The following is a 57,671-nucleotide window of genomic DNA, read 5'->3' as shown; positions in this document are numbered from 1 at the left end:
ATTGATTTAATATAAAATTAACTTTTTATGATAATCGTTTAAAAATATTTCTATTTTATTATAGATAATTCTAAATTATTTATAAAATAATGCATAAATTATAGACTATAATTAAAGGTTTACTTTTTATTAAAGATAAAAATATTTATAAAGATTACTCTTTATTATATTTCATTTCTTTATAAGAATAATTCCTATTTCATAGATCTATTTTTAATAGATGTGCTTGATTGTGCTATGAGGCATTTAGCTGTTTTTAAATGCTTTTTTTGCTTTAATGTCTAATCTTTTATAAGAAAAAAACGCAATCTATAAAAATATTTCAAGACCCAAGAGGCTAAAAAAATAAAATAATATGCATTTTGGGGAGTCTTAATATGCTCTCTTTTATTGAAGCATTACAACTTTCATTTTTTCAAATATTTGACACATTATTAATGAAAAAATTGTTCTTCAAAATTTTTTTATGCTGCAAGTGAAATTTGTACTTTTTTTATGATTTTGAGGGCTATCTGTTTATGAGGTATAAAGTTAATTTTATAGCAATTACGATAATTGTTTTTGCGCTTTCTGGTTGTTTTTATCTTGATGCTGAGACAACAAAAAGGGAAGAGAGATACCAAAGTTTTTTCAGGAATGAGGCTTTGAAAGAAAAATCTCTTACGAAAAATTATACCGCGATCATTATGGCTGATCCCCAACCATGGCGCTTAAATGCAGGTGATGCTAATGGACTATCCAACAGAGAGCCTTGGTTAAAGATAAATGAGCAGGTTGCCAGTGTTCTCAAGGGGCACAAAGCTTTTTTCCATATCGTTAATGGTGATTTGACAGAGTCTGGTCAACAGAAAAACTATGACGATTATAAAAGTATCTATAAAAGCCTTAGAGGCCCTGTCTATGAGGGATTAGGAAACCATGATTATGCGAATAATGTTGGCAATTGTACCATGCCTGAAACTTTTAATTTTTATAAAGATGCTTGTGCTATAAGTGCCGTTGCAAGAATGGTTTTAGAAATCAAAAAATATCGTAGTCAATTTTCTTATTTTAATGCAGATATAACAGAAGATTTAATTTCTGCTCTAGGAAGAAATGTTCATGTTATCAAAGGAAGTTTGAGTTATTCTTGGGATTATGGGGATATCCATTTTATACAACTTCATAATTATCCTAGCTATCGCGTTCGATTGAGGGAACAATCTATGGAAGTGCAAATCAATAAGTCTTTGAATTGGCTTAAAAAAGATTTAGAAGCGGCTGATGCAAGAGGGAAGGTAACAATTATTAATTTTCATGATGCTCGTGCTGTTTCTGTTGATGGAGAATCCTTTTTTATTAATAAAAAAAATATCAAAGATTTGTCCACCTTTAAGTCGATCATTACTTCTCATCAGGTCAAAGCAATATTTGTTGGGCATACGCATTATCAATCTTATTGTCGCGCAAAAAATGATAAAGTTTTTGGCAATATTCCTGTTTATACAGCGGGAGCCCTTTTTAATGGAGATTATTACTTTATCGATGTAAAGGGAAAACGTATTCACGTTAAAGCTTATAATGGTGGAATAGGAAAACCCCTTTTGATTAAAGATCTTGGCATTATAGGAGAAGATACAGAATTTTCTGTAAGTTGTAGCAAATTATAAAAAGACTTTGTTTACTATATTTCAAGGTCAAGCAGAAAAGAGGAACATGATCTTGCAAAATGCTATCATCCCCAATATGTGACTTTTCACTGCTGATAGGAAAAACAATGAAGTTGTTGAGGGGAAAGGGGCTGTTAAATAGTAGAATCTATGCTGCAGATATATTATATACACTGTGTCGTCAGGTATATAAAAACAATTTGAAGCGCAAGAGTGTGTGCTCTACGCAAAAATAAATCCAACAGGTTATAGGTATTTTCATTATTAAATCCTGCTTAATAGCTGTCGTTTTTCCAAATTTGTCGTTTGACAGTAGGTTTTTTACTAGGTGGATTAGATAGGAATACGTGATAATTTATTGTTTTTATGTATAAAATTTAGCATTCAATGGGTGTTTTGTTAAATGAGATTTTGACACCTAAAATTGCAAAAATGGTAAAAAAGAGCAAAATCGGAATTTGTGTGTAAATGAAAAAAGTCTTTGAAAATGCTTTGAAGATTTTTAAAAAGTCTATGAAAGCCCAGAAAAACCCTTTTGAAAAGCCTTTGAAAAAAATCAATAAATTGTGAAACGCGCTCTAAAAACAACCCAAAATGATCCAAAAAGAAAAAAAGATTTCCACTTTCATTTTAGAGAGGCATGGTACCGTATTTGTGTAGTTTCTAGATGTGCTCTTTCAGCTTCTATTTGACGCTTTAAATGCAATTTGAAAAGAGACAAGGTAAGCCTCGACTTCTTCCCTATCGTTGATGTTTTGAACCAGCTCTTGCCGTTTTTGATAAAGTTCCACCGCTGGTTCTGTTCTATCTTCAGGGGGACATTTAATATTTTTATCGTGATAAGCTATGTAACCAAGTTTTTTAGCAGTCCAGCGGGAATGGTAGATATTTTAAAACCTGCTGCTTTCTCTTTTTCCATATCATTAAACATTTCGCCTTCACCTGTAGCTAGCTATTTTACAGATAGATTGAAAATATTTTTGTAAATTATCAATATTGATATAGGTGGTTTGCGTAGTTCAGTTTCATAGTATTTTCAGGGACGACAAGATGATCAGCAAATTGTTTTCGTTCCACAAAATCACGAGCCCGCCCTCCTTCACATAACCGTTTTGCAAGCTTTGTTTTAGGTTCTTTTTTAGGGTATTCCACAAAAAAATCTCATTCATATTTAGATTTTATTCACAACAATGGGATCGCCATAGTATTTTATGAGCTACGCCGCTAGAATATGACCTTGGCAGAGCGCGCAAAAGCGTATCAACAACTGTCATTCAGCGTTTAACACACCTGGACATGGTTGAATGAGAAAGCCTGAGTGTGTGATGGCAAACTTGATTGGCTTGCTTGTTGCGCATTTTTGCCGACCTTTACCCCAAAAGTCGCAGTCGTATTTTCAAAGCAGCAAAACATACCAATATGGATTTGTGTTGTTGATTTTCTATTACGCGGTAACGCTGGTTGAAATTTTGTTACATGGCTTTGCGTGTTCACACATTTTTTATGCATTTAGATACCATAAGATAAAAAGGCTTATTCATGCCTCAAGATAAATATGAAATAGACAAGAACAATTAGCATATCGTTGTCTCATCAGATAGCCAATTGGATGGTTCAGTTTTCTTTATTGGGGATTGTTATTGTTGCGGCTTATTGTAGTTTGACATTAGGTTTTATACTAAGTGGGATTAGGTGGGATGAGATAGGAATATGTGATAATTTATTGTTTTTATGTATAAAATTTAGTATTAAATGCGTATTTTATCAAAATAGATTTTGACACCTAAAATTGCAAAAAAGTGACAAAAAGAGCGAAAATCGGAATTTGAGCGTAAAAATGAGAAAAGGCTTTGAAAGGTCTTTGAAAACCCTTTGAAGATTTTTAAAAAGTCTGTGAAAGCCCAGAAAACCGCCTTTGAAGACCCTTTGAAAACCCCTTAAAAATCATGTGAAACAAAATAAATTGGTACAAAACTTGGTGTCAAAATATACAAAACCCGCTGGCAAGCTACATTGAATTTGGCTGGGGAACCTGGATTCGAACCAAGATTGACGGAGTCAGAGTCCGCTGTTCTACCATTAAACTATTCCCCAACACGCTGGTTAAATTTTCTGAAAAGAAACAGCGCTGCTACTTCTAACAGATTTTACTTGGCATGCAAGTGCAAAAAGAGTTTTATGCCCATTGCTCATAAGAGGAATCTATCGATAATAAAGGGCAATAGGGATATCATTGATTGTTTGAATTTGAATGTCTACATCATAAATATCTTTAAGAATTTTAGGCTGCATGATTTCTTTTGGGGTTCCATAATAAGCTGCTTGCCCATTTTTCAGTGCAACAATCAAATCTGAATAAGAGGAGGCAAAATTAATATCATGCATAACAATGAGAATGGTTTTTTTGAGTTCATCAGCCGTACGGCGTAATTGCTTCATCATGGAAACAGCATGTTTCATATCTAGGTTATTTAAGGGTTCATCGAGTAAGAGATAATCGGTATTTTGACAGATGACCATTGCGATAAAAGCGCGTTGGCGCTGGCCACCAGAAAGTTCATCTAAAAAGCGGTCTTTTAAATCTTGTAAACCCAAATATCGCAGTGCACTGTCAATAAACTGTTTATCTTCGTGGGTATACCAGCCTTTTGAGTAGGGGTAGCGTCCAAAACTTACTAAATCATATACGGTAAGACGAAAGGATAAAGAATTATCTTGACGCAAAATTGAAAGTTTTTGCGCCAACTTATCGTGGGATATTTGATTAATATCAAAGCCATCAATGTGAATTGTTCCTGTGTTGTGCGGCAAAAGGCGTCTGATCAGCATTAAAAGTGTTGATTTTCCTGAACCATTAGGGCCAATAAGAGAAATAATACCTCCTTTAGGGAGATGTAGGCATAAATTGTCGATAATCAATCTCGCTCCATATGCTTTGGAAAGATGATTGATTTCAATCATTTTAATTTTCCTTTCATCAGTAAAGTTAAAAAGAAGATACCACCACAAAATTCAATAATAAAATTTAAACGCCCTGCCATATGAAAAATTTGTTCTAAAATAAATTGTCCACCAACCAGACAAATAATGGCCAATAAAATTGCAATTGGTATAATGATTCCGTGTTTTGCTTGAGGGGAGAGGAAATAAGAAAAATTTGCAACTAACAATCCAAAAAAGGTCACAGGTCCTACGAGTGCTGTAGAAATGGATACGAAGATAGAAATAAAAATAAGAGTCGCTGTAGCACTTTTATGATAATCTACTCCAAGATTGAGAGCATTTTCGCGTCCAAGAGCCAAAATATCTAGCACATGGCGTGAACGCCAACCAATCAGACTCACAATTAAAACAATAATTGTAGCAAAGCTTATGAGTGATGTGTTGAATTTATTAAAATTTGCAAACATGATGTCGGTTAAGTTCATCATTTGATCTGGGTTTAATTGCAATTGCATGAACATACGTAAACTGAAAAAAAAGCCTCCTAAAATAATCCCAATCAAAAGTGTTAAATGAAGCCCTTTTAGACTCCCTGAAAAAAGCCAGCGAAAAAGACTGATAGAAAAGATAATAAGGATAAGAGCTTCAAACGTTAATTGTCCTTCTTCCTTTAAAAAAGGTAAAGAAAGAGAACCAAAAAAATACATTATGATCGTTTTTATTAAAATATAAAGCTGATCAAATCCTATAAGTGAAGGGGTAAGAAGGCGATTATTAACAACAGTTTGAAATAAAACAGTGGAAACACTTATTGCATACGCAATGAGAAGCAGAGAGGCCAGTTTTGTGAGACGGAATTTCCAAGTATAACTATTGATATTCCATGTCATGTAAAGACCGATGAAGGTACAAGCCACTATAATAAGCGTTATGAGTATACTTAATGTTGTTACTTTCTGTTTATCCAAGACGCTTTCTCCAGCGTAAAAGCAGTATTATAAAAATAAAACTTCCAACAATCCCCATCATAGTACCAATAGGAATTTCAAGAGAAGGATGAATGATTCGTCCTACAAGATCACAGATTAAGACCAGTCCCGCACCACTGATTGCTACCCAAGGGGCTGTATGGCGCATATTGTCACCCATGAAATTTGAAACAAGGTTTGGAATAATTAAGCCAACGAAAGGAATTTTTCCGACTGTACAGATGACAACAGCGGTAATTGAGGCAATAATAAAAAGACCAAAGAGCATCACAGCACGATAATTTAATCCAAGATTGTTGGTTAAATCTTCCCCCAAACCAGCAACTGTAAAGCGATCAGCGGTAAAGTAGGCAAGAATACAAAGAGGTAGAGACAGCCACAAAAGTTCGTATTTTCCCTCAAGAATCATTGCAAAGCTGCCAAATAAATAGGCTTGTAGAGAGGGAAGTAACATTTCATGATCCGCAATAGCATTGGTTAAAGAGCCAATAATATAGCTTAGCATAATTCCTATCAGTGGTACAATGAGAGCAGATTTTAGAGGAATTCGGCGTAAAAAAAACATAAAAATGAATGTGCCAGTCATGGCAAAAATGCTAGCAATAACCATTTTTTCAAAAACAGGAATATTAGGGAGAAAAATCATAACAAAAAGTATGCCCAAGGAAGCAGATTCAACCGTTCCAGCAGTGGATGGTTCGACAAAGCGGTTGCGGGCAAGCAGTTGCATAATCATGCCAGAAAGAGCAAGTGATGCGCCTACTAACAAGATTGCAATTGTACGGGGGAGGCGTGTTTGCCAGAAAATAAGCCACGCATGAGGATTGCCAGCTAAGAGATCAGAAGGCCTTACATCCGAGTAACCAACGAAGATACTGAGAAAAGACAATAGAATCAAAAGTGTTATGATTATCCAATAATTTTTCACGTTTAAATTATTTTCTAATGAAAAAGCAAAGAATGCCTTTAGACACTCTTTGCTTTTTAAAGTGTATTTTTATAGCAAGCAAGTTCTTTAAATATTCTTATTTGCTTTTTGTAAAGGCTTTGTTGATCTGCTGAGCAGTTTCGTTTATTCCTGTTAAACCACCACTTGCACGGTACCAACTCCAAGAATCGAGATAAATGATTTGGTTCTTTTGGCTAGCTGTGGTGCGATGAACAAGTTCATTGTTGAGCAATTGTTCTGCAGATTGTCCTTCTCGTCCGATTGCTGCATCTCGATCAATTACCAATAACCAATCAGGATTGGTTTCGAGAATAAATTCTGGGGAAATGAGGTGCCCATGTTTTTGCACTGTAAGTTTATCGGTTGCAGGAGTAATTCCAAATGCAGAATGAAAAATATCAAAACGTGACTTTTGACCAAAAGCACTGATTTTTCCGCCTGAGGTCATGAGTATAAGTCCAGTACCTTTTGCTTTTGTATTTTTACGAACTTCAGCTAAAGTTTCATCGAGTTTTGTAATTTCCTTTTTTGCTTCCTGTTCTTTATTAAAAACTTTTCCCAAGATAGAGATATTCCGTTTAATATCTTTAAGAGGGGTTTCATTTCCTACTGTTAGATCAATCGTTGGAGCGATTTTGGATAAATCTTTATATTTGGCTTGCGTTCTTGAGGAAATGATAATCAAATCAGGTTGAAGAGTGGCAATTTTTTCATAATCTGGTTCAAAAAGAGTGCCGATTTTTTCATATTTTGCATCATCAAATTGCTGCAAATAGGTAGGTTTTTTTCCTTCAGGAACACCGATAACTGCCGTGATACCAAGGTGTGTCATATTATCTAGCGAAGCAAGATCAAACACAACAACCTTTTGCGGTGAGGTGGGAACAGAAGTACTGCCTGAAGCGTGATTGACCGTTACATTTGCCCATGAAGATGTTGCAAAGCTTACTGCAAGAAGCAAAACAACAGTTACCTGTTTGAGGTATTTTATCATTGTCATTTTATCCTTTTATAAAAAAAACAAGGGGTTATGCACTTAAAAACTTAATTGAGGTATTTTTATGCACAAAACAATATATTAATAAATAACACTATGTTGTAAAACAGACTAATGTATGTTACAAAACGTGCACTTATCTCATTTTCACTTAATTCTAGTGCTTTTGCAAGTTAATTTAGAAAGTTTGACATATGATCAATGTATTTAAAAAACGTACACGTTTGTACGCACTGACAACGAGTGCTCTCTTCTTTTTACAAGGTGCTGATGTTTCTATAGCGAGTGGTTCTCCTCCTGCGTCTCCTAGTGTTGGTGCGAGCGGTATCTATGAATGTAAGTTCAAAGATTCCGATAGTGCACATAAACCTATTTTGTGTAAAGATGGTGCGGTGCACGAAATGCGTGGCAGTACGATTGTTGTGACGACGGAGGGTGCTAACGCTGTAGCAGCGGGAAATGTTGCAGCAGCAGAAGAAGAAGATTCTGCTGGTGGAGTCCCTGGTGGAGTAGGTGTTGGTGGAGTCCCTGGTGGAGTAGGTGTTGGTGGAGTCCCTGGTGGAGTAGGTGTTGGTGGAGTCCCTGGTGGAGTAGGCGTTGGTGGGGTTCCTGGTGGGGTAGGCGCTGGTGGATTAGGTGCTGGTGGAGCAGTTCCTGGTGTGGGAGCCGCTGGTGGAAAAGGTCCTCTTGGCGTTGATTCGACGGTTATTAAATTGTCTGATACGAAACTTCAGTATAAACCTAATGAAGATGAGGATCCTGAGTATGCAGGGCTGTACTCTGGAAGCGCTGTATTTGCCGCACAAGATGGACGGATTGAATTGAGCACTTCATCAATCAGTGATTTTGAAGTTGGTCTTTATGCTGGCTATAATGGAGTGGTCTTCATGAAAGGTGGAAGCATCCAGGTTACGTCTGTGGGCGTTGAAGCTAATGGTGATATTGATGGTGATGGTAATGATGATGATGGTGAATCACTTATTGCTTTGGATGGAACAAAGATTAATGTGATTGGCCAAAAGTGGATTGATGACGATAATGACGATGACGATGACGAGGAAGAGGAAGACGAGGAAGAGGAGGAAGAGGATGACGTTTTAGGTATTAGTGCAATTGGTTTGCATAGCGCTTATAAGTCAGCAATAACTATGAAAGCGGGGGAAGTGGTTTTACCAGCCGGTGGAATAGCCGTTATGGTAGATCATGGAGGAATGGTTCGGGTAGATGGGAGTAAGATTGAAATCCAAAAAAACGTACCTGAAAATGCGAACAGTGTGACCAAAAGTTCTGAAATATTGCCGACTGGCCTTTTAGTAGTAGATGGAGGCTTTGTTTCCTTTAAAAATGGGAAATTTAACAATTCTGATGGTGTGAATACTGTTGCTGTATGGGTCTCTGTGGATGAGAGCGATGTGATTATGGAGCAAGTGCCGGGGGATATTACATTACAACATCCCTTTAGAGATTTTCGTGCTGCTTCGAATTATGTTAAACATCTTATGCCCAAAATTTTAGTTCAATCGTCAGGGGAGAAAAAGAGAGAATTTAAGGTTAAGGCTTCTATAGAATCTTCAACTATTAATCTGACGGATGCATCATCTATTGGCGTATATTTTGATAATCAAGATAGAACGCAAAAAGCAAAAGCAACTGAACCGCAAGGAACTGGAAGAATTGATGATTCTAGTGAAAATAAGGAGCCTTTAGTTCTTCTGCAACGAACTACTCTTAAGGTTCCTGAGGGTGTAGTCCTTTTGGGTGATAATATGAAAGGTTCTGTTCTTATAGATAGAGAATCAGAAGTTTCCGGTAATTTATTCTTGAAAGCTGTATCTAAGGCTGATGTGTCAGCTTTTGTTAATGATTCTATAATTAGAGGTGCTACCTATTTTGATTCAAATGCGCATGCTAGGGTTTATTTGTTTAACGGATCGGAGTGGCACGTAACGAAAAGTCAAACGAGATTGAATGGAAATTGTATAGATTCTTGTCTTTCATCTATAAAACTTGATAATTCTACAGTTGCATTTCTTTCTCAAAACGGTAATTATCAAACGCTTCGCATAGGAAATGGAAGTGGCATAGTTTACACTGCTTCTGGAAATTCTCATATTTATTTTGGCGCATCTGTGTCAGCTTATGCAGCAACAAATGCTCAAATGTCTGATAGGCTTTTTATTCATGGTAATGTTTCTGGTAAAACTAAGGTACATGTGAATGAAAAACTATCCAATGTTCTCGAAAATGGTGAAGGTAGTTCACAAGATCAAAATGGTGCAGGTGAAGAATCTAGGGGTATGTCAATTGTTCCAGAATATAAGAGTATTTCACTTATTCAGGTTTATGGACAGGCAACAGCAGAATCTTTTACGTTGGATAATGAGTATGTTACAGTGCAAGGTTTACCTTATCCATATATCCTTCGCGCTTACAATAAAACGACTTCTTCAGATATTCCAGGTATAACGTATTTTGATAGTAGTTTGTCAACAAGTCCAGAGATTTGGGAGTACCGGTTAGAAGGTAAATTGCAAACTGTAAATAGCCCTGTGGAAGGTTCTGTTTCGCAACCAAATGCAGTAGAACCTGGTTCTGCTCCTGGTGGTGTTGTAGAGAATGGAAGTTTGGGAACGGGAGGGGCTACACCTGAAAGACCTAATACTATTTTGAAATCTGAAGCAGTTGGAAGCCCTGAAACAGCAGTTGGAGGTCCTGAAGCACGCGAAAGATCTAACGTAAGTGAGTCTTTAGGAACAATAAATACGCCCCCTCTTTCTGTTCCTCCTCAACCTGTGGGGACTGTAGATGAGACAAGCGGTTTGTCTGCAGGATTAACAGAGGGTGCTTCTTCTACTCCTTTACTTGAGAATATTGGTTCTGAAGGATCTCTTTTACCTGTTTCACCCACAGGATCTGATACAGTTGGTAATACTTTAGAAGAAATGTCTACAAGTGATATTTCTATGACACCGGGTTTTTCTTCTGTATCTCAGGGACTTGCACCTGTAGCACGCGTCCAATCCGTTGCTTCCACGTCTACTACTACGCAGCAATCTGCTGACACTACTCCTGTGCAGCAGCTTGCTAATACTCAGACTGATACTGCTACTGCGCAACAGACTGGTACTGCTACTACGCAACAGACTGGTACTGCTACTACGCAACAGCCTGATACTACTCCTGCGCAACAGACTGATACCGCTACTACGCAACAGCTTGCTAATACTACGACTCAGCCTGATACTACTACTACGCAACAGCCGGCGGTTTCTGGAGAAACTAAGGGTCCTAAGCAATCTGCTAGTTCTAGAAAGTCTTTGTCTAAATCTAGGTTTTTGTCTAGATCTGAAGGGGCTGAGGGAGTCGTTTTGCTATCTTCTGAGGGATCTAGAACTTCTGGGGAATCGAATGTATCTCCCACTGTAACTGCTGTGCCTATTGCTCATACTCAACAGGTTGCTTCTAATTGCGATGCTATCAATAATAATAATACCCAAGCAGTATCTACTTCTTATACATGTAATGATGGAAGATCATATAAAATAGAAAGTCGTACACTGAGAGTAAGTGGTGATACGCAACATTCTGTGCGTGCAATGCAGCCCAATACAACGATTAATGTGGAGGGTACAACCATCATTAGTACTGTTTCTCTTGAGCGTGAGAGGTCTGTTGATCTTAATCAGTTGCAACCTGTGAGTGCTGTGCTTGCGGAAGATGGTGCAAAGATTGTTTTGAATAAAAACTCAAATATTCAATCTTCTATGATCGGAGTTGAGGCCCAACGTGGTGGGAAGGTTCAAATGACTGGTGGGGCGATCAATGCGCGTTATGCCGGCGTTTTCGTAAATTCCGATTCCTCTGTTGAGTTGGATAATACGAGAATTAGTGTGTCAGGACCTTTCGCTGTAGCAGGATTGGCGAGCAATGGAGGTCAGGCTACTATGAAGTCTGGATCAATTAGTCTTACAGACGGAGTGGCAGTGAGATCGGAATTGGGCGGACGTATTAAATTAGATAATGTGAACATTACTGCGAGAAAGGCAGCAGCACATTCTACAGAAACATTTGGACGCGCTGCTTTTCTGTTGAGTGATCGTAGTTCTGTTGAGTTTACAAATGGGCATGTTGTGACTGATGCCAACGCTTTGTGGATTATGGATAATGATGCTATTGCTGAGACGGGTTCCTCTAGGAGAAGGAGATCTGCTGATGCACGTCCGTCTACGTCTACAAATCGCGTTAGTATAGAGTCTTCTACGGTTAACGTGGAGGGTGATGGGAAATATGGTATATATTTTGATGGAATAACAAAGAAAGGAATAAATAGACAAAGTCAAAATGAGAATTTAAGGAAAGCTGTTTTAGAGCCATCAGTGGAACAGTCCCAAAAAACAAATACCACTGAGAGAGTATATGTTGTTAAAAGAAATACTGGATCACAAGCTGTAAGCGGGGAAGTTTCGTTGAAAAGAACGAATTTCGAAGTTGCAAAAGGTATAGCAATTTATGGCAACAATTCAGCAGGTCGTGTCTCCTTAGAAAATAAGACAACTTTCTCTGGTGATATGTTATTGAAAGCTGAAAATCACTCTAATGTATTACTTTCAGTGAATAACTCCATTATTGCAGGGCGTATCCATGTTGATAAAAACTCTTATGCTCAATTGAATTTGACGAATGGATCAGAATGGCTTCTAAAGAGAAGTGTAAAGAATTGGGAGCTTTCGAATTCAGAATGCGCCGATTCATGTATTTCTTCTGTAAGTCTTATAAATAGTCTTATTGAGTTTGAACCTTCAGAATCTGGAAGGGAATATCAAACTCTGCGTATTGGAAATGGAAGTGGTCAGGTTTATGAGGCGCAGGGCGATGCTTCAATTCGTCTCAATGCGTATTTGAATCCTAACGATTCGAGTAATAATCAAGTAACCGATCGTTTGTTAATTCGTGGTAATGTTTCTGGAAAAACTACAGTTTATGTACACGGAACTTCCGGAAATGTAGGAGCAGGTAAAGACAACACCCAGAATGCGCATGCTGTTTCACTTATCCAGGTTTACGGAAACGCAGAAAAGGATTCCTTCGTACTGGCTGGTAATTATGTTGCACTGCATAACTCGCCTTACAAATATACTCTTCGTTCTTATAGTCCAGACGCGACTTCAGCACAGGAGCATGTTCGCGAAAAATTTGTGCAAGATGGTGGAGAATTTTGGAACTTCCGTTTAGAGAATCAGTATGTTAAATCAAAAGGTTTCCATGCGATTTCTGTTCCTGAAGTTGAATCTATTCCCCTTCCTGAAAATGCTGTAAGAGCTGTTGTTCCGCAAGTTCCGACTTATTTGCTCTTGCCAAATAGTTTATTCCATACAGGTTTGATAGATGCTAGCAACCAAAATAAGCAATTAGAGGCATTACGCACGACTTCAAGTGGAATGATGGAAGTTCGTGAGAAACCTGCTTTGTTTGCACGTGGTTATGGTGGGAGCTACCGTTATACTTCTGATTTGTCTAAGCTTGCATATGGTTATGGAGGTGAGGTCGATTATAATGGTGTAGAGGCTGGTGCTTTGTTGCACACAATAGAAAGTGCTGACAGTGCTCTGTCTCTAGGCGTTATGGGATCTTATGGAAAAGTATATTTGAATCCTTTAGATGTTGAAGGAAGCCAAAAGAATGCATTGGATAGATGGACTGCTACGGCGTATGGTAGCATGCAGCATGATGCAGGTTTCTATGTAGATGGTCTGTTATCCTATGGTTTGTTTAAAGGTGATGTTCATACTCTTACACGCGGCAAGACTGCAACATTAAAAGGCAATCCTTTAAGTGTTTCTTTGACGGGTGGACAAACAATCGCAATGAAATATGAAGGTATTGTCATTGATCCGCAGGCTCAGGTTATCTATCAACATCTCCGGTTTGATAGGGCTCGTGATATTGACAATTTTGACATTGAAATGGGCAAACTGGATCAATGGGTGGTGCGTCTTGGTGGGCGTTTGACAAAGACGATGACAGAAGCCAAAGGAGTAAATGCCGTTTCTTTCTATGGTAAGCTTTATCTGACCCATGGTTTTGGAAGAAAACAATCGGTGAATTTCGGTGATGCTTTCCAGTTGGGAGCTTTGGGCTCTTCCATAGAAGCTGGATTAGGCTTTAATGCTAAATTATTGCCGCAGTTTTCCCTTTATGCTGATGTTCTCTACCAACAGAAAATCAGTAAAGCTGGTTTTTCTGGAGCGAGTTTCTCTGGAGGCATACGCTATCAGTTTTAAAGATAAGGGATATATTTCTCTTATGGAAAAGGCAGCACATCGTGCTGCCTTTTGCTTTATAACAATATGTTGTTCTTAAAGAACTTTCTTTTGAGGTTATAAATGCACATTATTTTTGTTTGTGCATAAAAGTATTTTACTCTGTTTTCAGCAATTTTTTAAATTTTACCGATAATGAGATAATTTAGCCCATTACCTGTAAATGCTTTTAGTCGTGGGGAGAGTATAGCATTTATCAATAATATCTTGTTTATGCTGATCTGATTTAACCACTATAATACTTGCTATACCTTGTTTTTTAAAATTCGTTTTTTACGAATTGGGGTAATATTTTCCGCATACATATCTTTAACCGATTTTTCAAAAACACGATAACAAGTTGTAATTTTAATTAATTGCACGCATTAGTTTTATTTTTGCTTTACACAAAATACAGAATGCATTATACACGTATAAATTGTATAGAGTGATTATTCTCTTATGAGTGGTTTTTATTGTCTATAGAGCTTCCACCCAATTTGTTTTGATCATTCATTACACAGATCAAATGAGCACATGAGATGCGTCCTTTGGTTCACCTTTTCGTATTTTGGGTGCTCAGAGAGATGTTTTTACGCGTGTTTTTATTTTCAATGAGAGGGGAAGGAAAGTTTCGAGGGAACGATGATTAAAGTGTTTAAAAATCATGTATATGTATGTACTTTCACAACAGCTATTCTTTCTTTTCTCCATAATGGAGTGGGAGTTTGTTCAGCTATAGGGGAAAGCGGTAAAGCTTATACTATAACAAAAACTCAGGTTATGGGGCCTGGTGTCTATACCTATCAGGGCAATGGGGATGGTGTTGCTGACAGTGGGAATTATGTCGTTAGTCTTTATAATGATGGGGGGGGGAGTAGCCCATATTATGATTATGATATCAGCATTACTCCTAAAAATGAATATAGCCTCTTTACTGGTGTGGATACTGGCTACGGTGTACATGGTTCTTGGGGACAAGGAAGTGGAAGGCCCAGAGTCTTTGCTCCTTCTCTTAGTGGGAGTAACGCGGGTAGGCCGCCTCTTCAGGGGAGGAGTGGGCAGAACTGTGATGTAAATGATGTACATACGGGTCCTCTTTGTGGGAGTAACCTAGGGAAACCTCTTCAGGGGAGGAGTGGGCAGAGCTGTGATGTAAATGATGTACATACGAATCCTCTTTGTGGAAGTAACCTAGGGAAACCTCTTCAGGGGGAGAGTGGGCAGAGCTGTGATGTAAATGATGTACATACGAGTCCTCTTTGTGGAAGTAACCTAGGGAAAACTCTTCAGGGGGAGAGTGGGGAGAGTCTTCAAAAAAGGAATGAAGAAACCTCTGATAAAGATAATATGCATGCCGATTCTTCTCGCAGAGAAGGTGGAATTGGTGATGTTTCCCTTCCTCCTATTGGAGGGACTAACCGTCTTGGTATCAGTGGAGGGTTTAACTATTATAACTTGAGTGGGGAAAGTGGAGAGAGTTCTGGTGAGGTAAATACATCTGTCCAACATGAAAAAGCTGATGGAAAAGGTTTGGAGCCTCTATTCTATTTCTACAATGGGTTGTATTATGTATGCGATAATTGTGGAGAAGGTAGAATTGACAATCAATCTTATAAGATTACGCGTGATAATGCCTCTCATTATCCTTCTGATCCTACAGCGATAACGGTAAAAAAGATAGGGACAAGAGTACAGGGGAAGAATGTTATTGTTGGTAGTGAGGTTCCTGATAAAAATTTTCTTCGTGCTGTGTCTGTATCAGAAGACGGGAAGGTTGTTTTAATCGAACCAAAGCTTGAGAATGTAAATACCGCTCTTTTTGCTAATAATGGGATAGTGGAAATAAAAAAGGGGATGATTAAGGAAAGTAATAAGGCTGTTGAAGCAATAGGGCATTCACTGGTCATTTTAGAGGGAACGGAAATTAACACACGTAATGGGCCATATAGTTTTTTGAGCCATAGTGGGGCAAATATCTGGATGGAAGGGGGAATGTTGGACTTTAAGGATAGTAATGGGGTTTCTGCAGTGTTGGGAGGAAAGGTCGTTTTTGACGGGGTTACAATTAATGGTGAGGGAACAAAAGACAAAGGTCATGCTGTTTTTGTAGTGGATGAGGGTGCTTCTGTTGATTTTCAGGGCAATATTAAAACGAAGAATACACATGGAGTATTCTTAAAAAGCTCCGTTATTCCTTCAGATCTTTCGGCATCTTCTTCTGAAGATGGGGATGAAGATGAGGCAGATAATTTTTATGTAACTGAGATTAATTTAAAGTCTTCTTCTGTTAAAGTGAATGGTGAGGGATACCACGGGATATATTTTAAGAGAGAAAACCAATTAGAAGAATCTGAAAATAAAAAAGAAAATTTATTAGAAAAAGAAAAAACTCCAGCAAGATTAGATGTTGTTACTTTGAGCAAAACAAATTTTTCTGCTTTAGGTGGTGCAGCCATTTATGGTCAAAATAAGGTTTCTGGTGCGGTGAGTTTGTCGCAGAGCACTCTTTCAGGGCATTCATTGTTAAAAGCTGAGCATGGTGCATCTGTGATTCTTTTGGTTGATGCTTCTACTCTTAGAGGAGGGAGTTCTGTTGATGAGCATTCTAATGCTGAGCTTTATTTAGGCAGTGGTTCTACATGGATTTTACAACAGAATTTGCAGGGAAATCAGCCTAAATCTAATATTTCTTTGGTAAGCCTTATGGATGAGAGTTCTATTAATTTTAAAAGGCTAAAATCATCTTCGACCTATGATTATCAAACTCTTACTATTGGAACAGGCAAGGGCGAGGTTTATAGAGCGCGAGGCGGGGCGCATATCTTTATAAACTCTTATTTAAATGGCGGGGGAGCGCTTGGTCATCAAATGACGGATCGTGTTTTGATTGATGGTGATGTTTCTGGAACAACGCTAGTTCATGTGCGCGCTGTTGAAGGAAGCCCAGGAGGATCTACAGGAAATGGTGGAAATACTCAAGGTATTTCAGTTATTCAGGTTTCTGGAAATGCAGAGGAGAATTCTTTTCAATTAGCAGGTGGTTATGTTACATTGGGAGAGTTACCTTATCAGTATCAGCTTTCAGCTTATGGTCCGCAATCTCATTTAGGGGCAGCAGATCAGGGACAAAGATTAGTGAAGGGAAGCGGAGACTTTTGGGATTTTCGTCTTGAAAGTAAATATATGGATTCTCAACCTAGTCCTACGCCAACACCTCCTCCTGGTCCTACGCCAACGCCTCCTCCTGGTCCTACGCCAACACCTCCTCCTGGTCCTACGCCAACACCTCCTCCTAGTCCTAAGCCTGGTGTAAAAGCTGTTGCTCCGCAAGTTTCAACTTATCTCCTTTTGCCAAATGCTTTGTTTCAAGTTGGTTTAATGGATATAAGGAATCAAAATCAGCGGTTAGAAGCTCTACGCACTTTTTCTGGAGAGGAAATGGAAAAGGGGCAGATGCCTTATCTTTTCTTGCGTGGTTATGGTGGTAGTCACCGTTATACTTCAGATCTTTCCATGTTGGAATATGGTTATGGGGGTGAGCTTGATTATCATGCCGTAGAGGCAGGTGTTTTGTTGTCTGCTATAGAAAGCGCATATAGTACTGCGTCTTTTGGGGTTATGGGATCTTATACGCAATTTTCTTTGCAGCCTTTGGATGTTGCACAGAGTCAAAAGAGTCCATTTCATAAATGGTCAGTGATGGCATATGGTGGATTGAAGCATGACACAGGCTTTTATGTCGATGGTCTTTTATCTTATGGTTTATTTGAAGGTGATGTTCGCACGCTTGCAAGAGATAAAACGGCAACATTAAAGGGCCATCCTCTTAATGCTTCATTGACTGCTGGTAAAATGTTTATGACAGGGGAGGAAGGCTTGACTGTGGATCCCCAAATTCAGGTTGTATATCAGCACCTTCAGTTTAAGAAAGCCCGTGATATTGACAATTTTGATATTGAAATGGGAAAACTTGATCAATGGGTGGTACGCGCTGGAGGGCGTGTAACAAAAACACTTGATGTGTCTGATGATGAGCCACATGTTGTTTCCTTCTATGGTAAACTTTATCTTTCTCATGGTTTGGGAGGAAAGAAATCTGTGCATTTTAAAGATGCTTTTAAGCTTGGTTCTTTTGGTTCTTCATTAGAAACGGGAATAGGGTTTAATGCCCAACTGTCTCAAAACTTCACACTTTATGGTGATCTAGCTTATCAGCATAAGTTGACAAAGTCGGGCTTTTCAGGAACGAGTTTTTCTGGTGGGCTGAGTTATCACTTTTAAGGATAAGCTATAGTACATTCTTTTATATAGAAGGCAGCGCAAGATGCTGCCTTCTTCTTTGTAATGATTTGTATTGTTTTCAAGAGATTTTCGCTGTTTTTAATACAAGGTAGAATAATTATAGTTTTGTTTTTTATGTATGAGAGCTTTGATTCATTTTTGTCTGAATGATTATCTCATTTTATAGCGGTTGTCTATATTCGTAGATTTATTGTTTTGTCATTTTGAATATCTTTTTATTTTATCTCTCTTTTGATGCGATAAGATCATTTACTGGTATGTTATAAGAGAGATTGGTATGTGCTAAACACTATTTGGAAAGGAATAAGAATAGTTTTTATAATAATTTCAAAAAGCGATTTATTTATATTTTGATTATATAAAGAACGTGAATGGTGCCGTTTTTCTTTTTTAAAATAGAAGACAGAATTTGGTTTTTCCTTTACCTCTCTCTTTTTTCAGCGAGCGAGGCTGTATTTACATTTTAAAAACCAGTAAGACAGATATAAGCTTATCATTGTTCGCATTTATTATACAAAAGCTTATGTTCGTTTTAGAGCATTGATACATGTCACGTTTGTCTCAAAGAGACAATAACATATGTTTTAAATATTGCTTTTTATACCTACTTTTAGCCATCTTTTTAAAAAGAGACGAATTGAAATTGTTGTTTTTTCATAATTTTTTATTCTGCATTTACATAAAATACAAAATAAACTAATAAATATAAAGAATTCTAACAAAACGTATTAAATATTCCTTTAATACAGTGTAGCAAGATATCACTCTTTTAAACAAGTGGGGGGAATATGGTGGAATTATGGTCAAAATATTTCAAAATCATTTCTCTTTATGTACTTTTACGACAGCCATCCTTTTTTTTGTAAACAATGTTAGCGCTGGGGTTCAAACGGATACTACAAGTGCTAGCGTACAATCAAATACTTCTGTTGCGGTTGCCGTGCAAAAGGGTGAAAATGAATTTTCATGTAGGATAGAAGATCCGTTTCTTTGGTGTAATAGGGGGCTTAAGGGCTCTATTTCTCATAAGACTTATCAGAAAATGAAGGACACAAATAAAGAGTCTGCTATAAGAGCATCTGGAGAAAATACAGCGATTAAGGGAAAGAATATCACCATTAAAGATGCGATAAATGCTGATATTGTGGGAGAAAGGTTTTGGCAGTATGCTATAATAGCAGATCATTTAGGAGAAGTTTATATAGAAGGAGGAGAAATTGATCTGACAAAGGGGACAGGAATTCTTACAAGAGAAAAAGGACAAATTTCTTTAAAGAGCGTGAATATTACCCAAAAGGGGGGACTGAGAGCTCAGAGCAGTAAACATAGTGAAAATTCAGCTTTTCAGATGTCTCAAAATGGTGGCTATATTCGTTTTGAGACAGGTAAGGTTAATGTGACGAGGGCTCATGGTGTTTCATTTCAAGGAAACGTTGGTTATATTGATATGAAAGATTCCATGGTTGTTGTGGAGGGGAATAGACATTATGCTTTGCGTTTTTTTGATGGGCAAGCTTCTGAAGCGGATCGGCTAAATACTGGTCTTTATGAAAAAGAGAGACTTTATCGTTTTTTTGGGGAAGGTGTGTTATTTGGAAGTTTGCCAAAGACCAATTTGCTTAAGCGAGGCAATGTTCATTTATATGCTAGCACATTAAAAGCACCAGAAAGTGTCGCTATTTATAGCGAAAAATCCGGTGGTCTTATTAAACTTTTAGGAAAATCTGAAATTTCTGGGGATCTATTATTAAAAGCTGAAAAAGATTCTTTTTTAAAGATTTCAGCTGATGCTTCGACCCTTAAGGGAGGAGTGCGTCTTGATGAAGGGTCTTTTGCTGAGCTTCGGTTAACAAATGGTTCAGAATGGATTTTATCACAACCAAGATATGGGGGGGTACGCGATTCTGTTTCTGTAGGTGTCTCGTCGGTTTCATTAATACATCTGATGGGGAGTTCTATTTCTTTTGAAAAACCAAGGGCGAATATAGCGAGTGATTATCAAACACTGCGCATTGGCAATGGAGAAGGTGAGGTTTATAAGGCGCAAGGTCATGCGCGTCTTTATCTTAATACTTACCTTAATAAGGGTGGAGTTCTTCAAAAACAAAAAACTGATCGGCTTTTAATTCATGGGAATGTCTCGGGAAAGACAATGGTGCGTGTGCGAGCTGTTGCTGGAAGTTTAGGAGAAGGAACAGGACAATATGGAAATAATAAAGGTATTTCCATTATTCAGGTCTCTGGAACAGCTGAGAAAGATTCTTTTAAGTTGGAAGGTGATTATGTCGCATTGGATGGTTCACCTTATCAGTACAGGCTGCGCGCTTATGGACCACAATCTGATTTAGGGAGGGCCGATTTCACGCAAAGACTCGTTGAAGGTGAAGGAGATTTTTGGGACTTCCGTCTTGAGAATGGGCATATCGATCCTCATAGCGAATCTAGTCTATCTTCTGGTTCTCGGCCTTCTGGGTCTCGACTTGTGTCAGATTTTTATTCCCAATTTGGTTCCGTTACGGGTCTTGATCGGGAATATCATTCTGGAGTGATGGAAAAGGCTGTTGTTCCGCAAGTTTCGACTTATCTGCTGTTGCCAAATAGTATATTCCATAGTGGATTGATGGATCTTAGCAATCAAAATAAGCAATTGGAGATATTGCGTACAACTTCTTCTGGAATGTTAGAAACACATAAAAGTTCTGCTTTATTTTCACGTGCCTATGGGGGAAGTTACCATTATACTTCAGATCTGTCTGTATTGGAATATGGATATGGCGGTGATCTTGGTTATCATGCTATCGAGACAGGTGTTTTGTTACATACAATTGAGAATACTGACAATGCTATATCCTTGGGCCTTATGGGATCTTATGGCAAGCTTTCTCTGGAACCCTTGGATGTCGAACAAAGTCAAGAAAGTACATTTGATAAATGGACTGTGACAGCCTATGGTAGTATGCAGCATGATGCTGGCTTTTATATTGATGGTCTTTTATCTTATGGTTTATTCCAAGGTGATGTTTTTACACCTTTACGGGGTAAAACTGCAACATTGAAGAGCAAACCTTTTAGTGCTTCTTTGATGGGGGGAAAAACATTTCTAACAGGACATAAAGGTCTTGTTTTTGATCCACAACTTCAAGTTGTTTATCAACATCTTCAGTTTGATAAGGTCCGTGATATTGATAATTTTGATGTTGATATGGGAAGACTGGATCAATGGACAATGCGTGTTGGTGGATTTTTGAGAAAAACGCTTGCTTTAGAAAAGGATTATGATGTTTCTTTTTATAGTAAGATTCATCTTTCGCATAGTTTAGAAGAAAAAAAATCTGTCCATTTCAAAGATGCTTTTAAATTGGGTGCTTTGGGGTCTTCTCTAGAAGCTGGGCTAGGTTTTAAGGCAAAATTGTCGCAAAAGTTTACATTCTATGGTGATTTGGTTTATCAGCATAAGCTAAGCAAGGCTGGTTTTTCAGGGACCAGTTTTTCTGGTGGATTACGCTATCATTTCTAATTTGTTTTTTAATAATTCTTTTAAAAGCCACAAGGTACACCTTGTGGCTTTTCTTGTTTTTTACAGTAAGAGCAGTCTCTTACATATCTTAAAGATCTCATTTTATGGGCGTATTTTCTCATTTTAGCAATGAGATGAGAAAACTATACGCCATGCTTTTTTATTTTCATATTATGAATTTTCACTTTTATGGCAATTTTGACCATAGATAAATTGATACGATGTTTTGAAAAAGCGACATTTTTAAAATGCCGCTTTGCTTATGTTTTTCAAGGATATTTTGATACGCTTTTTGTGAGAATTCTGGATTTTGATTATGACATTTTTCATATTTTAAAATTTTGACTTTACATAAAATACAAAATGGATTAATAAAATACAAAATGTATTATATGCCCCGTATATAATAAAGCAGGGCGTGTGTTTTTGTTTTTATGGGAAGGGGAAGAAAGTTTGCAGAAAAATTATGATCAAAATCTCTCAATATCCTTTTTCTTTATATCGTTTTACAACCGTTCTATTTTTTTTGGTACATCACGTTGATGCACATGAATCTTCTTCTGGAAAAGAATTCTATTCATGTAGTGAAAGCGCATCATTTTATCGCTGTAATGATGGTCAACAGCATGAAATTTCTAATAAAATCTACAATGTCAGGGATAAAAGCAGTGGTGCAGCGATAGAGGCATCGGGAAAAGATACACTTATCGAAGGTCAGAAGATCATCGTTAACGGTATTGCTAACATAAATGCTCATTCAGAAGAAAGCTCTTGGACAACGGCTATCAAAGCTTCAAAAAAGGGAGGCGTTTCTCTTAGCGATTCTATGCTCAATAATATATCGATTGGAGCAGAGGTTGATGAGGGGGGAGCATTTGAGATGCGAGAGGGAGTGATTAAAGCGACAGGAATGGGGGTGAGTGCCGTTGGTGAGAGTTCATTCGTTTTTTTAAGCGATACAACCATTACAACGCAATCTGGTGCAATAAGTCTTTTAAGCCATGGCAAAGCAAAAATACAAATGGAAAAGGGAAAAATTGATTTTTCTGATGGGATTGGGATTCAAGTAGCAGGAGAGGGAGAAATTAATTTAAAAAATGTTGCAATTATGGGGAGGGGACAATATGGCAAAAGAAGAGAACAAGCGGTAGGCAATTATAATCAACGTGCGGCTTTTTCTGTTCTTCAAGGTGCTGGCACTCTTGCACTTGAGAAAGGGAGAGTTAATGTTGTTAATAGCCATGGAATTTTTTTAGAGGGAAATGATAGTAAAGCGGTTCAGATTGAAAGTTCCTCTTTTCTTGTAAGAAATAGAGGGTTTCATGGGATGAACTTTTTTTGGGAAGGTGTTTTTCAAGGAATGGGAAAAATCATTTTATCTGGAAAAGGGGAAGTCCAGTTGAAAAATACGGATTTTAAAGTTCCCGAAAGCGCTGCTCTTTACAGCCGTAAATTTGAGAGTTTGATTCAATTGACAGAAGGTTCAAGCGTCTTTGGAGATTTATTGCTAAAAGCTGAAGAGGATGCTTTTGTGAATATTACTGCTGATGCCTCTACGCTTAAAGGGGGCGCCTTTATGGATCAGAGTGCTACGGCCAGAATTGTATTAAAGAACGATTCAAAATGGATTTTATTGCGACCCAAATATGAAAAATTACAAAGTTTTGCTTCCACGGCTTCTCTTTCAAGTGATTATTCTTCTGTTTCTTCACTTCATCTTGAAAAGAGCTCTCTTGTTTTTGAAAGGTTAAAATCCATAGATACAGATAACACTATGTATCAAACTCTCCTCGTTGGAAAAGGAAAGGGTAGCGTTTATCAGGCAAAAGATGGTGCACAGCTTTATCTTAATAGTTATTTAGATAAGGGGGGAACGCTTCAAGAGCAAAAGACGGATAGGCTTTTAATCAATGGTGATGTTTTGGGAGAAACCATGGTACATGTGTATAGTGCTCCAGGAAGTCCTGGGGCACTGACCGGAGAGGGTGGAAATAACCAAGGGATTTCTATTATTCAGGCTTATGGAACAGCAAAGGAGGATTCTTTTAAGCTGAGTGGTGGGTATGTTACACCGTATGGCTCACCTTATCAGTATCATCTTGTTGCTTATGGTCCAAGTTCTTCTTCAGGTCCTGCAGATCCTGCTCAAAAAGTTCTTAAAGATGCACAAACATTTTGGGACTTTCGCCTTGAAAGTAAATTTGTTGCTTCTCCTTCTTCTTCTGATGTGTTTCCTAATATAACTGAGATTGCAGGGCATCCTATGGATTCTGATTTTGAAACAAAAACGGAAGTTTCTGGAGGAGAGACCTTTTTACCTCCTGTTACAACATCAGACTTTTCTTCTCCACCTTTTGGTGCTTTACCTGCCGCAGATGAGCCTATTCCGGTAGGCTTTTTTCCTTCTATCTCCCCCCTTGTTCCTCCTACCTCTCGCTCTCCGGATCCCACTTCTTCTTCCTCCTCTGTTCCCGCTTCTTCAACGCCTCACGCTTCTGATCCGATAACGCCTTCTGTACCCGTTCTGATTCTTCCTACCTCTCGCGCTCCTGAGCCCACTTCTTCTTCCCCTTCTGTTCCTGTCTCTTCAACGCCTCATTCTTCTGATCCGACAGTACATTCTTCCGTACCCGTCCTTGTTTCCTTTTCTTCTCGCGCTCCTGACCCCACTTCTTCTTCCCCTTCTGTTCCTGTCTCTTCAACGCCTCATTCTTCTGATCCGACAGTACATTCTTCCGTACCCGTCCTTGTTTCCTTTTCTTCTCGCGCTCCTGACCCCACTTCTTCTTCCCCTTCTGTTCCTGTCTCTTCAACGCCTCATTCTTCTGATCCGACAGTACATTCTTCCGTACCCGTCCTTGTTTCCTTTTCTTCTCGCGCTCCTGACCCCACTTCTTCTTCCCCCTCTGTTCCTATCTCTTCAACGCCTCATTCTTCTGATCCGACAGTACATTCTTCCGTACCCGCTCTTGTTTCTTCTTCCTCTCGTTTTCCTGACCCCACTTCTTCTTCCCCCTCTGTTCCCGTTTCTTCAACGCCTCATGCTTCTGATCCGGTCACGTCTTCTTCTCTACCCGTTCTTGTTGCCTCCGTTCCTCACTCTTCTATTGAAACACGCGTTTCTCTTTTTGCACCAATGATACCAGTTTCTGCATCTGTTCCTCATTTGAAAAAAAGTGTAAGAGCCGTTGTGCCGCAAGTTTCGACTTATCTTCTTTTGCCAAATACTTTATCGCATGCTGGATTTCTCGATATCAGCAATCAAAATAAACAGTTAGAAATGCAGCGCGTTTTTTCTCAACAGTTGTTTAAAATGGATAAAAATCCTGCTCTCTTTTTGCACGGTTATAGCAGTAATCATCGTTATAGTTCTAATTTGTCTACACTTGAATATGGCTATGGAGGGGATGTGGATTATAATGCTATAGAGGCGGGTATTTTGCTCAGTCTCATCGAGAATATATACACTACGACATCTTTTGGGCTTATGGGAACTTATGGTAAACTTTCTTTACAGCCTCAAAATGTTGAACAAAGCCAAGAAAGTACATTTAAGAAATGGACAGTAACGGCATATAGCAGTATGCAGCATAATACAGGACTTTATATGGATGGTCTCTTATCTTATGGTCTGTTTCAGGGGAATGTTTTTACCCTTAAACGAGGAAAGACGGCAGCATTAAGAGGAAACCCTCTGAGCATTTCCTTAACTGCTGGTAAAGAATTTATGCTTGGATGTCGCGGTTTTATATTTGATCCGCAAGTTCAATTTGTTTACCAACATCTTCAGTTTCATGAAACACGCGATGTTGATAATTTTACGATTGATATGAAAAAACCAGATTATTGGATGATGCGTATCGGTGGGCGTTTAACTAAAGCGCTTATGGCTCTTGAAAAGTCACAAGGGGTTTCCTTCTATAGTAAATTTCACGTTATTCGTGATTTTAGCGATAAACACCATGTGTATTTGGGGGATAATTTTCTCTTAGGGGCTTTTGGTTCTTCTTTTGAAACTGGCTTTGGTTTTTCTGCACGGCTGTCTCCAAAGATTGCATTTCATAGCGATTTGACATATCAGTATAAATTAACCAAAGCGGGTTTTTCTGGAACACATTTTTCTGGTGGATTACGCTATCATTTTTAATTTTATATTTTTTGATACACCTCTCATAAAGAGAATAAATACAAATTGTAATGTTATTGTGTTATTGTTTATTTATATAATTTAAAAATTTATTACGTAAAAACAATATATTAAAGCTATACGGGACATATTATTTTACGTTTTCAGTAAGGCTTAAAAAGAACTTTTATTCTCCATTATGATGATAAATATTTAAAATTTATATGCTCTTAAAGTCTTTCTTTTTAAGATAATAAGATAGATGATTGTGCCGTTTTTTCTGTTTAATCTATATGATATTTTTGAAATATACATGGGGGTGATTAACATCTTGTTGATATAAGCTTTGCGGCTAGGGTTATCCATAAAGCATGATACATCACGATTATAATAAAAGAAAAGCCAAAGTGGCGTTATTAATATCTATCTGTGGTTTAGCAATAAAGAGTTTATAGGATAAGCTTTTAGCGATGTCGTAAGAGGATTATAATTTCGAGACTATTGTTGGGCGCTTGAAGATTCTCTTTAAGAGTAGGAGATAGCGTGAATTAGGAGCTGCTATTTTGTTTTCTGTTTTGTCTTTTTAAAAAGAAAGCAGATTTTTTCACGTATCTTGGAAAGGCTTTTTGCTTGTTGTAAATTGCGCAATATTGTTTTGGGAATGTTTTCATGCTGTGACGTTGATAACCCCACATTCACCACTTTCACTCCCAAAGGCGAGGTTATGTCCTGTTTTATCCCAGTTTAGTGTTGAGATAGCGCTCTTTCCGCAATCTTTTAGAAGAACTTGTTTTCCATCGCCAAAATGTGCACATAAAATCATCCCATCATTAAAGCCTATTGCTACGACTTCTTCACTTGGATGACATGAAACGGTGCTGACAAGCACATTGTTTCGTGTGCCAAGTTCTAGTGGTGTTTTCCCCATGGGGCCATCTTTTGTATGAAAGGGCCAAACAATTGCAGCGGATGCGCCTGATGTTGCTAACCATTTGCCTTTTGCACTCCACGACCAGCTTTTCACTTTGCTTGGATAGCCACTCATGCGTAAATGTTGATGATCGCTAAGGCGCCAGCCGTGGAGGGCGTTTTCTTGCATGGTGGAAATGACATAGCGGTTGTCTGGTGAAAAAGTAACACCACAATGGGCCCCTTTCCAGATCAATGTGGTTGGGGGCGTTTGTGTTGAAAGCCAATGAAGGGTTACACCATTATAATGGGCAACGGCGAGTCGTAAACCTTTAGGAGCAAAAGCAAGACCTTCTACACTGTGTTCATGAAGCAATTCTTCTCTTCCTTTTCCCACATTTGCTACAGTGAGGCGTGCAGAGGAAAAGGCAAAAATATTCTTTGGTCCAAAAGCAACATTGCTGATCCATTTGCGCTCTTGTTTGTCGCATTGTTCTGTACGGCCATCTGCTGTTGTTTGGCAGACTTTTCCATCTTCTCCACCTGTGATGATTGCTGTATTATCAAGAGAAAAATGGCTTGAAATTATTCCTTGGTGGATTTCAAGGATTTGTGGGGTTGGGTTCAAAAAAACGATAGAACCTTCTACAGAAATAAAGGCTGGTTTATTGCCTATAAAACCACAGGAAAGGCAGTAATTTTGAAGATCATAATGGGTAATGCTTGGCATTGCTTCTCGCTTATGTACAGTTTTCAAAACCAGTTTTCAGTTTTTCGCTATCAAGAGTACGGCCAATAAAAACAAGTCGGCTTTCACGGTTTTCACCTTCACGCCATGGACGTTGATGTTGTCCTTCAAGGAGCATGTGTATGCCTTGGATGACATAACGCTCATCATCTCCCTGAAATGCGATAATACCTTTTAAACGCAAAATATCTGGACCTTGTTGCTGCGTAACTTGTTGAATCCATGGAAAAAACTTTTCTGGTTGAAGGGCGCCTGTTTTTAAACTCACAGAAGTGATGGTAACGTCATGCATGGTAGAGCTATGGGAATGTTCATGATCATGTGTGCACTCAGGTCCACATACATGGTTTGCATGTTGTTGGTTAAGCGTTGAATGTTGTGGAGCGAGAAAATGAGGATCATTTTCTAAAATGCGTTGCAGGTCAAAGGCACCACGGTTAAGGAGTTTCTCAAGAGAAATATGGGCGCGCTCTGTTTCATAAAGAATGGCGTGGGGGTTAATTGCCAGAATGAGTAATTTCACATGGTCACGCTCTTGCGTACTGACAAGATCAATTTTATTTAAGAGAATAATATCAGAGAAAGCAATTTGCTCTTCAACTTCACGGCTTTTTTTTAATTGAAGCGGAAAATGTTTTGCATCAACAACGGCTATCACACTATCGAGAGCTGTTTTTTCATGGATTGCATCATCCATAAAAAAAGTTTGTGCAACAGGAACGGGATCGGCAAGCCCTGTTGTTTCTATAATGATTGCATCAAACCGATGCGCGCGTTGCATCAAACTTTCCAAAACACGAATAAGATCACCGCGCACAGTACAGCAAACACAGCCATTATTCATTTCATAAATTTCTTCGTCTGATTCAATAATAAGATCATTATCGATACCAATTTCACCAAATTCATTGACAATAACGACGTAACGTTTGCCATGATTTTCGCTAAGAATGCGATTGAGAAGAGTCGTTTTTCCAGATCCAAGATAGCCGGTGAGAACTGTAACAGGAAGTTTATTGGACCTATTTTGTATCGTTTCCATGAGGGGGCCTTTTATTGTAATGCATTTATTTCAAATCGCTTGATATCATTAAGTAAATCACGAAGTCCGCTTAAAACATGCGTAAAAATTGCTTCTCCTGCTTTTGAGGTTGCTTGGCTTGCGTTACCGGCTGCTCCTTGGGGATTAAGATCACGCATTGTCCATCCAAAAGCATGCGGGCCATAAGCGCGTAAATAGTGATAATTGGCAATCATGTCAGCTTGCTTATTATGAAAATTTTTTGCCTTTTCCATATGCACTTTTTCTGGGGCTAAATACAGCATTAAAGAGGTTTCGATAAAGCCACCATGGATATCAAGATGTTGTTGAGAGGGCTCCATGAAACCTTTTGGAAGACCAAAACGACTCCAGCTTGTTGCTACCGCAAGCATTGAAAAACGTCTGCGTAATTCAGTGATAACAATACTCATTAAAGGAGAATTTCCTCCATGTGCGTTGAGAAGAAGAAAACGTTTGATGCCTTTACGATAACAATTCTCACCAATATTGATCCAGCGTTTTATCGCATCAGAAAAGGTTAATGTTTTTGTGCCCATAACATCCATATGTTCACTTGAATAACCAATTTTTTCAACCGGTAAGAGTGCAATATGAAATTGTTCTTTTGTTTGTAACGTGAGTGCTTTTGCAAAAGATTCAGCTATAATCCAGTCGGTTTCAAAGGGAAGGTGATTTCCATGATATTCGTGTGCACCTAAGGGTAACAAAGCGAGAAAAGGTGTGTTGGATACCATATTTATTGCCTAAAAAAATTAAGAGAGACAAAGAAATTAAAAGAAGTGGATTACTTTCTTTTAGTTTAATTGATCTGTGCGAGAAACGCAAATAAGAGCGTTTTCATATCAGATATGGATGTGAAAGAAAGTCATGCTTTCATGATAAAAATATTCTCTATTCTTTCAGATCATTATCGGAATATTCAAGAATGCTCTCTATCGCGGTGTTATTTTGAAATGCTCTTCTATCTTTTTAAATTGTCATTTTAAAGAGTATAGCTCTTTCATAAAAAATGAAAAAGGTTTTCTTTCTTTATTGAGAAATTCAACTGAGAGAAAGTTATGAATTTTTTTATGCTTACATTTGCATGTATTTCTATTATTTCTGACAGGTAAAAGAAATCTAAGGAATAAGCACTGGTAAAGATTTTTAGTCAAAATTGTGAAAGTTGTTTTGCTGAAATAGCTTTAAATCCTCTTCAAAAGCAAAGAAAGATTTGTTTTATGCCCATCAGTGATGAAAAATGTTGTTCTGATAGAGAGAAAGAGTAGTAAAGAAAGCTTTGTTTGCATCGAAAATTGAATATTTCTTTTTCATTTATGTAAAGAGTGCATCTGTTCATAGTTTTATGAAAATAATACTCTATGAAGTGAGCGATTACATCTATTGCATTCTATAAAAGAAGCTTCATATTCTTTAATCATTCGGTTTTTTAGTCAATTAAAATTATGTTTTTTTATGTCTTTACATATAATACATAATGTATTATTATTACCGTAGATATTAAATATAAGTTTCGTTTTTTATATATATAAATATTCTTTCAATTTTTCAGTAAAGAAAAAGAGGAGCAAAGAAAGCTATGTTTAAAATATTTAAAAATCGTCTTTTTTATTTATTTGTATAATATCTATTCTTTTTTCTAAATGCACTAGAGGGATGAAACATGCATCTTATGAAAGATAAACTTCAAAAGAAAAAGGCGGTTTCTGTTGTTGTCTTAGAAAAAGGAACTGTTTTGGGAGCAGTGGATTTGGCTATTCTTCACGATGGTGAAAAGACAAGAGCGTTCACTTTTGATAATATTGAAAAAATAGCTTTATGTACATTCTTTTTGAGCAATATAAGCGTTATTTTATGGTATTGTGCTTTAACAACAGGGATATATTGGGCACTATAGTATCTATGTGGACATTATTCGTTTAAATATCTGCAAAGCTGAGCTGTTGATTGTTTTTATTTTGTGCATCATTTCAGTATTTTGATAAAGCATATAGGGCAAGACAGCTGTCTTTGGAAAGAGGAAGCGCGTTGTGAAAATAAGAGGGAATATTTTTTACAAAATGTACCAATAAATATGAAACATCGTTTCCTTTTTCTTTGTTGTAAAAAATAATTGTAAGTTTTCTCAAACAGCTTGATTTTGCTGTTTGTAAAAATGCTCTTTTCGTAACAATGCATATATAAATATATCTGCATTGCTCTTTCTGTTTTTATTGGGTTTTATAGCTTTTAAAACTATTGCCAATAGTTTTAAAATATCCTTTTCTATTTTTAGGGTGTTTGTCATTCCACAGCTTATGAACGCACTTTTTTGAGAAAAAGAGTTGAGTCCTCTTCGTTTATTTCATGTCATTTTTTGTAAAGGGTGTAAGGAAAGATCTATTGTTGCTTATACAGCCTTCCATTTATATAAGAGGAAAATCGGCTTTTTATTCTTTTGATCAGCCTCTCTTTTGTTTCCTATTTTGCATTAAGCTGGTCGATAAAAGAATATGGATAAACAGATCAGTCATAGGGACTTTTGCTGTATAAAGAGCTGTTTTTAAGTTTTGTAGGAGAGGGGAAATTAAGAAAATCTTTTTATCTTTTGTATGCTTATTTAAGAGGTAAAATAAGGAAGTTTCTTTATCTTTTAAGGAATGACAATAAAAGCTTTCTTACGTATGCGAGAGAGGTGAAGGATGATTCAACAAAAGATCTTGTTTCATACGAAGACGTGCAATCCACTGATCTTCACGAATGCTTGTATTGTGTTTGGTGATGAGTTCATTTTTTTTAATTTCCGCTGTAACGGTTGCTTTTTCTAAGAGTCCACAAGGAATGGCTTGGTGCATGCATGCTTCTGCATAGTTCATGATCCAAGCACGATAACTATAAAGACCGATGAAGTCTAATTGATCACCAGGATATAAATCTTTTTTTGCAACAGCGCAGACTTCTGCTACCGGGTGGTGAAGAGGAGCCATATCTTGTTTGCCATAAAGCATAATGCGTGCACAGGTTAGGGGGACTTCCATGGCTGTTAAATGATAGGGACGATGAAAAGTAAAGTAAGGACCCTGACCAATTTTTAAATCTTCCATACGTTCACGCAGACGTGGATGAGCTATTTCTGCAATAACAAAAACACCTGGGGAAACACCCTGACCTGTTGAGTAATCCACAACACCATATTGCGTTAAAATACCACCATCTCTTTTTGGGATAAGCACTTTGTTTAAATCTTGAAGTGCTGCTTTTGGACCATGCATTCCAGAACAATCGGGAATAAGCCCAGTGGCATTGGCAATGGCTGCCATTTCCACCATTGTTTTAGAGCCATCAATAAATTCAACGAGCATGCGCACATTCATATTCCGTTGAAGGGCTTCTTCTTCATACATATCAGGTGTGGCATCAAAGAAAAGGGGATTGTTTTTTCCTTTTCCAGCTGCCACAATTTTATGCCCAAGGGCGGAAACAAATTCGATGAGCTCCATGCAAGAAGTAGGTTCGTCACCAGCACCAAGTGTATAAATAAGGCCTCGTTTTTCTGCTTCATGTTTCAGATAAGCGCCAATCGTAACGTCTGCTTCAACATTCATCATGACAAGATGTTTATGATTTTCAAGCGCTTTGAAGCCAATTTCTGCTCCAGCTTCAGGATAGCCTGTTGCATCAACGATAATGTCAATTTGTTCGTGGCGTAAAACAAGATCAATATCATTTGTTGCTGCAATAAAACCTTTTTCAATGGCTTGTGAAAGGGCATGGGCATTTTCAACTTCACGTACATGCCCATCTTCGCCATAGGCGAGTGTTGCGGCCTCAAAAATACGGGATGGAGTTCTTGAGGCAACAGCGGCAATTGTTATGCCATCCATATGCGCAATAGTTGAAAGCAAATCAGTTCCCATTTCTCCACAGCCAATCAGCCCAATACGAATAGGGGGGTGGTTTTCGGCACGCCGCTTTAAATCACGTGCTAAACCTGTAAGGCTCACATTGCTTGCCATTTTTTTTTCCCATTTGAAAATTACCTTAACGCAAAAAACGTTTCTTCATGTAAGGTGCGTTGCTTTGAAAAAAGCGCATCTTTTATTCTTGATGCTCTAATCAATGGGCTTTATAAAAGCAAGAGGTGAGGAGTACTTTTATCAAATAAAACAGGAAGAATGGTATGCAGCGGAAAATAGCAATACAAGAAGTCATTGGTTTTATTGGAAAAGAAATAGGCGTTTCTCAATGGCGTCTTGTTACGCAGGATATGATTAACCAATTTGCATGTGCAACGGATGATCATCAATGGATCCATGTTGATGCAGAAAGAGCTAAAAAAACACCTTTTGGTGGTACTATTGCGCATGGCTTTTTAACCTTATCTCTTTTATCTGCATTTGCTTATGAAGCTCTTCCAGAGTTAGAAGGAACAAAAATGGGGATTAATTATGGTTTTGATAAAGTACGCTTTATGAGTCCAGTAAAAACAGGAGCGCGTGTACGTGCACGTTTTGTTTTAGATAATGCTGAGATTCGTCCTTCTGGCCGCGTTGTTTTTCACTATGGTGTTACAGTGGAAATTGAACAGTTGAAAAAACCAGCTCTTACTGCCCAATGGCTTGTTGTTGCTATGGTTGAGGCAAAACACGTAAGCGCTTAATTTTTTTAATGCTTTGTTTTGTCAAGCTTTTGTACAATTTTGTCAGAAGTCCATTGGGTGATTACATTGAGAAGAATCAAAAGGATGATGACGATTGTCATGATGGAGGTATTATAACGTTGGTATCCGTAGCGGATTGCCATATCGCCCAAGCCTCCTCCACCAAGATATCCAGCAAGTGACGTGGCTCCAAGGAGAGAAATAACCATGACTGTGAAGCCTGTAATCAAGCTCGGGAGTGCTTCAGGAATGAGAACATATCTAATAATTTGAAAACGATTTGCCCCCATGGAGCGAACAGCTTCAATAAGGTTTTTTTCAACGGTTTTAAAAGAAAGCTCTGCCATTCGTGCATAAAAAGGAATCGCAGAAATGGTCAAAACAAAAATAACGGAAGGTATTCCTACACCTCTGCCTACAACAATACGGGTAATAGGGAGAAGGTAAAATGCAAGGATAATGAAGGGAATTGCACGAAGACTATCTATGATAATGCTTAAGGGGCGATTGATAAGACATGAGGAAAAAATTCCTCCACGTGCGGTTGTATATAGCAGAAGACCAAGAGGAAGACCTATAATGAGTGCCATTAAAGAGGCACTGATTGTCATAAATATTGTATCTAAAACGGCATTGGGAAGTTCATAAGAGAGAACATTATACATAACCTAAAACCTCACAATATCGTCCTTTTTGGTTCAACCATTGGATGGCTTTTTCAAAAGTTTCTTTATTTTGAGCGGGAAGACCTAAAAAAAGTCGTCCGATGGTTTCTCCTTGTACTGTATCAATACCACCATGTAGAATACGCGCTCTTATACCAATTTCATCTTCTAACAGATGAAGAAAAGGCTGTTGCGTAATTTTACCTGCAACATTGATTTCAACAACTGCTTCTTGCCCTGTGGGTTTAAGATTTTTCGCAAACTTCTCTGGAAGTTGTGGCGTAACCAGCTTGAGCATGGCGATGGTTGTATCATCTTGAGGAGAGGTAAAAATATCTTTCACACGTCCTTCTTCTACAATGCGTCCTTGATTGAGGACAACAACACGATGTGCAATTGTGCGCACAACCTCCATTTCATGGGTAATAAGCACAATAGTCAAGTTAAGGCGCGTATTAATATCAGCAAGAAGTTCTAAAATAGATTGCGTTGTTTCAGGATCAAGAGCAGAGGTTGCTTCATCAGATAACAATATTTTAGGATTAGCAGCCAGAGCCCGAGCAATGCCGACACGTTGTTTTTGTCCTCCTGATAATTCTACAGGATAACAATATTCTTTTCCAGATAATCCTACTAATTCAATAAGTTCAAGAGCACGGTTATGACGTTGCTTTTTGTTAACACCGCTTAATCTCAGTGGTAATGCAATGTTATCAAGAATATTTTGAGAGGATAAAAGATTAAAATGTTGAAAAATCATTCCAATACGTTGACGGTAAGGGGCCCATTTTGTCTCTGACAAACTTGAAACATTTACATCTTCAAAAAAGATAGATCCTGCGTCAATTTTTTCTAATCCATTTAAACAGCGGATAAGCGTTGATTTTCCAGCTCCACTACGTCCAATAATACCAAGGATTTCACCTTTATGGATATTGAGAGATAAATTATCAACAGCAGGAATACCAGCCGTCTTATGAAAGCAACGGCTGATATTTTTTAAAGAAATAAGAACGGGTTTTTCCATTCGTCATTACCAAGATGTTTTAAGGGGCTGAGATATTATTACCAAGATGTTTGTGCTGCTGGACCAAAAACTTCTTTGATTTTTGCACGAACAGGTTCGCTATTATAAGCGGCAACTAATTTCTTAACCCATGGAGCATCTTTGTCGCTGGTACGCACAACAATAATATTATTATAAGGGTTATTGTCTGCTTTTTCCCATGCAACAACATCTTTTTGTAAGTTTAATCCAGAGACCAATGCCCAATTGGTATTAATAACAGCAATGTCAAAATCATCAATTGCGCGCCCTAACATACCGGCATCTAATTCACGAATTTTCAAGTTCTTAGGATTTTCAATAATATCAAGTGGAGATGCAAGGATATCGTGCGGGTCTTTTAATTTAATGAGACCTAGAGAGTGGAGAAGAAGTAAAGCTCTTCCACCATTTGACGGATCGTTAGGAATGCCAACATCTGCTCCATCCCGTAATTCTTTTAATGATTTTATTTTGTGTGAATAAACACCAATAGGGGTAATAAATGTATAGCCAGCAATGGAAAGTTTATAACCACGCTGTTTTATTTGATTATTGAGATAAGGGGTATGCTGAAAAGCATTTGCATCAATCTCTCCTGCGTTTACGGCATCGTTAGGCAAGGTATAATCAGAAAAATAAATAAGTTCAATATTTAAACCAGCCTTTTTTGCTTCTTGCGCAGCAACTTTCCAGATAGTTGCTTCTTGTCCTTCCATAACACCCAATTTGATATTGGATTTATCTGCGGCCATGGAAAAGGCAGTTGACAAAAAGAGTATAAAGAAAGAAACGAGTAATCCGATTTTAGTTGGGCGAAAAAATTCTTTTAATGTCATATGTCTCTCTCTTTCTTTTTGTTTTAGAGATTTTTTTGAGGAAAGATCTCATAGCTTTTATAATTCTTTGCGAAACCTTGAGGATATAAAAGCTTTATAGAATGTTCAATCTTTTTATTTAAAAATAGAGTTTTTCTTTTTAATAAAGTCTTTTTCAAGCAAATAGTATATGTGAACTCAAATTTTTTCCAATTCAAGTAATAAATTTGGGGGCAGTAAGTTTTTTTCGGGAACAAATAGCACGTTCAAAACTTCTTTACGTTATGTGATGGTGGTTTCGAAGGGCTGTAAGCTTAGAAAATAAGTGTGAAAATTTTGTTTTTGAATGCTCGTGATCTATCCATCAAGAGACGTCCTTGAAAACAATAATCTATGGAGTGTGATGTTGCCATAAAAGCAATATGGCATGCATTGTGAAAGCAATTTGAGAATAGGGGGAGAATTTAAAAAGCATTTTTTTCAAAATGTGCTGAGGTCTTTAAGGATAAAGAAGAAATCACCACTGGATTGAAATATGGCAAATCTTTTGCCCTTCATACTTTAGGAGAGGAAAAACAATGGTCAATAAGAACTTTTTATCAACAACAATGATTTTGTTAACTTTGGGGGGAGCAGGACTTGGCGTGTCTTCGTCTTATAGCATTGCTGGAACAGCGGCCTATGTCAGAGAAAATCATGCGGTTTTACGGACAGGCCCAGCGACAGCCTATAAAGTTATCACGACGGTTCCAACTGGCGCAAAAGTGCAAATTAATGGCTGTCTTTCTAATAAAAATTGGTGTTTTTTACATTATAAAGGAAAGGCTGGTTGGGTATTTGCACGTTTTTTAAATGTCAATCATATTCCTACAGTTTCTTTTACAAAGACCCGTATGATACCAAGTTCTAAGATGATAGTGCAAAAGGAAAAAGTAAAACAACCTACGTCTGGTTTTAAAGCTTTAAAGGTCCCGCAAAAAACAAAGAAACATGTGCAAAAATCGTATAGAAAAGATCTCATTATCGATTCTACGGGCGTAAAAAAAAGGGATGAACGTGCAATTTTTAATCCATCACCAAAGGCACAAAATATTTCTGTCAAGCATGTAACGGCTTATAATCCTTTTTTCCCTGATGATGTCAATTTTAAAAACTTTGAACGCAATGAAACACGTTACCGCATTATAACCTATCCTAGCAGTCTATAAAGTGAAAAAATAAGCGCTTTCATAGGATAGAAACAAGATGGCAGCATCAAGCATTTTTTGTTTCATGCTGCCTTTTTTATTTAGTGTGTTGCTTTTGGTTTTATCAAATGACGAGAAATAAGTAATTCAGCAATTTGAATAGCATTTAATGCAGCACCTTTTCTTAAGTTATCCGCAACAATCCAAAAAGCTAATCCATTTTCAACGGTGATATCTTCACGTACACGGCTAATAAAAGTGTCATCTTCTCCTGTGCATTCATAGGGTGTTATGTAGCCACCATCTTCGTGTTTATCAATAAGTTGACATCCAGGCGCATCACGCAGAAGAGTTTGTGCTTCATGGGCACTTAAGGGTTTTTCAAATTCAACGTGAACAGCTTCAGCATGACCGATAAAAACAGGAACGCGGACAGCCGTGGCTATTAATTTGATTTTAGGATCAAGAATTTTTTTTGTCTCTACTGTCATTTTCCACTCTTCCTTTGTAGAGCCATCTTCCATGAAAACATCAATATGGGGGATGACGTTAAAGGCAATTCGTTTGGTGAATTTTTTCATTGAGATTGGATCGGCAACAAAAACGGCTCGCGATTGTTCAAAAAGTTCATCCATCCCTTCTTTTCCAGCTCCTGAAACCGATTGATAAGTCGATACAACGATACGTTTAATGCTTGCTGCATCATGGAGAGGCTTTAAAGCTAAGACAAGTTGAATTGTCGAACAATTAGGATTTGCGATAATATTCCGTTTGGAAAATAACCCGATTGCATCTGGATTTACTTCAGGAACAATTAACGGAATATTGGCATCATAACGCCAAGTGGATGAGTTATCAATAACGATACAGCCGGCAGCAGCAATTTTAGGTGCATATTCTTTAGAGATGCTTCCTCCCGCAGACATGAGACAGAGATCGGTGTTGGAAAAATCATAGCTATCAAGTGCTTTGACTTTTAAAGTTTTATCACCATAAGAAACCTCTTGCCCTAATGAGCGTCGTGATGCTAGAGGAACAACTTCATGAGCAGGAAAACCACGCTCTTCTAAAATTGTGAGCATTTCACGACCAACATTTCCTGTTGCGCCAACAACTGCAACTTTAAAACTCATTTTTTCATACTCCTATTCCTCTTCATGTTTCTTCTCTCGGGCTATACTCAGGAGAAGGTAAGTTGGTCAAGGACTATTTAAGCAAAGTGCTGTTTTTACAAATAATTGCTGCTGGCTTTTTGAGAGTTAAGAAAATCGAAATATTTTATGATCAATTCTATGAAGGGTACTTGATCACTATAGCAATTGAGGCTGTAATTTTAGAATTTTTTTAGCATTTCTCTCTTCTTTTTTTGAAGATATTTGAATTTTGTTTCTCTTATATTGCGATGATGAAATTTTTTATCTTTTATGTAAAGGATCAGTTTTTTATAAAAATATTCCTGTGTTTTTTTCAAAGTTGTGTTTAGTGCTTTTTTGTTTTCTTTGGATCTTAAAGAAGCTTTTCATTGTTGGGTAAGGATGTTTAGCAAAGAAAGCTTTCATGTAAGATAGATTCAATTTCTTGTAAATGTCTTGCACTTACACGCTTTTATTCTTTTCTCATATTTTGGATTTGTTGGAAAGTTATGCTTCAACAGTCGCCTCATTGTTTTTGAGAAAGCTGCATGTTTTGATAAAGAATATAAGCATCTTTTTAATCAAAAAGCGCTTTACAAAAGCAAATATGTTAGGATGTTTTCATAAACGTATAAACGTATAAACGTATAAACGTATAAACGTATAAAGAAACTTTTTATTTAAAAAGGAAGCAGGGGGGAGATGAGTCTTTTATGGTTTTTTTGACCTTTTTCTGTAGGATTTTTGAAATTACATATTATCCTTTTGTGGTTTCTATGGTGTTGAATGTCTTTCAAATTATGATTTTGAGTATGTGCAAAAAAGCATTTAAAGTTTTTTATAGAGAGAGAGTGTTCTGATAACGTAAGATTCTTTTGCTTCAAGTTTATCTATGTTGAGTTCATTAAAAGCATTTGTTTATAGGTTATAAGAGGGGGGGTATGGGTAATTTAATAAGGTAAGATGAAATGACTTTCATGAAGCGTTTGAATGTAAAGGGGTGTAGCAACATTGGAGGGCAAATATAATGCTGTTGCTGATTATTCTTTATGAAGAATGGGCATACAGGAAAGTGTCTTAAGAAAATTGTGACGTATAATGGTATAAAAATAAGAAAAAAGGCAATTTGGGGGTAAAAAGTCTTGCAAATAATGCGCTATAACAAACACAATATATGAGGATTATCTATTTTTATGGAGAGCTTTTTCATTATGCTTTAAAGGACGTGCTTCTGAGGTAAGCATAATAGGGATGCCGTCACGAATAGGATAGGCAAGTTTTGCTTTGAGTGAAATTAATTCTTGTGTTTGAGGGTTGAAAGAAAGGGTTCCGCCTGTAATGGGGCAGACAAGCAATTCGAGCATTTTAGGGTCAGTGATCATTTTTTTCATATTGTTTCATGTTATCAATTTAAATGATAATCTGTTCCTGTTTGTTTCATGAGGGAACGCTCTGTGAGAGCGAGAAGAGTTTGAGCGCGGCTTCTAAGATCTGGTGCCTCCAGAAGTGCTTGTTTTTCTGCTGGTGTAAAGGGGATCAGAGCTGAAAAAGCATTCACTAATATCGGCGTGGGAGCTTGGATGATACTGCTCCAATTATATTCCATATCATGAAGAGTGAGATATTTCTCAACAATATTGAGCAAGCTTTCTCGATGAATGCTTTCTGTAATATCTGGTTCATGTAAATCTTTTATATTTGATTGGATACGGGCTGTTCGATAAGATTTTGTGTTGACCAATTCTTGCTCTAAAGTGAAGCGGCAAACACCTTGTAATATAATGAAAAGATTTCCATTTCCTGTTTCGCTGTAGTTCGTAATACGCCCTATACAGCCTATTTTGTACAATTGTGCAGAAAAGCGATCTGTATCTGATGAAAGAGGTTGAATGATTCCTAAAAGACGATTGGATACCATAACGTTTTCAACCATTTCAAGTGATTCTGGTTCAAAAATGTTAAGTGATAAAAAACCGCCCGGAAGTAAAAGAGCACCTTCTAAAGGAAAAAGAGCAATTTGCTTTGGAAGATCATTTTCGCAATTATAATAAATATTGCCAGCTTTCATGAGTATTTTATAACCTTTATTAATGAAGTTGGATTAAGTCAATAACTGTCATTTATGACACTATTGAGAGAGAAAAGTTTAAAGATAAAGAAAACCCAACCTCTTGTGTGTTAAGATTATACTTGTAAAATACTTGAAGTTCTTTCTCATAGAAAATATGAAACTCCGTGATTATAACTTGGGCGTACAAAAAAAGATCTTATAAGGAAAGAGATTGCTTTATAACCCTTAATTTACGCACAATGTATGCATGAAATTTTACCTTATTTAAAAGGATATTTCATTTATGCCCTCATAATTTCTTTCTAAAATTTATTAAAATATGACTCTTTGCATCCTTCATAAAATTTGATAGAGCGCTATTATAAATCCTTTAAAATAGTCTACGCAAGTTTAAAAATACGTGTTTTCCTCACTTTACTGATGACAGTGTTATAAAGATGGGTTATAAAGCAAGGTGTCAGAAAGAGCGTTATCGTTTTTTTCATTTTTTTTTGCGGGAGAGTACAGATTGCTTCTTTTTGCATTTGTCGCCGAAGGGGAAAATAGCCCATAATCTCTCAGGCCCTAAGGACCGTAAAAGAAAAAAGACAAGTCTGGAAAGTCGGGAAAATCCGCGCCGAAGGTGTAAGCGAAAACTTTTTTCGTAAGTCTCTCAGGTTAGTAACAGAAGGGGCAGACAGGGCCATGTTTTGTGGTCGTTAATACGAATTTGGAGATATTATGGGCACACCACAAAATTTTGATACATCTTCTTTAAAAGCACTTCCTTTATATTCTTTTCATGAAAAAGCTGGAGCCAAATTTGGTGCTTTTGCAGGTTGGCGGATGCCTTTAACTTATCCTCTTGGTGTTTTAAAAGAACATCTTCATACGCGTTCGCATGCAGGGCTTTTTGATATTTCTCATATGCAATTGATTGCTGTTGAGGGGCCACAGGCTGTAGAGTTTTTATCTTATGCTTTGCCAGTAAATGCCGCACTGTTTAAAATTGGTCAATCACGGTATAGCTATTTGCTTAATGAGCAGGCGGGTATTATTGATGATATGATCCTTACCCGTGTCGCAGAGGACCGCTTTATGCTGGTCGCAAATGCTGGTAATGCACATACAGATTTTGTCGAGCTTGAAAAACGTGCTGTTCATTTTGAATGCCATGTGATTGCCCTTGAAAGGGTTCTGCTTGCTCTTCAAGGTCCTGAAGCAGCCGCTGTGATAGCTGATGCAGGTTTGCCAGGTAATGAATTGTTGTTTATGCAAGGATTTGAACAACAAGATTGGTTTATCACACGTTCTGGTTATACAGGAGAAGATGGCTTTGAAATTGCTTTGCCCATAGGGCATGCACATACATTAGCTGAAACATTGCTCAGAGATTCTCGCGTTGAGTGGATTGGTCTTGCAGCGCGCGATAGTCTTCGGTTAGAAGCAGGGCTGTGCTTGCATGGGAATGATATTACCACTGAAACAACGCCCATTGATGCTGCACTTACATGGGCTGTTCCTAAAACTGTGCGAGAAAAAGCACAGTTTTATGGAGCAAAAGCTTTTCTGGAAGCTCTTGAAAAAGGACCTTCGCGTTGTCGTGTTGGCTTAAAACCACATACACGTCAACCCGTTCGTGCCGGTGCAGTGCTTCTTGATGATGAAGGTCATCAGATTGGGGTGGTAACATCAGGTGGTTTTGGTCCCTCTTTTGATGGTCCTATTGCAATGGGATATGTTCCAGTTGCTTTGAAAGCGGAAGGAACACAGGTCTTTACAGAACTGCGTGGTAAAAAAATTACATTGTCGGTTCATTCACTTCCTTTTGTAGAACAGCGTTATTTTAAAGGATAATTTTTTTATGTCTAAAACTTATTTTACACAAGATCATGAGTGGCTTAACGTGGAAGGACAAGTGGTTACGGTTGGAATTACACATTATGCTCAAGAGCAGTTAGGGGATTTGGTTTTTATTGATTTGCCACAAAAAGGGACAAAACTTTCTAAAGGTGATGCTGCTGCTGTGGTGGAATCGGTGAAAGCAGCCTCTGATGTGTATGCTCCTCTTGATGGTGAGGTGGTGGAGAGTAATGGGGCATTGGCAAATCGTCCTGAATTAGTAAATCAGAAAGCTGAAACAGAAGGCTGGTTATGGAAAATGACATTGCAGGATGAAACGCAACTTGAAGGCTTGCTTGATGAGGCTGCTTACAAAGCACTGATTGGATGAGTGCTATGCAAAAACGTCATTTTTCTTCTCGACACATTGGGCTTCGTCCTGATGAAACACAAAAAATGCTTGATGTTTTGGCGCTCGATTCTTTGGAAACACTCGTTTCTCAAGCTGTTCCTCATTCTATTCGTTTAGAACGTTCACTTGATCTGCCAAAAGCCGCCAGTGAAGAGTACGCTTTAAGCGAACTTGCTGAGATCATGGGCCGTAATAAAGTATATAAAAGTTTTATTGGGCAAGGATATCATGGAACTTACGTTCCTCCTGTTATTTTGCGAAATCTTTTTGAAAATCCAGCATGGTATACTGCTTATACGCCTTATCAAGCAGAAATTAGCCAAGGTCGCTTAGAGCTCTTATTTTATTTTCAGACATTGATTAGTGAACTTACTGGCTTGCCTGTGGCAGCGGCTTCTCTTCTTGATGAAGCAACCGCTTTAGCTGAAGCGATTGCTATGGCTTGCCGTTTTACACGTGGAAAAAAAATAAAAATTTCTCTTCAAAGTCTTTTGCATCCACAGACCTTGAGTGTTGTACAAACACGTGCTGAAACACAAGGTCTTCAGGTAAGCCAAAATGGTGAAATTTGTTCTCATACAGCGGCAATTGTTCTGTCTTGGCCTGATACAAAAGGTTTTTTTCATGATTATAGTGAAGTCATAAAAGAGGCAAAAGAAAAAGGAGCGCTCGTTATTGTCGTTGCAGATCCTTTGGCTCTTACTCTTATGGAAGCACCAGCAAAATGGGGCGCAGATATTGTTGTCGGTTCAATGCAGCGTTATGGTGTTCCAATGGGGTTTGGGGGACCACATGCCGGTTACCTTGCGGTTAGTGATGCGTTAACACGTCTTATTCCAGGGCGCATTGTGGGGCAATCTGTGGATACAAAAGGGCGCATTGGGTTTCGTTTAGCATTGCAAACACGAGAACAACATATTCGGCGCGATAAAGCAACGTCAAATATTTGTACAGCACAAGCTTTGTTGGCAAATATGGCAACTGCTTATGCTGTGTGGCATGGTCCACAAGGCTTACAGGAAATTGCGCAGCGTGTTCATCATTTAACATGTTGTTTTGTTGCTGCTTTAGAGGATGCAGAGATTCTTTGTGAAGGTGAATATTTTTTTGATTGTGTTAGTGTTTTTGTAAAGGGAAAAGCACGAGAAATTGCCCAGAAAGCGAAAAAAAATGGACGGTTGGTGCGTATTCTTGATGATGACAGAATTGCTATAAATTTTGATGAATTGTCAACACAAGAGGATGCCCATGCTTTAGCAAAACTTTTTGGTGCACAATTGGTTGATCAAGCTTCTTCACGACTTTGGGGAGAAAGACGTGATGCGACTTTTCTTTCTCAGCCTTTTTTTCATGCTGTACATTCAGAGACAGATATGATGCGTTTCTTGCGTCGTTTGGCTGATAAAGATTTGGCATTAGATCGAGCAATGATCCCACTTGGTTCTTGTACGATGAAGCTTAATGCAGCAGCTGAACTGATGCCTTTGACTTGGCCTACGGTGGCTGATATCCATCCTTTTGTTTCCAACGAAGATGCGGTAGGTTATCAGGAAATAATTCATCAGTTAAATACATGGTTGTGTGAAATTACAGGATTTTCGCAAGTTTCTTTTCAGCCAAATTCTGGCGCTCAAGGAGAATATGCGGGATTATTGGCAATTCGACGATATTATCAAACGCGTGGGGAACATCAGCGCACCGTTTGCCTTATTCCTGCTTCAGCACATGGTACGAACCCAGCTTCAGCGCATATGGCAGGTATGGAAGTCGTTGTCGTGAAGTGCTCAAGTGATGGCGATGTTGATGTTGATGATCTTAAAATGAAAGCACAATTGCATAAGGATCATTTAGCTGCTCTCATGATTACCTATCCTTCAACCCATGGTGTTTATGAGGAAAATATTAAGGAAATTTGCTCTCTTATTCATGAAAATGGAGGACAAGTATATTTTGATGGTGCAAATCTCAATGCGCTTGTTGGACTTGCGCGTCCAGCAGATATTGGAGCCGATGTCTGTCATATGAACCTTCATAAAACATTTGCAATTCCTCATGGTGGTGGGGGACCTGGTGCTGGTCCGATTGGAGTTGCAGCGCATCTTAAACCGTTCTTGCCAGGGCATGTGCAAGAGAAAACGACACATGCGGTTTCTGCAGCTCCTTATGGAAGTGCCTCTCTTCTTATCATTACTTGGATGTATATTCGAATGATGGGGGCGGATGGCTTAAAATATGCAACGCAAATAGCAATTTTGAATGCCAATTATATTGCAGCACGTCTTTCTCAGGCTTATTCTATTCTTTATCGTGGTAAAAATGGTCGTGTGGCTCATGAATGTATTGTGGATACACGTGTGTTGAAAGAAAAGTATGAGGTGAGCGTTGATGATATTACAAAACGTTTAATTGACTATGGATTTCATGCACCAACAATGTCATTTCCTGTTCCTGGGACTTTGATGATTGAGCCAACCGAATCAGAACCAAAGGCAGAAATTGATCGTTTTTGTGACGCTTTGCTCTCTATTGCTGAAGAAGCACAAAAAATTGGTAGCGGTGTTTGGCCAAAAGATAATAATCCGTTGGTTAATGCTCCCCATATATTGGTGGATACCTTAGATGATGCTTGGGCGCGCCCTTATTCGCGACAAGAGGCTGCTTTTCCTAATAGTTTTCTTGATCCAGCACATAAATATTGGGCTCCTGTCTCCCGTATCGATAATGTTGCTGGAGATAAAATGCTTATTTGTTCTTGTCCTCCATTAGGTAATAGCTATTAAATTGAGCAGATCTTTTCAATTTATGTATTTGTATTGATCTATAAAGCCCATACAGAATGTATGGGCTTTCTTTTTGCAGCTTTCTTGTATTTACTTACCCATTCTTGAATATGATTTTTGCTTTGTTTTCTTTCTCTTTTCAAATAAAGAGAATGTGCTTTTCTTGTTGTTATTTTTAGAGCCTTTGCATTGATAAATTGCTAAAGAGCAGTGAGAGAGGAAGTTTTGATAAAACTACCGTAGTGTATTATTGTGAGACCTCTTGTGTAAAGGCGGTAAAAAAGCATATTGTTTTCGAAGAATCTTTTTGCTTGCTTTGTTTTTTAATTCTTTTCAAGATAAATACGTTGATAACGAGACCCTAAAGAAGTTAGAATCTCATTTGGAATCGTGTTGGCATCTCTTGCTACTTTTTCAACGCTTTGGTTTGGACCAATGAGTTCTACCCAATCGCCTCTTTGAGGTTTTTTATCAAGATCAGTAGTATCAAGGATGATGGAATCCATGGAAATATATCCAACAATAGGAAGGGCGTGCCCATTGAAATAAACAGAGCCTTTATTAGAAAGAAGGCGGGGCCAACCATCTGCATAGCCAATAGAAATGGTTGCAAGAGTACTTGGTCTGCATGTAACAAAGCTTTCTTTATATCCAACAGCTGTTCCTGCATCAACATAGCGGCTTTGAATGACTTGCGCTTGAAGTTTTAAAACAGGTTTAAGAGTTGTTTGGTGTTTTTCACGGGGATCAACACCGTAAAGTGCAATGCCAGGGCGAACAAGATCAAAATGAAAATCTGAACCAAGAAAAATGCCTCCAGAATTGGCAAATGAAACTTTACAGGTAGGCAATTTTGCAAGTATAGCTTTAAAGGCTGCTAACTGAATAGCATTGGAAGGGTGGGTGGAATCCTCTCCATTTGCAAGATGGCTTAAAATATATTTTATTTCTGCTTTTTCAAAAATTGTAGGTTGTCTGATGAGTTCTTGTAATTCTTTTTTATCAAGTCCTAATCGATTCATATGTGTATCGATTTGAATAATTGCTGGAAATTTTTTATGTTTTTTTTGGCAAAGTGTTTGCCAATCTTTGATAGCAGACCAAGAGTTTAAAACAGGAACAATACCTGATTGTGCAATCAATTCTTCTGTTGCGTGTGGAAGCCCATTTAGAAGAGCAATCATCACATTTTCTGGTAAAACCGTTTTTAATTGAAGTGCTTCTTCAATTTTTGCGACAAAAAAAGTACGACAGCCTACTTGATAAAGTGCAGGGGCAATTTTATTTGCTCCTAATCCATAGGCATTGGCTTTTACAACTGCTGAGCATTGTGCTGGGATGACATGTTGGGATAGAGTGATATAATTTTCCACAATAGCATCTATATCAATGGTTGCTACAGTTGTAGCTGGAAAAAATACATTTGCTTTATCATTGATGGATTTGTTCATTTTAAAAAAATCCTCTCTCTCGTCATCGGGGCACGAAGTTTTCTTTGGTTGTTTCAATATAATTTTCTATGATGTATGGAAAGGATGCACCTATTGTTTGTTATTGTCAAAACCATGATCCGTTCATATTGTGAAGTATGGTCATAAAAGGTAAAATACTTTCCTTGTCTCTTATCAATAGAATAGTTTCTGCTACTGTAGTATTTTTATGCATATGTTTTTTATTGATGGTTGGTAAAGAATAAATTGTTGTATTTAACTTCTTAAGAAAAGTATTTTAAAAAGATAAGGGAGTATTTGCTAGGGTATATGTTTTTTTATTTGTGAAAGCCTAAAACTCTTTAGGAACAAGGGGTAATGAAAGTTTTTAGCAACATTGACTATAGAGTATGACTTTGATACAATTAGTATTCTATTTTATGAATTAGGGGGTATTCATTATGAATGACAGACTGAAAAAAATATTCTTCGTTTTTTTATTGTTTTTGATAACTTCGCCAAGTTACGCTATTGTTGCTGGAGGGATTGTTACTGTTCAGCATAAATGGCCTGCAGGGCGAGAGTTTGATAAATTATCTTTTTTCGAACAGATTAGTTATGATGGTGGGCCCAAATCTCATTACTACTGGGCAAGCCAATTTTCCTTTAAAAATGGAAATGGTGGATATATTGGTTTACAAAACTCTAAAGGTGTTCATTTCGTTAATTATTCTATCTGGAATGCTGTTGGTTGGAAAAGTAAACATTGTAAGCGTTTTTCTGGTGAAGGTTCTGGTGTGCAATGTCAAATTAAAATGCCTTGGAAAGTAGGGCATCAGTATAGACTTGATGTTTCAAAAGAGGAAAATTTGGTTACGGGTACCATAATAGATTTAATGGATAGAACAAAAACAACACTGGGTGTTATTGAGGTTCCAAAAACATTTGGTAAATTTGATGGTTCTCTACACTTTGTTGAAGAATATTCTCAAGGAAATGAGCAACTCGCCTCATGTTTTGTGATGGGAGCGCAAAGTTCAATCTTTAGAGCTCCTATAGGCGATGATACAGTTAAAGCAAAACACATGACCTATAGTTACGGAAACTGCAATGATCCTTATGTTGTTCAAACAGCATGTAATGATGATGCTTGCGTAAATACCGTAAGCAATCTTGGAGGAAAGCCGATATCTCATGTATCTGAAGTTGCTTTTGTGAATGGAGAAGATTTAAGTGCAGAAACGATTTCGAATGTGTTAAAAAAAGCTGATTTAGCTATTATTCGTTTGGAAGATGGTTCTTGGGTACCTAATATTTATTTTCCACAACCTGATCTATTTAAAGAGAAGTCAATTTTGATTGATCATAAAGCCTCTTACGGTTCTGTTATTTATGTGAATAACAGTAAGCATCAATCCCATACAGGAGAGGAAATAATCTATACGTCTGATGGTCGTCACTGGAAGATTGTAAAATAACATTAAAAACGCGTTATAAATCAATTTTTTACAATACCGCTGATATTTGTGTTTGCCATGAAGATAGCATAAATTTCGTCGTGTTAATCTGAGCGATAAGGTGATTGAGGATTTATTCCCAATCACTTTATTGCAATTTTGTCAAGGTAGGAATGATAGTAAGTATCATGGTTGCTTTGCGTGTTTTCAAGACACGGTTTTATTTACATAAATTTCATTACGTGAGAGAAGATTTGCATAAATATTCTCTTCACTTTTAAAATGCTTGTATTGTCTTTTTTTATCAACAGCGGTTATAGCAATTTGGCGTCCTGTATGATTTTTTCTTGCAACTAATTTTGATATAAAAGTGTTAATTTTATGGTCTGTATTTTGAGAAAAATATTGGCAGATGGTGATGCAGGTATTATATCACTTTAAAGATTTAAGATTTTAGGTTAAATGAAGATAAGGAAAAAGTTTTATGAATACGTTTGCTAGCAATGTTCAGTCAGACATCAGCGACGTTACGTCAAATTTTCCTATTCCTGAAAATGTGTTCGCGCTTACCGTTCAGGAAGTTTATCACTATACAGACCGTTTATTCAAATTTCGTTTAAATCGGCCGGAAAGTTTTCGATTCCGCTCTGGTGAATTTGTTATGATCGGTTTACCAAATGCCCAAAAACCTATTTATCGCGCCTATTCGATTGCAAGTCCTTTTTGGGATGAACAGCTTGAGTTTTTTTCCATTAAAGTTCCAGGGGGACCATTAACTGAACATCTCCAAAAAATTAAAATTGGGGATACCGTTCTCATGCGCAAGAAATCTACCGGAACACTTGTGCTTGATGCTCTTACTCCTGGAAAGCGTCTTTATCTTCTTTCAACAGGGACGGGTGTTGCTCCCTTTGTAAGCCTTATCCGTGATCCTGAAACTTATGAAAAGTTTTCAGAAGTGGTCCTTATTCAAACAACGCGTGAAAAGGATGCACTTACTTATGCAAAAGATATTGTTGCTTCTTTACAACAAGATCCACTGATTGGTGAATATGCAAAACAATTAAAATTTTATCCGATGACTACCCGTGAATCTTCAGAGCATATGGGGCGTATTACAACGGTTATGGAGAGCGGTATTTTTTTTGAAACGACAGGTCTTCCGAAAATCCATCCTGATGAAGACCGCGTGATGATTTGTGGCTCTATGGCGATGTTAAAAGATTGTGCGCGGATGTGTGAAAATTTTGGTCTTCTTGAGGGGGCAAATAATGCACCAGCTACTTATGTCATAGAACGTGCTTTTGTAGGATAAGAGATAGGCTGTGATGTATTATATGCTCATGCACGAATTGCATCCCAATTACGTTCTGTGATAAGTTTTGGAGGGGCAATCCAAGAACCGCCAACGCAAAAAAACGTTGGAACTTTGGAGCGAGTGAACGGTATTTTTTTGCGTAATATTTCCTGTGGGACAAAATTAAATCTCAGAAAAGGGAGAAGATAAAGCTTGACAAAGGGAATTTCTCCCTGCTTCCTTGATAAAAAAAAATGTAAGATATGAATAGTTTTTATATAATGCTTTCATGCGTTTATTTGGTGTAAGTGCTTCTAGGAAGAAGAGAGATGGCACTGTTTTTGCACAATCGATTAAGGCGTTTGACACTCTAGGATGTACAATAAATTTTGTTCCTGCGTGTTTAGTTTTTTCATAATGAACACTGTTGAGAATTGTTCCAGCTCCAATAATTGATTCTAAAACGTCTTGCGTAACTTCTTTAATTTCATGGCAATGTATTTGGTGTTTGCAATGTAATCTTGATTGTTTTTAATCCTCTTTTGACAAGAGCGTGTATGAGGGGAATAGCATTTTTTAGGTTATCAATGCGTCAAATAGGTATAACAGTTTGTTCTTGAAAAAATTATAAAAGGCATTCTATTTTGGAGCACATACTATTCTTTTAGTGTGAGATGTGAGATAGTGAATGTTATTTGAGTCAATATGATATACTAAAGATTCAATGAATAGATCTTGAAATTGAATGAAACGCGCGTTATGGCAAAACTCATGAACAAAAAATTTAAAGTTGCTGCTCTTTATTGCTTCGCAGATTTGAAACATTATCGTCAATTACAAAAACCTTTGCTCGACTTATGTCAAGCTAAGGATATTAAAGGGACTTTACTTCTTGCACAAGAAGGCATTAATGGAACGGTTGCAGGCTCTTCTACAGCAATTGAATCGTTGATTGCATTTATTAGAGCAGAGCCAGCATTTCAAACGCCAGAAATTAAATATTCATGGGCATCAAAAATGCCTTTTCACCGTATGAAAGTGCGTTTGAAAAAAGAGATTGTAACAATGGGGGTTGAGGGTGTTGATCCGTTAAAAGTTGTTGGAACTTATGTAGACCCTGAAGATTGGAATACCCTTATTCAAGATGAAGAGACGATTTTAATTGATACACGTAATGACTATGAATATGCGCTTGGAAGTTTTCAAGGTGCAATTGATCCGCGTATTAAAATATTTCGCGAATTTCCTGAATGGGTACGCAAACATGAAGCTGACTTAAAAAAGAAAAAGAAAATTGCCATGTTTTGTACAGGCGGTATTCGATGTGAAAAGTCAACAGCTTATGTGCGTCAACTTGGTTATGAACAGGTCTATCATTTGAAAGGTGGAATTCTGAAATATTTAGAAACTATTCCAAAAGAAAAAAGTTTATGGTGGGGTGAATGTTTTGTTTTTGATGAGCGTGTTTCTGTTAAACATGGTCTTGAAGAATGTGGACGTGAACTTTGTCATGCATGTCGTTCTCCTGTGAATGCTGAAAGCAAATTATCACCTCATTATGAAGAAGGTGTTTCATGTGATGCTTGTTATAATGTACGTAGTGAAGCTGATAGAGAGCGCTTTCGTGAACGGCATAGGCAGTTTCAACTCTCAAAATTGCGCGCAGCGCATCCTCATCATGAGCCTTAAAAATGTTCTTTTTACATGCTGAAGATTTGTACTTTGGGGCTTAGAGAAAAAATTCTGTATAAGTGGGAAGTATTGTCTAGGGTGGAGTCGTGTGTTCAGTATGAAAAAGATAGTGATTAAAAATATTTCTGTATCAGTTGAGATTATTCAATGATGGTATATGTAAAGGGGATCGTTGCTGAAGGGTACATCTGTTAGTGCATAGAGGGGGGGTATTTTTTGTGTAATCATTCAATAAAGGAATATTGCATTTAAAAAGCGACTTTAAAATGCATGAAATATATCGGTGAATGTACTGTTTAAGTCAAGAACTCTTTATTGGGAGCAAAGGTCCTATAACGGTTTTTGTTTATGTCTTCTCTCTCTTAGAGAGGGTAATATTCCGTAATCTTACTTTATATTTTCTCGCTTTATGTTGAGAGATGGCATAAAGAGATGATATTAAGAAATCTTTTTTAAAAAGCTCATCAATACGATAGCATAACAGTATGTATTGGTAAAAATGCAATTGCACTTGTAGAAATAGAAAATAATTTTTTTGTATGAGAGTGGTGTTGTTTTTTTGCATCATTTCATTTTTTTTAGTTAAAAAATCTTTAAAATAAAAAAAATGATTGAAATGAATAAAGATTCACTTTATATGAAACCTTGCCCAAAGTCGCACGTGCCTGTGGGTGTCCACGGGGTCTCAAATGGTGAGATTAACCGGTACGGTACCTGGAACTAACCGCTCCAGTCATTCTTACAGCCAATTGCAAGAATGAGGACACCTTGAAGCAACGACGGTGCGGGCCTTTCTGGTGTCTTCCAGCTTTTTAATGCTGGGATTACTATAGAGGCACACCTCATTGCCTTCAGTGTGGAAGTGGTTTTCTCAACTCCAATCAAAAAGGCATACAAAATAAAAGAACGCGTTTTCGCGTCTTTTTTCGCCGCATGCAATACTAATTCTGGTTATTTTTATAATCAGAAGGGGATGGTTGTTGTATGTATTTGTCCTTTGGTTTTTGACAGTTTTAGTACTGTCTTTAAATGTAGAGTGGGATGGATTTTTCCTCCAAGGAGAATTGCAGATGGCAACGCAACGTATTCGCGATTTTCTTGCTACACATCGTTCTGATGGTCCGTGTTTAATTGTTGATCTTGATGTTGTACGCGACAATTATTTAAGTTTTGAAAAAGCGCTTCCGCAGTCGCGTATTTTTTACGCAATAAAGGCAAATCCAGCACCTGAGATTTTGCATTTGCTCAGCTCTTTAGGCTCTTCTTTTGATGCTGCTTCTGTCGCAGAAATTGAAATGGCTTTAAAAGCAGGGGCAACGTGTGATCGTATTTCTTTTGGTAATACGATTAAAAAAGAGCGTGATATTGCACATGCATATGCATTAGGCATTTCGCTTTATGCTGTTGATTGTATCGAAGAAGTGGAAAAAGTTGCACGTGCTGCTCCAGGAGCGCGGGTTTTTTGTCGGGTTTTGACTGATGGAGAAGGTGCAGAGTGGCCATTATCACGTAAGTTTGGCTGTGTTCCAGCTATGGCTGTTGATGTGCTCCGTCGGGCACATCAATTGGGATTGCAAGCATATGGTGTTTCTTTTCATGTAGGATCTCAGCAAACAGATCTTAGCGCATGGGATCGTGCTTTGTCGGATGCAGCAACCGTTTTTAAGCGCTTGGAGCTAGAAGGCATTACGTTGAAATTGATTAATATGGGAGGCGGTTTTCCAACCCGTTATTTAAAGGATGTTCCTACCGCGCAAGCTTATGGTACGGCTGTCTTTGATTCTTTGAAAAAATATTTTGGAAATCGTATTCCTGAAACAATTATTGAGCCAGGACGTGGAATGGTGGGCAATGCTGGTGTCATTCGTACAGAAGTTGTTCTTATATCCAAAAAGGCAGACAATGATAATGTTCGATGGGTGTATCTTGATATTGGGAAGTTTAATGGTCTTACAGAGACCATGGATGAAGCAATTCGCTATCCAATTGAGACACCTCATGATGATAAAGAAATGGAACCTTGTATTTTGGCAGGCCCAACATGTGATTCGATGGATGTTCTGTATGAGAAAACACCTTATCCTCTTCCTTTATCTCTCACCGTGGGAGATGCGTTATTGATCCATGGAACAGGTGCTTATACGGCAACTTACGCATCTGTTGCATTCAATGGTTTTAAACCTTTACAATCTTATGTGATCTAAGCTTTCTTTTAACTGTGTGGGTATCTTCAGTTTTTTTGAAAAGTATAACTGGAGTATAATAGGGCGGTAACAGAGATGAATGTGGTAAATTTTCAAACAAAAAATGGGGTATATTTTACGATTTCCTGTGAGAAAGAAGCTGATAGATATCAGAGGGAACTTTTACTTGATTCAGCCATGGGGCTTGGGCGTAAACGTAAGTCATCAGAAACTTTGCGTCGTGGCCGGTTAGCGGCGAAAGGGCTTTCCTTTGTTGTTAAAAATACGTTTGGAGAGCTTGTCGGCAGTGTACGTCTTTGGCATGTTTGTGTTTGTAAAGAACAAAATAAAACACAAAAGGCTTTACTTTTAGGACCTTTGGCTGTTTCAGTGAAATATAGCGGTATGGGGATAGGATCAATTTTAGTACGCCATGCAATTGAAAGAGCAAAAAAGTTAGGTCATGGCGCCATTTTTCTCGTAGGTGATTTGGAATTCTATAAGCGTTTTGGCTTTTCAAATAGCCTAACAGAAAATTTGGCGATGCCTGGCCCTTATGAAAAACATCGTTTTCAAGCATTGGAATTGATACCACAGTATCTTTCTGCTTGTCATGGTACTTTAACCCCTAGTGGGAAACGAGAATGTATAAAACGTTTTCGGCATCATAAAGTAGCTTGAAAGCTTTCTTTTATTTTTCAATGGTTAGTGGAGAGAATGATAAGGATGCGTAGCATTCTTAGTCTTATAGTAAGAGGACTTTATAAAGCTACGGAAGTTATTATTGACCAATATTTTCTAAAATTTTTGTGGTTATTAAAAAACTTTATTAGAAATTAGAACATAAGGTTAGAATTATCGAATGTGCTGTCGCAAAACGTGTGTTAAAGGAAAAAACTTTATAAATTACGATATTGAAAAGGATTTGGTGTTTCTAAATCTATTGATTATTTGAAATCTTTGCGTTTGTTTTTTCCTTTTAGAGTTTTCACATCAGATATGATTCTCTTTTACAGCGGAGATATTTCAATATTTATTTTTCGTTCTGCTAGAAAGATTTTGATCTGGATGTATTATACAGTGGATTATTTTTATTGATTACCTCTGTTTAAAGTAAAAAGAGAGAATTGTCTCATCACTTATAAATTATACTCAGTGTTGTGGAGGTTTATCAGTTAGTGGTGGTATTTTTTTGAGAAAAACAGTCATAAATGTTAAAATGATGAAAATGATGGTGATTATAAAAAAGATATCACCCAAAGCTATGATCATTGCTTGTATATGGACCATATTGGACAATTGAGAAAGGGCAAGAGTATAGGAATCAAAAGTTGTCGTTTTAAAGTATAAAGTAAGGCTTGAAAGCATTTCAGTTGCTTGATTGTTTCCTTGTTGGATCGTTTCAGCTATTCGTTCATAATGCAGGTTTGTGCGCTTTGTAATAAGAGTGCTGATAATAGCAAGTCCTACGGCACCACCAAGATTACGTGTGAGATTAAAAAGCCCAGAGGCATTTTGCATACGTTCTGGTGGAAGTGTCCCAAGAGCAATATTATTAATAGGAACCATACATAACATCACAGAAAAACCGCGGAAAACTTGAGGCCAAAAAAGTTCCCAAAAATCCCAATGATCCGTGATAGAGCTTGCTAACCAAGTTCCTAAAGCAAATCCCAAAAGTCCTATGGCTATCATTAGACGTTCATCAATGTGTGCTGAAAGGAATCCAGCAAGAGGTGCGGTTAATAACATGACAAATCCTGAAAGAAATAGCGTTTCTCCGATCATCATTGCATCATAATGACGGATTTGGCTTAAATAAACAGGATAGAGATAGGTGAGTCCATAAAGACCGATACCAAGAGAAAAAGAAAAAATTGCTGCAGTTGAAAAATTAAAATTAGCAAAAGCTGAAAGATCAACAATAGGTTCTTCTACAGTAAAAGCACGCCAGAAGAAAAGAGAAGCAGATAAGATCATGATAATGAACAAGTTTAGAATCAAATTGTTATTGAGCCAATCATTACGGGCACCTTCTTCTAAAATATATTCCAAAGTTCCTAAAAAAAGAGCCATAGAAATAAGACCTAACCAGTCAAATTTTTTCATTAGAGAAAGATCAGCTTTATCAAAATCAATCAATTTCCAAGCAAGAACTGAAATAATAATTCCAAAAGGTACATTGATAAGAAAAAGCCAATGCCATGATAAGAGATGACAGAGATAACCTCCAACTGTTGGACCAATAGTGGGGGCTAATGTTGCAACTAGTCCAACAATAGGGACAACAATTGGACGTTTGGAAGGGGGAAACAGAACATAAGAGGCAACAAAAACACTTGGAACAATCCCTCCACCAATAAAACCTTGGAGTGCGCGATAGACAATCATCTCTTCAATGGATGTTGCTGTCGCACAGAGAAGAGAGGTCATCGTAAATCCAACCGCAGAGATAGTAAAGAATACACGTGTTGAGAGCAATCTTCCTAAAAATCCAGAAAGAGGCAACATGATGACTTCCGCGATAAGATAGGAGGTTTGAACCCATGAAATTTCTTCAGAGCTTGCTGCCAGACCTGCTTGAACTTCGGCTAAAGAAGAAGCAACGATCTGGATATCCAAAATAGCCATAAACATGCCAAAGGCCATAACTATAAAAATCACCATGTCACGGATCTTTATAGGCTCTTGAGAAGGTGTAGATTCTGGGATGGAAGGGGTCATAATATAATCATAGGTTTTTCGTTATAAGGGGCTTTATCTTATGGCTTTGTACGTGTATCGACTTTTACTGCAACACTCATTCCCGCTCGGATGTGTCCTGTTTTTAATGCTTCTTCAGGAATAGAGATACGTACAGGAATGCGTTGGACAATTTTGGTGAAGTTACCGGTAGCATTTTGTGGAGGCAGAAGAGAAAAAATAGCTCCTGTTGCAGGTGCAATAGAAAGCACCGTTCCTGTAAAAACATCTTTTTTAAAAGCATCAAGGGTAATATAAGCTTTTTGTCCAGCATGAATGTTTTGTAACTGTGTTTCTTTATAGTTTGCTTCAATATAAAGTGCATGTATGGGAACTAAAGCTGCAAGATGTTGTCCATTTACAACAAAATCTCCCTGTTTTGCTGTTAAATTTCCGATAACTCCATAAAATGGAGCGCGAATAATGGTTGAATCAAGATCACGTTGTGCTTTGTCGCGTGCAAGTTCTAAGCCTTTTGTTTGGCTTTCTGTTTCACTACGCTGCGCTTCGAGCACTTGGATATTTGCTTTTGCTGCGGCTATTTGTGCATTTGCACGATTGACATTTGCAATGGCTTGTTCATAAGCTGATTTGGCATCATCAACATCTGATTGGGGAGCGTAATGCTTTTCTTTAAGTTCGTTGGTACGTTTTAAGGTAAGTTGTGCATTGGTTTCGATGGCTGAAGCGGCAGCTTTTTGCGCTTTTGCATCATCTAAAGCACTATGAGCAGCTTTAATTTGCGCGTCAATGCGAAAAAGTGTCTTTTCTTGGGTATCAAGGCGTGCTTTTGCTTGATCTAGAGCTATTTGATAATCACCATTGTCTAATCGGAATAAGACGTCGCCTTTTTTTACAATGTGGTTGGCTTTAATAGAAATTTCCTCAATATAGCCATTTAATTTAGAGGCAATGGTTGCTATATCTCCTTGTACATAAGCGTCTTCAGTGCTTAGCATATAACGCCACTGTGTTATCCATTTATAACCGCACCATACTATAAAAAGCGCTAGAACAATAAGAAATACACGGATAATTTTCTTTTTATTTATTCTATTGAAATGCTTAATAGAAACAATAGTTTCAGCAAGAGACATGATTTATACTTTCACAATTATATTATAGTGCGTACAATAAAGGTATTTCTATATACGCGAGTCGTATGCGAGCAAACAGATTAAGAGTCTTTTAATTCATAAGCAATAGCTTAAAACATAATGCTAAACACGTAAACTTGCAAGTATAGAGACATTAATCCGTTATGCATTTTTTACAAACGCCTCGTACTTCTAAAGTGCTTTTATGGGCTTGAAAGTCAACAGCTTGAACCATTTGTTGCAGGCTGGATAGAATCGCTTGATTTTGTATTTCACTTACTTTGCCGCAGTTTTCGCAGATTGTGAAGGTTGTGAGTTCATGTTGACAGTTTTCAGGATGTGAACAAACCATAAAGGCATTTACACTTTCAAGACGATGGATACGTTTCAATTGTACCAGCTTTTCTAATGCGCGATAAACTTGAAGAGGGGCACGAAAACCTTCATCGCGTAAGTGATCAAGAATCGCATAAGCACTTAAAGGTCCTTTTGCATTCTTTAAAGTGTTTAAAACCAATGTTTGGTTACGCGTAAGTTTAGATGACATTAGCACTTTCCTATTGCTCTATAAAAAAGCATAAAGCCTATACGTCTTTTGTGCAATGATGATTGTCTCAAGATATATACAAAATATGCGCATTCTTAAGAGATAGAACGAAATTATAGAATGAAATTTTTATGTTTATAGCTTTCTTTTCAGATGCATTT

General features: G+C 37.6%; 36 protein-coding genes, 1 tRNA gene, 1 pseudogene and 1 riboswitch. Of the genes and pseudogenes, 17 read left to right on the top strand and 21 right to left on the bottom strand.

What is annotated here, in order from left to right; genetic code table 11:
* The first annotated feature begins 518 nt into the window (after positions 1–518).
* Positions 519–1,649, top strand: a complete 1,131-nt coding sequence (locus tag K3248_RS01040; RefSeq protein ID WP_220716511.1) for a metallophosphoesterase — start codon at positions 519–521, stop codon at positions 1,647–1,649.
* Positions 1,650–2,274: 625 nt separating this feature from the next.
* Here K3248_RS01040 and K3248_RS01035 read toward each other — a convergent pair.
* A pseudogene (locus K3248_RS01035) lies at positions 2,275–2,801 on the bottom strand (helix-turn-helix domain-containing protein).
* A gap of 166 nt (positions 2,802–2,967) precedes the next feature.
* On the opposite strand from K3248_RS01035, the gene K3248_RS01030 reads away from it, so the two are divergent.
* Entirely contained in the window at positions 2,968–3,114 is a 147-nt protein-coding gene (locus K3248_RS01030) for a hypothetical protein (protein WP_220716510.1), read from the top strand.
* Between the two features lie 555 nt (positions 3,115–3,669).
* On the opposite strand, the gene K3248_RS01025 is transcribed toward K3248_RS01030, so the two are convergent.
* The 5 genes from K3248_RS01025 to K3248_RS01005 form a co-directional block, all read right to left on the bottom strand.
* Positions 3,670–3,743: transfer RNA gene (locus tag K3248_RS01025), tRNA-Gln, on the bottom strand.
* A 108-nt stretch (positions 3,744–3,851) separates the two neighbouring features.
* On the bottom strand, positions 3,852–4,610 hold the full coding sequence (locus tag K3248_RS01020) for an iron ABC transporter ATP-binding protein (protein WP_220716509.1): 759 nt from the start codon (positions 4,608–4,610) through the stop codon (positions 3,852–3,854).
* On the bottom strand, positions 4,607–5,560 hold the full coding sequence (locus tag K3248_RS01015; RefSeq protein ID WP_220716508.1) for an iron chelate uptake ABC transporter family permease subunit: 954 nt from the start codon (positions 5,558–5,560) through the stop codon (positions 4,607–4,609). Before K3248_RS01015 ends, K3248_RS01020 begins: the two co-directional genes overlap by 4 nt.
* The gene (locus tag K3248_RS01010) at positions 5,553–6,509 is read right to left on the bottom strand and encodes an ABC transporter permease (RefSeq protein WP_220716507.1); all 957 of its coding nucleotides are present in this window, start codon (positions 6,507–6,509) and stop codon (positions 5,553–5,555) included. The genes K3248_RS01015 and K3248_RS01010 overlap by 8 nt, the downstream gene beginning before the upstream one ends.
* A gap of 97 nt (positions 6,510–6,606) precedes the next feature.
* Positions 6,607–7,524 carry a siderophore ABC transporter substrate-binding protein gene (locus K3248_RS01005; RefSeq protein ID WP_220716584.1) on the bottom strand — a complete coding sequence of 306 codons (918 nt, stop codon included), beginning with the start codon at positions 7,522–7,524 and terminating at the stop codon, positions 6,607–6,609.
* A 197-nt stretch (positions 7,525–7,721) separates the two neighbouring features.
* Between K3248_RS01005 and K3248_RS01000 the strand changes: the two genes are divergently transcribed.
* The 4 genes from K3248_RS01000 to K3248_RS00985 all read left to right on the top strand — a co-directional run bounded on the left by K3248_RS01000 (position 7,722) and on the right by K3248_RS00985 (position 25,795).
* Positions 7,722–13,808, top strand: a complete 6,087-nt coding sequence (locus K3248_RS01000; protein WP_220716506.1) for an autotransporter outer membrane beta-barrel domain-containing protein — start codon at positions 7,722–7,724, stop codon at positions 13,806–13,808.
* 663 nt (positions 13,809–14,471) lie between these two features.
* The gene (locus K3248_RS00995; protein ID WP_246588194.1) at positions 14,472–18,110 is read left to right on the top strand and encodes an autotransporter outer membrane beta-barrel domain-containing protein; all 3,639 of its coding nucleotides are present in this window, start codon (positions 14,472–14,474) and stop codon (positions 18,108–18,110) included.
* An 820-nt stretch (positions 18,111–18,930) separates the two neighbouring features.
* Positions 18,931–21,648: an autotransporter outer membrane beta-barrel domain-containing protein gene (locus K3248_RS00990; protein WP_220716505.1), complete on the top strand. Its 2,718-nt coding sequence runs from the start codon at positions 18,931–18,933 to the stop codon at positions 21,646–21,648.
* 466 nt (positions 21,649–22,114) lie between these two features.
* Entirely contained in the window at positions 22,115–25,795 is a 3,681-nt protein-coding gene (locus K3248_RS00985; protein ID WP_220716504.1) for an autotransporter outer membrane beta-barrel domain-containing protein, read from the top strand.
* Positions 25,796–26,441: 646 nt separating this feature from the next.
* Here the strand turns inward: K3248_RS00985 and K3248_RS00980 are convergent.
* The 3 genes from K3248_RS00980 to K3248_RS00970 are packed head-to-tail and all read right to left on the bottom strand — an operon-like array spanning position 26,442 to position 29,228.
* Positions 26,442–27,413, bottom strand: a complete 972-nt coding sequence (locus K3248_RS00980; RefSeq protein WP_220716582.1) for a WD40 repeat domain-containing protein — start codon at positions 27,411–27,413, stop codon at positions 26,442–26,444.
* A gap of 10 nt (positions 27,414–27,423) precedes the next feature.
* Positions 27,424–28,473, bottom strand: coding sequence for a CobW family GTP-binding protein (locus K3248_RS00975; RefSeq protein WP_220716503.1), 1,050 nt, complete (start codon positions 28,471–28,473; stop codon positions 27,424–27,426).
* An 11-nt stretch (positions 28,474–28,484) separates the two neighbouring features.
* Positions 28,485–29,228 carry a creatininase family protein gene (locus K3248_RS00970; RefSeq protein WP_220716502.1) on the bottom strand — a complete coding sequence of 248 codons (744 nt, stop codon included), beginning with the start codon at positions 29,226–29,228 and terminating at the stop codon, positions 28,485–28,487.
* Positions 29,229–30,157: 929 nt separating this feature from the next.
* Between K3248_RS00970 and K3248_RS00965 the strand changes: the two genes are divergently transcribed.
* Complete coding sequence (locus K3248_RS00965; RefSeq protein ID WP_220716501.1) at positions 30,158–30,391, top strand: hypothetical protein; 234 nt, start codon at positions 30,158–30,160, stop codon at positions 30,389–30,391.
* 760 nt (positions 30,392–31,151) lie between these two features.
* On the opposite strand, the gene K3248_RS00960 is transcribed toward K3248_RS00965, so the two are convergent.
* Positions 31,152–32,489 carry an NAD(P)H-dependent oxidoreductase gene (locus K3248_RS00960; RefSeq protein WP_220716500.1) on the bottom strand — a complete coding sequence of 446 codons (1,338 nt, stop codon included), beginning with the start codon at positions 32,487–32,489 and terminating at the stop codon, positions 31,152–31,154.
* A 164-nt stretch (positions 32,490–32,653) separates the two neighbouring features.
* On the opposite strand from K3248_RS00960, the gene K3248_RS00955 reads away from it, so the two are divergent.
* Positions 32,654–33,133 carry a MaoC family dehydratase gene (locus K3248_RS00955; protein ID WP_220716499.1) on the top strand — a complete coding sequence of 160 codons (480 nt, stop codon included), beginning with the start codon at positions 32,654–32,656 and terminating at the stop codon, positions 33,131–33,133.
* A 5-nt stretch (positions 33,134–33,138) separates the two neighbouring features.
* Here the strand turns inward: K3248_RS00955 and K3248_RS00950 are convergent, their stop codons facing one another.
* The 3 genes from K3248_RS00950 to K3248_RS00940 are packed head-to-tail and all read right to left on the bottom strand — an operon-like array spanning position 33,139 to position 35,682.
* On the bottom strand, positions 33,139–33,798 hold the full coding sequence (locus K3248_RS00950) for a methionine ABC transporter permease (protein ID WP_220716498.1): 660 nt from the start codon (positions 33,796–33,798) through the stop codon (positions 33,139–33,141).
* Positions 33,791–34,825 (bottom strand): methionine ABC transporter ATP-binding protein, encoded by a 1,035-nt coding sequence (locus K3248_RS00945; RefSeq protein WP_220716497.1) that lies wholly within the window; start codon positions 34,823–34,825, stop codon positions 33,791–33,793. Before K3248_RS00945 ends, K3248_RS00950 begins: the two co-directional genes overlap by 8 nt.
* A 38-nt stretch (positions 34,826–34,863) precedes the next feature.
* A complete protein-coding gene (locus K3248_RS00940) occupies positions 34,864–35,682 on the bottom strand; it encodes a MetQ/NlpA family ABC transporter substrate-binding protein (protein WP_220716496.1) in 819 nt (272 codons plus the stop codon).
* Between the two features lie 557 nt (positions 35,683–36,239).
* Between K3248_RS00940 and K3248_RS00935 the strand changes: the two genes are divergently transcribed.
* Positions 36,240–36,869, top strand: coding sequence for an SH3 domain-containing protein (locus K3248_RS00935; RefSeq protein ID WP_220716495.1), 630 nt, complete (start codon positions 36,240–36,242; stop codon positions 36,867–36,869).
* Positions 36,870–36,949: 80 nt separating this feature from the next.
* Here the strand turns inward: K3248_RS00935 and K3248_RS00930 are convergent, their stop codons facing one another.
* The 3 genes from K3248_RS00930 to K3248_RS00920 form a co-directional block, all read right to left on the bottom strand.
* Entirely contained in the window at positions 36,950–37,981 is a 1,032-nt protein-coding gene (locus tag K3248_RS00930; protein ID WP_220716494.1) for an aspartate-semialdehyde dehydrogenase, read from the bottom strand.
* A gap of 1,181 nt (positions 37,982–39,162) precedes the next feature.
* Complete coding sequence (locus K3248_RS00925; protein WP_220716493.1) at positions 39,163–39,372, bottom strand: Trm112 family protein; 210 nt, start codon at positions 39,370–39,372, stop codon at positions 39,163–39,165.
* Positions 39,373–39,386: 14 nt separating this feature from the next.
* The gene (locus K3248_RS00920; protein WP_220716492.1) at positions 39,387–40,049 is read right to left on the bottom strand and encodes an LON peptidase substrate-binding domain-containing protein; all 663 of its coding nucleotides are present in this window, start codon (positions 40,047–40,049) and stop codon (positions 39,387–39,389) included.
* Positions 40,050–40,536: 487 nt separating this feature from the next.
* Positions 40,537–40,636: riboswitch (glycine riboswitch) on the top strand.
* A gap of 136 nt (positions 40,637–40,772) precedes the next feature.
* Between K3248_RS00920 and gcvT the strand changes: the two genes are divergently transcribed.
* From gcvT to gcvP, 3 genes are read left to right on the top strand one after another with little or no spacing between them, the layout of a single operon-like run.
* A complete protein-coding gene (gene gcvT / locus K3248_RS00915; RefSeq protein ID WP_220716491.1) occupies positions 40,773–41,888 on the top strand; it encodes a glycine cleavage system aminomethyltransferase GcvT in 1,116 nt (371 codons plus the stop codon).
* A gap of 7 nt (positions 41,889–41,895) precedes the next feature.
* Entirely contained in the window at positions 41,896–42,264 is a 369-nt protein-coding gene (gcvH, locus tag K3248_RS00910) for a glycine cleavage system protein GcvH (protein ID WP_220716490.1), read from the top strand.
* 5 nt (positions 42,265–42,269) lie between these two features.
* Entirely contained in the window at positions 42,270–45,065 is a 2,796-nt protein-coding gene (gene gcvP, locus K3248_RS00905) for an aminomethyl-transferring glycine dehydrogenase (RefSeq protein ID WP_220716581.1), read from the top strand.
* 323 nt (positions 45,066–45,388) lie between these two features.
* Here the strand turns inward: gcvP and alr are convergent, their stop codons facing one another.
* A complete protein-coding gene (gene alr, locus K3248_RS00900; protein WP_220716489.1) occupies positions 45,389–46,516 on the bottom strand; it encodes an alanine racemase in 1,128 nt (375 codons plus the stop codon).
* Positions 46,517–46,956: 440 nt separating this feature from the next.
* On the opposite strand from alr, the gene K3248_RS00895 reads away from it, so the two are divergent.
* Together K3248_RS00895 and K3248_RS00890 are read left to right on the top strand one after the other, a co-directional pair.
* Positions 46,957–47,973 (top strand): DUF3472 domain-containing protein, encoded by a 1,017-nt coding sequence (locus K3248_RS00895; protein ID WP_220716488.1) that lies wholly within the window; start codon positions 46,957–46,959, stop codon positions 47,971–47,973.
* Positions 47,974–48,436: 463 nt separating this feature from the next.
* Entirely contained in the window at positions 48,437–49,267 is an 831-nt protein-coding gene (locus K3248_RS00890) for a ferredoxin--NADP reductase (protein WP_220716487.1), read from the top strand.
* A 165-nt stretch (positions 49,268–49,432) separates the two neighbouring features.
* Here the strand turns inward: K3248_RS00890 and K3248_RS09015 are convergent, their stop codons facing one another.
* Positions 49,433–49,684 (bottom strand): beta/alpha barrel domain-containing protein, encoded by a 252-nt coding sequence (locus K3248_RS09015; RefSeq protein ID WP_371875510.1) that lies wholly within the window; start codon positions 49,682–49,684, stop codon positions 49,433–49,435.
* Positions 49,685–50,020: 336 nt separating this feature from the next.
* Between K3248_RS09015 and trhO the strand changes: the two genes are divergently transcribed.
* From trhO to K3248_RS00870, 3 genes are all read left to right on the top strand, one after another.
* Positions 50,021–50,938 carry an oxygen-dependent tRNA uridine(34) hydroxylase TrhO gene (gene trhO / locus K3248_RS00880; protein ID WP_220716486.1) on the top strand — a complete coding sequence of 306 codons (918 nt, stop codon included), beginning with the start codon at positions 50,021–50,023 and terminating at the stop codon, positions 50,936–50,938.
* 1,073 nt (positions 50,939–52,011) lie between these two features.
* A complete protein-coding gene (locus K3248_RS00875) occupies positions 52,012–53,145 on the top strand; it encodes a type III PLP-dependent enzyme (protein WP_220716485.1) in 1,134 nt (377 codons plus the stop codon).
* A 75-nt stretch (positions 53,146–53,220) separates the two neighbouring features.
* The gene (locus tag K3248_RS00870) at positions 53,221–53,805 is read left to right on the top strand and encodes a GNAT family N-acetyltransferase (protein WP_220716484.1); all 585 of its coding nucleotides are present in this window, start codon (positions 53,221–53,223) and stop codon (positions 53,803–53,805) included.
* Positions 53,806–54,276: 471 nt separating this feature from the next.
* On the opposite strand, the gene K3248_RS00865 is transcribed toward K3248_RS00870, so the two are convergent.
* The 3 genes from K3248_RS00865 to K3248_RS00855 all read right to left on the bottom strand — a co-directional run bounded on the left by K3248_RS00865 (position 54,277) and on the right by K3248_RS00855 (position 57,510).
* Positions 54,277–55,848 carry a DHA2 family efflux MFS transporter permease subunit gene (locus K3248_RS00865; RefSeq protein ID WP_220716483.1) on the bottom strand — a complete coding sequence of 524 codons (1,572 nt, stop codon included), beginning with the start codon at positions 55,846–55,848 and terminating at the stop codon, positions 54,277–54,279.
* Positions 55,849–55,886: 38 nt separating this feature from the next.
* Complete coding sequence (locus tag K3248_RS00860) at positions 55,887–56,963, bottom strand: HlyD family secretion protein (protein ID WP_220716482.1); 1,077 nt, start codon at positions 56,961–56,963, stop codon at positions 55,887–55,889.
* Between the two features lie 154 nt (positions 56,964–57,117).
* Positions 57,118–57,510: a Fur family transcriptional regulator gene (locus tag K3248_RS00855; RefSeq protein ID WP_220716481.1), complete on the bottom strand. Its 393-nt coding sequence runs from the start codon at positions 57,508–57,510 to the stop codon at positions 57,118–57,120.
* Positions 57,511–57,671: the final 161 nt, after the last annotated feature.

The sequence above is a fragment of the Bartonella raoultii genome (assembly GCF_019659805.1).
In the GTDB taxonomy this organism is placed as follows: domain Bacteria; phylum Pseudomonadota; class Alphaproteobacteria; order Rhizobiales; family Rhizobiaceae; genus Bartonella; species Bartonella raoultii.
The sequence above is the reverse complement of the archived record's forward strand: the minus strand, read 5'-3'. Positions and strand labels throughout refer to the sequence as shown.

Coding starts and splice junctions, on each gene's coding strand:
- K3248_RS01040 (WP_220716511.1), top strand. CDS start 519: ATGAGGTATAAAGTTAATTTTATAGCAATTACGATAATTGTTTTTGCG.
- K3248_RS01020 (WP_220716509.1), bottom strand. CDS start 4,610: ATGATTGAAATCAATCATCTTTCCAAAGCATATGGAGCGAGATTGATT.
- K3248_RS01005 (WP_220716584.1), bottom strand. CDS start 7,524: ATGATAAAATACCTCAAACAGGTAACTGTTGTTTTGCTTCTTGCAGTA.
- K3248_RS01000 (WP_220716506.1), top strand. CDS start 7,722: ATGATCAATGTATTTAAAAAACGTACACGTTTGTACGCACTGACAACG.
- K3248_RS00995 (WP_246588194.1), top strand. CDS start 14,472: ATGATTAAAGTGTTTAAAAATCATGTATATGTATGTACTTTCACAACA.
- K3248_RS00990 (WP_220716505.1), top strand. CDS start 18,931: ATGGTCAAAATATTTCAAAATCATTTCTCTTTATGTACTTTTACGACA.
- K3248_RS00985 (WP_220716504.1), top strand. CDS start 22,115: ATGATCAAAATCTCTCAATATCCTTTTTCTTTATATCGTTTTACAACC.
- K3248_RS00980 (WP_220716582.1), bottom strand. CDS start 27,413: ATGCCAAGCATTACCCATTATGATCTTCAAAATTACTGCCTTTCCTGT.
- K3248_RS00975 (WP_220716503.1), bottom strand. CDS start 28,473: ATGGAAACGATACAAAATAGGTCCAATAAACTTCCTGTTACAGTTCTC.
- K3248_RS00970 (WP_220716502.1), bottom strand. CDS start 29,228: ATGGTATCCAACACACCTTTTCTCGCTTTGTTACCCTTAGGTGCACAC.
- K3248_RS00965 (WP_220716501.1), top strand. CDS start 30,158: ATGCATCTTATGAAAGATAAACTTCAAAAGAAAAAGGCGGTTTCTGTT.
- K3248_RS00960 (WP_220716500.1), bottom strand. CDS start 32,489: ATGGCAAGCAATGTGAGCCTTACAGGTTTAGCACGTGATTTAAAGCGG.
- K3248_RS00955 (WP_220716499.1), top strand. CDS start 32,654: ATGCAGCGGAAAATAGCAATACAAGAAGTCATTGGTTTTATTGGAAAA.
- K3248_RS00950 (WP_220716498.1), bottom strand. CDS start 33,798: ATGTATAATGTTCTCTCTTATGAACTTCCCAATGCCGTTTTAGATACA.
- K3248_RS00945 (WP_220716497.1), bottom strand. CDS start 34,825: ATGGAAAAACCCGTTCTTATTTCTTTAAAAAATATCAGCCGTTGCTTT.
- K3248_RS00940 (WP_220716496.1), bottom strand. CDS start 35,682: ATGACATTAAAAGAATTTTTTCGCCCAACTAAAATCGGATTACTCGTT.
- K3248_RS00935 (WP_220716495.1), top strand. CDS start 36,240: ATGGTCAATAAGAACTTTTTATCAACAACAATGATTTTGTTAACTTTG.
- K3248_RS00930 (WP_220716494.1), bottom strand. CDS start 37,981: ATGAGTTTTAAAGTTGCAGTTGTTGGCGCAACAGGAAATGTTGGTCGT.
- K3248_RS00925 (WP_220716493.1), bottom strand. CDS start 39,372: ATGAAAAAAATGATCACTGACCCTAAAATGCTCGAATTGCTTGTCTGC.
- K3248_RS00920 (WP_220716492.1), bottom strand. CDS start 40,049: ATGAAAGCTGGCAATATTTATTATAATTGCGAAAATGATCTTCCAAAG.
- gcvT (WP_220716491.1), top strand. CDS start 40,773: ATGGGCACACCACAAAATTTTGATACATCTTCTTTAAAAGCACTTCCT.
- gcvH (WP_220716490.1), top strand. CDS start 41,896: ATGTCTAAAACTTATTTTACACAAGATCATGAGTGGCTTAACGTGGAA.
- gcvP (WP_220716581.1), top strand. CDS start 42,270: ATGCAAAAACGTCATTTTTCTTCTCGACACATTGGGCTTCGTCCTGAT.
- alr (WP_220716489.1), bottom strand. CDS start 46,516: ATGAACAAATCCATCAATGATAAAGCAAATGTATTTTTTCCAGCTACA.
- K3248_RS00895 (WP_220716488.1), top strand. CDS start 46,957: ATGAATGACAGACTGAAAAAAATATTCTTCGTTTTTTTATTGTTTTTG.
- K3248_RS00890 (WP_220716487.1), top strand. CDS start 48,437: ATGAATACGTTTGCTAGCAATGTTCAGTCAGACATCAGCGACGTTACG.
- trhO (WP_220716486.1), top strand. CDS start 50,021: ATGAACAAAAAATTTAAAGTTGCTGCTCTTTATTGCTTCGCAGATTTG.
- K3248_RS00875 (WP_220716485.1), top strand. CDS start 52,012: ATGGCAACGCAACGTATTCGCGATTTTCTTGCTACACATCGTTCTGAT.
- K3248_RS00870 (WP_220716484.1), top strand. CDS start 53,221: ATGAATGTGGTAAATTTTCAAACAAAAAATGGGGTATATTTTACGATT.
- K3248_RS00865 (WP_220716483.1), bottom strand. CDS start 55,848: ATGACCCCTTCCATCCCAGAATCTACACCTTCTCAAGAGCCTATAAAG.
- K3248_RS00860 (WP_220716482.1), bottom strand. CDS start 56,963: ATGTCTCTTGCTGAAACTATTGTTTCTATTAAGCATTTCAATAGAATA.
- K3248_RS00855 (WP_220716481.1), bottom strand. CDS start 57,510: ATGTCATCTAAACTTACGCGTAACCAAACATTGGTTTTAAACACTTTA.